The following is a 57,671-nucleotide window of genomic DNA, read 5'->3' on the forward strand; positions in this document are numbered from 1 at the left end:
TTCGACAAGGTCACCAACCAGCTCCTGGACCACAAGGGCCTCCCGAAGCAGGACCTCACCTCGGTCCCCAAGGGCCCCGACCACCCCCTGGCCGAAGTCCCGGTGCGCCAGGAAGTCCCGGTCGGCGTCGGCGCCCACACGGCGGACGTCACCTCCCACACCCCGGCCGGCACGGCCACCCACACCCCGGGCGGCACCGCGTCCCACACCCCGGGCGGCACGGCCGACAACATGCCGCACAACAGCCACACCGAACCCGGCGGCACCGGAGGCACGGGCCACGGCGGCACCGACACCACCCCCACGGGCGGCGGCCACACGGACACCCCGTCCACGGGTGGCCACGGCGACGGCCCGACCACAGGCGGCGGCGGCCACGGCGACGGCCCGAGTGACGGCCCTGGAGGCGACCACACCCCGGGCGGTGGTGATCACACTCCCGGGGGCGGCAATGGTGACGGCCCTGGCGACGGGCAGCCCCCGGCCGGAGGCCACACGCCGCCAGGCGGCGGGGAGCCGAAGCCGCTGGTCCGCGGTGGTGAGGCGGAGCAGCAGCTCCGTGACGCGGTCAAGCAGCTTCCCGGCAAGGAGCGCCCGAAGCCGGACGTTCTCGAGCGGGCGATCGAGCGCTTGGCGGAGAATCCGCGCGGCCAGCAGGTCGCGGAAATCATCAGCTCAGGTGCCTTCAAGGACAGTGAGCACTTCTCACAGGTCGTGTCCAGCATGGGGGCGCGCAAGGTGGGCATGCTCGAACCCGCGCTCGATCAGATCATCTTCGCCGATGACCTGCGGAAGAGCGGTCTGAAGGGTGATGACATCCACTTCGAGGTGAAGAAGGCAGAATTCGAGGACACGGACGTCTACTACGGTCCGAAGGACGGCGATTCCTGGGGCTACCAGATGAAGCGTCTGGAGAACCCGATCGACCCGGTGGGTGAAATCACCCGCGGAAAGTACCTCAGCCAGATCACCCACTCGACGGCCAAGCACAAGCTCATGCTCGTCGACGGCCAGGGCACCATGGCGCAGTGGAGGGCCAACGGTGCCGTCGACCAGCTGATGGAAATCCACCAGAACGGACGTGGCAAGTGGGGTGCCGGCAAGGGCGTAGCCTTCGTTATTCGTCTTGACGACGGAATCATCGTGGTTCCGCGCGGGACTCCGACCGACCCCATGGGAATTCTGAAGGAAAGCCAGTGATCACATCTGCGCCCGTGGGCGAATGGTTCTGGGAGCCCTCTCCTCTGTCCGATGTGCTGGAAAACGGCATCGCAAGGGCACTTGGTCTGCTGTCGGACGTGAGGAGTGCTCTGGCTTCGGTCGGGCTGGTCACGGACGGGGGCACGGCTTCGGTCGTGCTCAGCGACCGGCAGGCGATGGCCAGCCCCCTTTGGGAGGTCCGTGACATTCCGCTGGCTTCCGGCGGGAGCCTCGGCCAGGACCTCGCCGCTGCTGCCGAGGGGGCAGCCACCGTGAGGCTCCTGCCGGACCGTCTGCTGACGCTGAGCCTCAAGCTGCCCGGGGAATGGACCGAGTCCGGGGTCAGGCGGCGGGCGGAGAAGCTGTTCACCGTACGGGTCGACGTGTGGGGCGAGGGCGCGGTGCTGCTCGTGCTGTCCACCTACGCCGATGCCTGGCTGACCCAGGATCTCCGGGAACGGCCGCAGCCCGAGGTGGCCGCAGAGAACGCGCCCCGGCTCGCCGCCGGGCTGAAGCGGATCTCTGAGCTGACGGGCTCAGAGATCGACCCGGGGGACGCCACCAAGCACGCCGCACCCACGGCGGACGGCTTCACCGACCTGTTGGTGGAGGGGGCGGAGTATGACGACTCATGGGGCAACTTCGAGATTCCCGCGCGCTGGAAGCGGCTGATGAAGCTCGTCCCTGGTGAAGCCGGAGGCGAGGATTACGAGAGCACTACAGAGCATCCCGTGCGCTACGTGCGCGTGCTGCGAGGGGGACAGGTCCTGGGGTACCTCTGGGCATCCGTCGGTGATGCGGCGGCTGGGTACGAGCCCCGCAACGCGGCGGGTGACGAGGCCTTCACGGCAGGCGTCCCGTGGCTGTTGGAGCTCCGGTCCCTGAAACTCCGGGGCTACGGGGCGGCGGAAGCGCTGGAAGAGCTGATAGGGAGGCCGGACGACGCCCCGAACGGCTCGGTCGCCGAAGCCACAGTGCAGGAGGCGGCTTCGCTGGACGCCCTGGAGGAACTGTCCGGAAGGTTCTGAGGGCGCCGACGGACGCAGCCGCTCTGATGCTGGGGCGGCTGCGGGCCGTGGAGCTGAAGCGGTCGGGCGCTTCGGGCGTTCGTGTCACGTTCACTGACGGAGTGAAGGCGCAATGTTCCTGATGCGCGCTCCGAGGGAGAGCGGCTCGTGGTTCTGGGATCTGGACGACGTGGCGGAGCCCGGGCTGGAGCCGGCGCTCGCGACGGCAGCGGCGATGTCCGCGGTGCTGTCCGCGCACGGACTGCTCGTGCCGCAAGCCCTCGAATGGAGCTGGTTCGAGGTCGGCAAGGGCGGGCTGGGCATCGACAGCGGGCTGAGCCTCGTCAGCAGGTCCCTGACCGACGAGAAGCTCGCCGATGAGATCCGCGCCTGTCGGCCGGTGGGTCACCCGGGCGCGGAGATGACGGGCTTCGCGGTCGTCGGATCGGGTACGTGGTTCGATGCGGAGGGGGCCCCCGCCAGGAGGGGCGGCTGGTCGAGCTCATGGTCTCCCCGGACTCCATTGGGCCTTCGGCAACGCTGTCCGTCCACCACGACGTGTGGGCAACCTGTGACTTCCGAGGCAATCCGCATCCGGCCGTGCACTCCCGTAACGCACCGCGCCTCGCTGCGGCACTGCGGGAGCTCGACGAGCTGCTGGGTGTCGAGGCGGAGCCCGGGGAGCCGACCTACTTCGGCATGGCGACGGCTTACGGGCTTGCGGAGGCGGAACTCGTCGATGGTCGAGGCCCTGATCTAACCGACCTGATGTAGCCGGGGCGCGGGGCTCGACCTGTCCCTGGTCGACCTGTCCGGTGCGGACCTGGCGAACGGGCTCCTCACGGAGACGGGTTCTGCGGTGAACTTGCCTCGTGACTGGTACGTGCGAGATCTTGCCCGCTATGGGATAGGCGGAGGGTGATGAGTTTCTCGATGCAGGCAGGCTGTCCGGCGGTTCGGCGGTGTGCATCCGCTGCCGACATGGCCGAGGCGGTCGGTGAACTGTATTCCTCCGAGGCCGAGGACGCCATCCTCGTCTGGAATCTGGTACCGATCCGGCTTCCGTACGGCTACGACCTCGCCGCCCTTGTCGACGATCTGGTTCCCCTGCTGGAGGAAGTTCAACGCTCTGATTTCTCGGAGACTGAGGTCTTTTGGGGCTCCGACACGTTCTCGGCTGAATGGAAGATGGTCCGTGAGGGCGACTCGCTGAGGATTCAGGCGCGCTGGCACAGCACGCTCGGAAACTATGAGTCGCTCCTCACGGAGCGGGGCGAGATGGTAGTCCCCACCCCGGTGTTCGTCAGCGAGTGGGCCAAGGTCCTGCGGCGGATCGTGGCCGATATCGAGGCGGAGTCCGTGGAGCTGGACGATGACGACACCTTCCTCCGTGCCAAAGCGCTGCTCGCGGCCTGAACGCGGGCTCGTGCTGTCTGCCTCCTCCTCGGGAGGCCATGGGGGAGAGCTTCAATGGACGATCGTTTCAAGGGTTTCCTCAGGACGTACCTGAGCCTTGAGATGGGATATGACACGACTGGATATCTAAGGCCGACTCTCGTGGTTTTTAGTGATGCCTAAGTTGAATCCATTCGCAAAGGATTTGCGGAGATCATTGCGGATGACTCGTTCGGGCCGGATGAATGCGAGAGGCTGACTGATATCGAGTTCCCTGACCGTGAGACTCTCCATGCGTACCTTCGGGATATGTACGACTATCTGTTCGATGGCGCCCCCCAGCAGCCGATGCCCCAGGTCGGCGGCTGCGCCGATGTGGAGGGCCCGTGATCACGACCGAGGCGGTCGGGGAGTGGTTCTGGGAGCCTTCCCCCGTGCTCGACGCCCCCGTGAGCGGGGCGTCGAGGGCCCTCGCGCTGGTGGAGGAGGTCAGGGACGTCCTGGCTTCCCTCGGGCTGGTCACCGGCGGCGCAACGGGCTCGGTGGTGCTCTGTGACCGGTCGGCCATGGCGCACCCGCTGTTCGAGCGGCGTGACGTACCCGTCGCTGTCGTGGGCGAGCAGGCCGCTGCTGTGCGCCTGTTGCCCGGCCGGCAGCTGACGGTCGGCCTCGTGTTGCCCGGGGAGTGGGCGGAGGCCGGGGTGTGGCGGCGGGCGGAGAAGCTGTTCGTCGTGGGGGTCCATGTGTGGGGCGAGGGTGCGGTGGTGCTCGGGATGGGCGTCTACGCCGATCCCTGGCTGGCCCAGGACCTCCGGGAGCGGCCGCAGCCCGACGTGGCCGCGGAGAACGCGCCCCGGCTCGCCGCCGCGCTGAGGCGGATCTCCGAGCTGACGGGGGCGGAGGTAGACCCCGGTGACCCGACCTGGCACGCCCGTCCCACGGTGGACGGGTTCGCGGAGGAGTCGGAGTACGACGACTCCTGGGGCAACTTCGAGGTACCCGCGCGCTGGCGGCGGCTCATGCGGCTACTCCCCGGCGGATACGGGGCAGGGGATTTCGAGAGCACCACCGAGGGGCCCGTCCGGTACGCCGAAGTACGTCGCGGGGAAAGGCTGCTCGGGTTCCTCTGGGCGTCTGCCGACGGCGCGGCCGGGTACGAGCCCCGCAGCGCGGCGGGGGACGCGGCCTTCGAGGCGGGCGTGCGCTGGCTGCTACGGTTCCGGGCGGCCCGAGGGGGCGGAGACTCGGCGCTGGAGGCCCTGGACGGTTGCCTCGGCCGGACCGGGGACGCGTCGTCCGTCGGAGCGGTCGTGCACGGGGCGCCGTCGCTGGACGCGCTCGCGGAGTTGTCGGGGAGGGGCTGAGGGTGACGGCGTCGTTGGTGCTGGCGCGGCTGCGGGGCGTGGACTGGGACATGCGGTGGGACCTGGCCTTCGACCGCAACCAGTCCCGGCGGGTGCTGATGTGGGAGTACCTGCGCCGCGCCGCCGTGTGGGCGAAGGCCTGCGGGGGCGAGGAGGCGTGGCCGTTCTACGACGTCACGGCCTACCTGGACCCGGAGTTCGAGCTCCCGGCCGGGCAGGCGGCCGAGCTGGAGGAGCTGGAGCGCACGGTGCACTGGCAGGAGCTGCGGCGGACCTGCGCCGGGGCCGTGCGGCTGGCGGGGCTCCGGGAGCGGAACCCGGCCGCGGTGGACGGGCTGCCGGACCTGTACGAGCCGCTCGTGCTGTTCTACGAGCGCGGCGGGTCCTTCAGCCGTGACTGCTCGGGCGTCTTCATCGACCTTGTCGGCGTGATGATGCGTCCCGGCAAGCTGGACGGCTACCTCGGCAGCCGGCCCGTCGGTGTCCTCGACGACGTCGTGCTCGACGCGCTGGAGTGCGAGGGGAAGCCCACGTACCACGCCGCCGAGGACGGCCTGGGGCCGGTGCGTCGGCAGCGGGTGGTGGGTGACGTACGGGTCGACGAGGTGTTCGGCGCCGGTCCGGGCTGGGAGCCGGCGGAGGCCGGCCCGGCGGGGCTGGTCGCGATCGACCAGCTGGAGGCCGCCCGGCGACTCGGGCGGATCGTGTCCCCCGCCGCCGCCGGGTGATCCGCGCGGACGAGCTGGTCGAGCGGTCACCGCCGTCGATGCGGGCATGGCGGAACCGGCACCGCCGGTTTCGGCGTCGTGAGGGGGCGTACTAGCGTGCGGGGCGACAGGGAGAAGGGAGGCCGGGGTGGCGGCTGAGGATTACGACAGCCAGTTGCTGGAGTCCGTCGCGGTACGGCGGCGCCGGATGCGCGACGCCGTGCTGTTCGGGGCGCAGCGCGGGCGGCGGGTGGCCGACGAGCGGATCGGGAAGGCCGTCGCCGGGCTGGTGATCGCGGCGGTGCTCTGCGCCGGCTGCGTCGGCTGGTCGTTCATCTCCCACCGCCTCATCGGCAAGATGGGGACGCCCGGGCAGGTCAGTACTCGGTGATAGGTTCGAGCGCGTGGTGAGCATGGGGGCAGTGAGCGGTACGGCATTGAGCCGGGTCACCTTGGTGGGTGAGCGGCGGCGGATGGATCTCGTACTGCCCTCCCAGGAGCCCGTCGGGCGGCTTTTGCCCGACGTCATACGGATGCTGGACGACCGGGTGGCCGCGCAGCCGATGCTGCGTCACCTCGTGACGGCCGACGGGTCGGTGATCGAGCACGGCGTCTCGCTCGAGGACGCCGGTGTCGCCGACGGGGCCGTGCTGCGGCTCGTGCGGGTGCAGGACGTGCCGTCCGCGCCCGTGGTGCACGACGTCACGGACGAGGCCGCCGAGGACCTGGACGTACGCGCCTGGCGCTGGCGGCCGTCCGCGCGGCGGGTCACCGCCGGGGCCGGGATGGTCCTGTGGGCGCTGGTGGCGGGATGGTTCGCCCGGCGGGAGTTCGCGCCGGGTGCCGTGGCGGGCGTGCTGCTCGCGGCGGCCGCGGTCGCCGGGGTCGTCGGGGCGCTGGCCGGGCGGCTGAAGCGGTCGGGGCTGGCGGCGGCGCTGCTGGCGTGTGCCGCCGCCGTCGGGGTGCTCGGGGCGTGGACCCTGGGCGACGCGCAGCACTGGGGAGCCATGGGCCGGCTCGCCGCCGTGGCGGGCGCGCTGGCCGTCGGGCTCGCGCTGCTGGGGTGGTTCACGCCGCTCGGGCGGGGCGGGTTCGTGGGCGCCGCCGCCGTGGTTGCGCTGACCGGGGTGTGGGAGGCGACCGCCCTGGCGCAGGGCCAGGCGGGGGCCCGGACCGGGGCCGTGCTCGCCGTGGTCTCGGTGATCCTGCTCGGGCTGCTGCCGCGGCTCGCGCTGGCGGCGGCCGGGCTGACCGGGCTCGACGACCAGCGGGCGCGCGGGGTTTCGGTCAGCCGGTACAAGGTCGCCACCGCCCTCGGCGCCACCCACCGGGGCATGGCGCTGGCCACCCTCGCCACCGCCGTGTCGGCGGGTGCGGCCGGGGTGCTCGCGCTGCGGGAACCCGACGTCTGGACGGTGTCCCTCGCCTCGGCGGTCGCCGTCGTGCTGTGGCTGCGCGCGCGGGCGTTCCCGCTCGTCGCGGAGGTGGTGGCGCTGCTGCTGGCCGGGGCGGCCGTCACGGTGGCGGCACTGCTGGTGTGGGCCGGGCGTTCCGGTGCCGCGGGGCCGCTGGCGGTGCTGCTGGCGCTGGCCCTGGTGGCGTTCGGGGTCCTCGCCGTCCAGCCGCCCGAGCACGTACGGGTCCGGCTGCGGCGGCTCGGGGACACCGCCGAGTCCATCGGCGTCATCGTGCTGTTCCCGCTGCTCATCGGGGTGTTCGGCGTGTACGGGCGGCTGCTCGGCACCTTCGCGTAAGGGTTGCGACTCAGACATGTCAGACATGAGCATGAACCGGCGTGACGGACACGGGCCCGGGAACGGATACGGACACGGCCCCGGTAACGCCCCCGAGAACGCCCCCGGGAACGCCCTTGGGAACGCCCCCGCGAACGCCCAGGGCGACTGGCAGGCCGGCGTCCTGGGCGACCTGACGGGCCACGGCGCGGGCGCGGGCGCTCCCGCCGCCGCACCGCAGGGCGCCCTGCCGGTGCAGCCGCACGCCCCCCTCCCGCAGCAGGCGGCCCCCGTACCCCCGCAGCAGCCGTACACCCAGCAGTACACCCCGCAGGCGCCCCAGGCCCGGGCGCCCGAGACCGTCCCGGTCCCCGGCTCCGACGCCCCCGCCGGCCGCCCCCGCCACGGCGACCCGCTGGTGCGCCGCACCCTGCGCACCCTGCGCGGAGCGCTCGGCTCCTCCGTCGCCAAGGCCGTCGCCGCCGAGACGGAACTGGCCACGCAGGTGCAGCAGCCCGTCACCACCGGCCGCCACATCGTCGTCACCAGCATCCGCGGCGGCTCCGGCAAGACCACCGTCACCGCCCTCCTCAGCCGCACCTACAACCACTTCCGCCACGACCCGGTGCTCACCCTGGAGGCGGACGCCGCCCTCGGCACCCTGCCGGTCCGGCTCGGCGTCCAGTCCCTGCGCTGGACCTGCGCGGACGTCGCGCAGATCGTCCGCCCCTCCATGCAGCTCACCGACATCACCGGCTACCTCGTCCCGCTCGCCGACGGCGGCTGGCTGCTGCCCGGCAGCCAGGGCCGGATCGGCGCCCAGGTCGACGTCGCCACCTACCGGACCGTGATGGTCGCGCTGCGCCGCTACTTCGGGGTCACCGTCGCCGACTGCGAGACCCTCCCGGGCGACGTGGCCCGTACCGCGCTCGACACCGCGCACGCCCGCGTGCTCACCGCCCCCGCCACCGCCGAGGGCCTCGTCTCCACCCTCGCCGTCCTCGACTGGCTGGCCTCCCTGCCGGTGCCCGTGCTGCCGCGCACCGTCGTCGTGCTCACCGTCCAGTCCCCGCACCCCGCCGTCGACCTCGGCAAGGCCGTCGAGAAGCTGCGCGCGACGGGCGCGGGGGTCGTCGTACTGCCCTACGACCGCCATCTCGCCTCCGGCGGCACCATCCGGACCGAACTCCTCGGCGTCGGGACCCGGGAGGCGGCCATGCGGCTCGCCGCCGACGTGCTCCAGCGGGCCGTGGCCCTCCCGGCGGCCGGTGCTGCCCGGTGACCCAGCAGCTGATCCACCGGCCGGCCCGGGGCACCCTGCCCCCCGCCCCCGCACAGCCCCACGCCGTCGAGGCCCCGCCCAACCTGCCCGAGGGCAAGATCGGCAGCCCCGCCACCGCGCTGCTGCCGATGGCCGGCGTGATGGGCTCGGTCGTGATGATGACTGTCATCCGCAACAGCCAGTTCGCCGCCGTCGGGGCGATCGTGCTGGTCTTCGCCCTGCTCGGCGCCGTCGCCATGTTCTGGTCGCAGCGCGGCAAGGCCCAGCGCACCCGCCGCGCCCAGCGCGAGCGCTACCTGGAGTACCTGGAGGAGCAGCGCGAGGAACTCGGCGCGCGCGAGAAGGCGCTGCGCGACGAGGCCCGCCGCCTCAACCCGCCGCCGGAGGCCCTCTACGACCTCGTGCGCGACCCCGCGCGGCTGTGGGAACGGCGCCGCACCGACCCGGACTTCCTGCGCCCGCGGCTGGGCACCGGCGCCGTCGCCGTGCAGGAACTGAGCCTCGCCGCCGGGGCCGGAGGCGTGCTCACCCCGCCCGACCGGTTCATGCTCAACGAGGCCGGAGCCCTCATGGCCCGCTTCGGCCGGGCCAGCGACTTCCCGCTGACCGTCCCCCTCGACCGCGCCGGGAACGTCAGCATCGTCGGCGACCGCGAGGGCGTCCTGCGCGTGGCCCGCGCCCTGCTCACGCACACCGCCGTCCTGCACGCCCCGGACGACGTGGCCATCGCCCTCGGTGTGCCCGGCGACCGGATGGCGGACTGGGAGTGGGCCAAGTGGCTGCCCCACGTCCTCGACCAGCAGGAGTACGACGGGCCCGTCGCCGCCCGCCGGATCGCCCCCAGCCTGCCCCAGCTCGCCACCGGGGTCCTCGCACCCGACCTGCGCCGCAGGGCCTCGTACGCGGCCGAGGTGCGCCGGGGCCTGTCCGACCGGCGCGCCCTGGCGCTGGCCGGCCGGCTCCTCGTCGTCAGCGACGAGTACGGCGACAACGCCGTCGAACTGCCCCGCCCGGACACGGCGGTGGGCCTGGCCGACATGAACACCACCGTGCTGCACCTGCTCGCCGAGCAGGTCCACGAGCCCGACGAGGTGACCATACGGATCACCGTGGACGGCAGCCACGTCACCGTCCGCGACCTGCGCACCCCGCAGGCGCCCGCCGCCGAGGGCCTCAGCGACGCCCTCGGGCCCGCCACGGCCGAGGGCCTGGCCCGCATGCTCGCCCCGCTGCGGCTGTCCGCCGAGTCCGTCGCCGAGGGCACCCCCCTCTCCGGGCCGGTGGACTTCATGGGCCTGCTCGGCATCACCGACCCGGCCGCCCTCGACGTGAAGCGCCTGTGGGCGCCGCGCGGCGAGCGGGACTTCCTGCGCGTGCCGATCGGCGTCGACGACCGGCACGGCCCGGTGCTGCTCGACCTCAAGGAGTCCTCGCAGCTCGGCATGGGCCCGCACGGGCTGTGCGTCGGCGCGACCGGCTCCGGCAAGAGCGAGCTGCTGCGTACGCTCGTCCTCGCCCTGGTCGCCACCCACTCGCCCGAGGACCTCGCGATGGTCCTCGTCGACTACAAGGGCGGCGCCACCTTCGCCCCCTTCGAGAAGCTCCCGCACGTCGCCGGGGTCATCACCAACCTGGAGAACCAGGCCGGGCTCGTCGAGCGCGTCCACACCAGCCTCGCCGGCGAGGTCAAGCGCCGCCAGCAGGTCCTCAAGGACGCCGGGAACGTCGCCGACATCGGCCACTACGCGGTGCTGCGCGCCGAGAAGCCCGAACTGGAGCCGCTGCCGCACCTGTTCGTCGTCATCGACGAGTTCGGCGAACTCCTCACCGCCAAGCCCGACTTCATCGACCTGTTCCTGTCCATCGGCCGCATCGGCCGCTCCATCGGCGTGCACCTGCTGCTCTCCAGCCAGCGCATCGAGGGTGGCAAGCTCAAGGGCCTGGACACCTACCTCTCCTACCGGCTCGGCCTGCGCACCTTCTCCGCCGACGAGTCGCGCACCGTCCTCGACACCACCGACGCCTTCCAGCTGCCGCCGCTGCCCGGCTTCGGCTACCTCAAGGTGGACACCTCCACCTACACCCGCTTCAAGGCCGGGTACGTCTCCGGCCGCTACCGGGGCCCGGCCGCCGAGCGCGACGACGCCGAACACGGACCGCTCGCCCTGCCCTACCCCGTCTTCAACACCCTCCAGGACAGCGCCGGGCAGCCCGACGAGACCGAGGAGAAGCCCACCGCCACCGCCCGCGAGACCGGGCCCAGCGTGCTCTCCGTCATCGTCGACCAGCTCGCCGACGCCGCCCCGCCCGTACGCCGCATCTGGCTGCCGCCGCTGCCCGAGGCCATCCCCCTCGACGCCGCCGCCGGACCCCTCTCCGTCACCGGACGCGGACTCCAGCTCGGCACGGGCGGGCGTCCCCCGCTGAAGGTGCCCCTCGGCGTCCTCGACGACCCGGCCCGCCAGTGGCGCGGCCCCTGGGAACTGGACCTGACCGTCGCCGGCGGGCACACCGCCGTCACCGGCGGCCCCCAGTCCGGCAAGACCACCCTGCTGCGCACCATCGCCCTCTCGCTGGCGCTGACCCACACCCCCCAGGAAGTCGCCGTCTACGGCCTCGACCTGGCCGGCGGCGGCCTCGCCGCGCTCGCCGGGCTCCCGCACGTCGGCGGGATCGCCGGCCGCGCCGACCGGGAACGGGCCGCCCGTACGGTCGCCGAGGTGCGCGCCATGCTCGCCCAGCGCGAGGAGCTCTTCCGCGAGCACTCCATCGACTCCGTTGACCAGCTGCGCCGGCTGCGCTCCCAGGGACGGCTCACCGAGCTCGCCTCCACCGACATCGTGCTGCTCGTCGACGGGTACGGGGCGCTGCGCGAGGAGTTCTCCGAGCTGGACGACTCCGTCACCGACCTGCTCAAGCGGGGCGGCGGCTACGGCATCCACGTCGTCGCGGGCATGCTCCGCTGGAACGACGTGCGGATCGCCAACCAGTCCCTGTTCGGCGGCCGCGTCGAGCTGCGCCTGGGCGACCCCTCCGACTCGGCCATCGACCGCAAGCTGTCCGAGACGATCTCCCCCGACACCCCGGGCCGGGTCCTCACCGACGGCAAGCTCTTCGCGCAGACCGCCCTGCCGCGCATCGACTCCCGGGCCGGGAACACCGACCTGGCCGCCGCCCTGGAGGAGGCCGCCGGTACCGTCCGCGCCACCTGGCACGGCGAACTGGCCTCCCCCGTACGGGTCCTGCCCGCGCGGCTGCCGGCCGACCGGCTGCCCACCGTGGACCAGGAGCCGCACCGGGTCCCCGTCGGCGTCGACCAGGACGTCCTCGCCCCGGTCCTCCTCGACCTCTTCGGCCAGGACCAGCACCTGCTGATCCTCGGCGACAACGAGTGCGGCAAGACGAACCTGCTCGCCCTCGTCGCCCGCCAGCTCATCGCCCGCTACGGCGAGGAGGAACTGGTCTTCGCCGTCTACGACCCCCGGCGCGGGCTGCGCGGCGTGGTCCCCGAGCCCTACCGGGGCGGGTACGCGCACAACGCCAAGATCGCCGCGGCCCTGTCGGCCGGGATCGCCAAGGAGCTCGACAAGCGGCTCCCGGAGGACGGCATCGACCCGGACGCCGAACCGGGCGACGGCCCGGGCTTCGCCGGGCCGCGCATCGTGGTCCTCGTCGACGACTACGACATCCTCACCACCGCCGGGCAGCAGCCGCTCCAGGCGTTCGTCCCCTACCTGCCCTCCGCGCAGGACATCGGCCTGCACTTCGTCATCGCCCGGCGCGTCGCCGGCTCCTCCCGGGCCCTGTACGAGCCGCTGCTGACCACCCTGCGCGAGTCGGGCACCACCGCCCTCGTCATGAACGGCGAGCGCTCCGAAGGGCAGCTGTTCCCGCAGCTGTACGCCAGCGCCCAGCCGCCCGGGCGCGGCACGCTGGTGCGCCGGGGCCGCCCGCACCAGATCGTGCAGACCGCCCTCGCCGACACCCCGAGCCAGGAAGCACCCTGACACCGTGACCAAGGACGTCATCGCCCTCACCGCCAAGATGCCCGACACCACCGCGCTGATGGTGGCGCTGACGGCGGGCGGCGCCGACCTCGACGCCCAGACCGCCGCCGACGGCGCCGTGATCCAGCTGCTGGGGTCGGGCGGCAGGCCGCTGGTCTCCGTGGAGGCGCCCGTACTGGTCCAGGTGCCCGGCGAGGTGGAACGGCTCCTCGGGACGCCCTCGGCGACTCCCGTCTGGTGGACGGAGACCCGCGCCTCCACCGCCGTGCCCGAGGCGGCCCCGCTGGCCGGAGCCGTCGCCGGCCGCCTCGCGGAGGTGCTCGGCGGGACGGTCTGGCCCGAGGGCGCGGGGCACGTCGGGGTGGTGCCGGTGACGTCCGAGGCCTCTGCGGCGCCCGCGCCCGTCGGAGCGCTGCCGACCGTGGACGTGGTCACCGAGTCGACCGCGGTGGTGCTCGCGGACCGGCCGGTGCTGGGGCTGACGGCCTGGCTGTCGGACGTCCTGCGCACCACGGCGGAGTTCGGCGCGGCCCTGCACATCGTCACCCCGGACCACTGCCGGCTGAGCCTGCCGCTGCGGACCGCGCTGGCCGGGGCGCCGAACCGGTGGGTGGTCCAGGACCCCGAGTGCGGGTACTACGACGGCCTGTCCGGGGCGGTGCTGAGCTGGCAGGACGGCACCTTCGCCCCGGCCCGCGACGAGGCGGGCCGGCCGCGGCTCGCGGCCGCTTTCGGGCGGGCGGGGACGCCGGGGGAGCGCCGGCTGACCGTGCAGTTCCGTACGGAGCACCCCGCCGAGGAGGAACTGCTGGTCGGCCGCTCGCTGGAGGCCGCCTGGCGCACCCTGACCGGGGGGCCGCCCGCGGGCTGGGGCACCGCCGAGCCCGTGAACCTGCCGTGGTCGCCGCGCCAGCTCACCGACCTCGCCCGGGGCCGGGCGCCCGAGCCCACGCTGGTCACCGCCGTCGGATCGCCGGAGCGGCCCGCGCTGGCGACCGTACGCGTGACCCGCACGGCGGCCGGGGTCGAGGAGGACGTCACCCTGTCGCTGGGGTACGGGCCCTCGGAGGAGGTGCCCTCGGCCGCGCTCGCGGAGCTGGCGGAGGTGCTGGCGGCCGGGCACGGCCTGGTCAGCATGCTGGTCTCCGTCGGGCCGGGGCGGCGCGACCTGAGCCTGGTCCCGCGGGTGTCCGCGCCCGCCGTGCCGGTGTCGTTCACCCTGGGCGGGGCGGGCGTGGCCGAGGCGACGCTGACCCGGGCGCGCAGGCCTCCGCTGGCGGTGACGCCCGTCCAGGTGGGGCCGCAGCGCAGGCCCGGGCTGCACTACCCGCTGGGCGACGGCGCCGACCCGGCGGCGTGGGAGGCCCTGTCCACGCTGCTGAGCCACCTGCGCACGGCGGTGCCGCCTCCGGCGTAGGCCGGGCGGCGGCGGGCCGGACGTGGGCTCGTGCGGGGCAGGCGGGATGACCGCGGACACCCGCGCGGAGGGCCCGTGGGGTTATCCCGCGCCGCCGCCGGCGCGGACCAGGCCCGTCTCGTACGCCAGGACCACCACCTGCACCCGGTCGCGCAGGCCCAGCTTCGTCAGGATGCGGCCCACGTGCGTCTTGACCGTCGCCTCCGACAGCACCAGCCGGGCCGCGATCTCCCCGTTCGACAGCCCCTGGGCCACCAGCAGCATGACCTCGCGCTCGCGGTCCGTCAGCCGCTCGATCTCCTTGTGCTCCGGCTCCGCCGTCGTGGTCGGCAGCATCGGCGCGAACCGGTCCAGCAGCCGCCGCGTCGTCGAGGGGGCCACCACCGCGTCCCCGCTGTGCACCGACCGGATCGCGGCCAGCAGCTCGGCCGGCGGGACGTCCTTCAGCATGAAGCCGCTCGCCCCCGCCTTCAGGCCCGAGAACGCGTACTCGTCCAGGTCGAAGGTGGTCAGGATGATCACCTTCGGGTGCTCCTGCGGCTCACAGATGCGCCGGGTGGCCTCCACCCCGTCGAGCTTGGGCATGCGCACGTCCATCAGCACCACGTCCACCGCCGTGGCCCGCAGCACCTCCAGCGCCTCCAGGCCGTTGCCCGCCTCCGCGACGACCTCCATGTCCGGCTGGGCGGCGAGCACCATGCGGAAGCCGGTGCGCAGCAGCACCTGGTCGTCGACGAGCATCACTCGGATGGACATCCGTGGATTACCTCTCACTCTTCTTGAGCGGGAGCAGGGCACTGATGCGGAAACCCCCGCCGGGACGCGGTCCCGCGTCCAGGGTTCCCCCGACCATACCGATGCGTTCCCGCATGCCGATCAGACCGTGTCCGGCGCCGTCCGCGCCGCCGTCCTCGTACAGTTCGTGCGCCGCGCCCCGCCCGTCGTCCTCGACCAGCAGGCCCAGGCCGTCGTCGAAGTAGACCAGCCGTACGCTCGCCCGCGCATCGGGGCCCCCGTGCTTGCGGGTGTTCGTCAGCGCCTCCTGCACGATCCGGTACGCCGTCAGCTCCACCCCGCTGGGCAGCCTGCGCGGGGCGCCCTCCACCGCGAAGTCCACCGTCAGCCCGGCCGCCCGCACCTGCTCCACCAGCACCTCGATCTGCTCCACGTCGGGCTGCGGCACGTAGTCCTCGGACTCCTGCGGCTCTCCCGTCCGCAGGACGCCCAGCAGCCGGCGCATCTCGGCGAGCGCCTGGCGGCCGGTCCCCGAGATGGTCTGGAGGGCCTCCTTGGCCTGCTCGGGCGCCACGTCCATGACGTACGCGGCCCCGTCGGCCTGGACCACCATCACCGAGACGTTGTGCGCGACGACGTCGTGCAGCTCGCGGGCGATGCGGGCCCGCTCGGCGGCCACCGCCACCTTGGCCTGCGCCTCCCGCTCCTTCTCCAGCCGCTGGTTGCGCTCCACGAGCTGGGCGTAGTAGGCGCGGCGGGTGCGCAGCGAGTCGCCCATCACCCAGGCGAGAGCGAAGGGGACCATCATGAACAGGGCGAAGAGGACTTCCTGGACCGTGCCGGCGCTCTTGTCGACGCCGAAGCGCAGGAAGTACAGCGGGGAGGCCAGCAGTCCGGAGACGAGGGCGGCGCGCGAGACCCAGCGGGGGACGTCGGCCGCCGCCACCGTGAAGAGGACGACCAGCATCGCGACGTCGCAGAACTGCATCTCCTGGCCGATGGCCAGCTGGCAGACGCCCGCGGCCGCCGTCAGCCAGAACACCGGCACGGTCCACCTGCGGCGCAGGGCCACGGCGGCGGCCAGCGCGGCCACCACGGGGACGGTGGCCAGCCGCAGCGCGGTGCTCTGCCCCTCGGCGCCGACGACGTTCATCATCGAGACCCCGAAGAAGAGGACAGCCCAGAAGCTGTCGACGCCCGTCGGGTGTCTGCGGATGAAGTCGTAGAGGCGCTGCACGTAACAAAGCGTAGGGAAAGCGGATAGGTGCTGGAGTCAACCACAGGTGCGATCCCTGCGACGGGGGAGTACTCCGCAAGGTGGAGGGTCGGCTTAGTCTGTGGGGGATGAGCGCGCAGGGTGAGGTCAGGGGGCCCGTCGGCGGCCCCGTCCGGTGGCGGGCCGCGATGGAGGCCGCGCTGTACGGGCCCGGCGGCTTCTACGTCCGTCCGGGCGGGCCGGGGCCCGCCGGGCACTTCCGGACCTCCGTGCACGCCTCGCCCCTGTACGCCGCGGCCGTGGCGCGGCTGCTGGAGTGGGTGGACGGCGCCCTCGGGCGGCCGGAGCGGCTCGGCCTGGTCGACATGGGGGCCGGGCGGGGCGAACTGCTGGCCGGCGTCCTCGCCGCCCTGCCGCCGCGGACGGCCGCGCGCGTGGACCCGTACGCGGTGGAGCGCGCGGCCCGGCCCGAGGGGCTGGACCCCCGCATCCGGTGGGTGAACGCGCCGCCCGAGGGGATCACGGGGCTGCTGTTCGCGAACGAATGGCTGGACAACGTACCGCTGGAGATCGCCGAGGACGGCCGCTACGTGCTGGTCGCCCCCGACGGTACGCAGACCCCCGGCGGCCCCCTCGACGAGCCCGACCGGGCCTGGCTGGAGCGGTGGTGGCCCGGCGCGACGGGACCGGAGGGCGGCCGGGCGGAGATCGGCCGGGCCCGCGACGAGGCCTGGGCGGCGGCCGTCGCCACCGTCGAGCGGGGCCTGGCGGTCGCCGTGGACTACGCCCACACCCGCGCGGCCCGGCCCCCGTACGGCACGCTCACCGGCTTCCGCGACGGCCGCGAGGTCGCCCCGGTGCCGGACGGCAGCTGCGACGTCACCGCGCACGTCGCGCTGGACGCCTGCGCGGGACCGGGCGCCGGCCTGCTCACCCAGCGCGCCGCGCTGACCGCCCTCGGCGTCTCGGGCGCCCGGCCCCCGCTGGCCCTGGCCTCCACCGACCCGGCGGGCTACGTACGCGCCCTGGCGGCGGCGGGCGAGGCGGCGGAACTCACCGCGCGCGGAGGCCTGGGCGACTTCGGCTGGCTGGTCCAGCCGGTCGGCATCGGCCCCTGGCCGGCCTAGGCCGGTCTAGAGCCTCTTCGCGCTGCGCAGGGTCGTCGCGTAGTAGCCGTTGCCGTCGAGGCGCGAGGTGCCGCCCTTGTCGCCGATCGTCGGCCCGTTGGCCTCCTCCCGGCTGGAGATGAAGATCTTGTGGCCGTCGGTGTCGGTGCCCAGGTAGATGCCCGTGTGGTCGAGGCGGTCCTTGGTGCGGGCGTCGAGCTTGAAGAACAGCAGGTCACCGGGCTGGATCACGTCGATGGAGGTGGGGCGGTCGGCCGCGCCGACCCCCTTGAGCGGGATCACGTCCGTGCCCAGCCTGGAGCGGGCCATGCCGTTCGCGGTGCGCGGCAGGCCGGCTGCGCCCGGGGTGTCGTCGGGCATCAGGGGGTAGCGGGCGCGGTAGCCGAAGACGGTCCGCACGAAGCCGGAGCAGTCCATCGAGCGGTAGCGCGGGGCCTGCGGCTGCTTGGTGACGCCGTTGCGGAAGGCGTACGGCTTGCCGAGGTAGTCGTAGAAGTCCGACTGCTCCAGGCGCAGGTCGTTGCCGGCGGAGCCGTTGGGGTTGAGCGGGCCGAAGGAGGCGTCGCCCGCGTAGGCGGTGCCCTGCGCGTCCTTCTTCACCGGGGCCTGGTCGCCGTACTGGAAGGCCATCGCGAAGACGTCGTCCTCCTGGCTCCCGAAGTACTTCGTGAACCAGTCCTTGAACCACTGCTGGTTCTCCGCGCCCGCCTTCCACTGCTCGGGCATCAGGCGGACCCAGTTCTCGGTGACGACCCGGGACGTGGTGTTCGCGGGTTCGGTGAAGGTGCGGCTCGGGCCGGTGAGGGTGGCCGTGCGGGCGCCGTCGGTGAAGGTGGCCAGCACCTGGCCGGTGCCGTCGCGCAGCACCGACCGGTCGGGGCTGCGGACGCGCTCCCACTTGCGGGCGCCCGCCGCGCCCGACGGGACGCCCGCCGCGACGGCCGCGTCCTGGACGACCTGTACGGCGGGCGCCTTGGCCTGCTCCTCGGCGCGCAGCGCGTAGGTGAGGTACGCGCTGCCGGCCAGCAGCGCGAGCACGGTGGCCGTGTGCAGCGCGGGGCGGGTGCGGCTGCGGCTCTTCGGCGTGGCGGTCATACGGGTGGCTCCGGTGCAGGTGGGGCGGATGCGGTGCGGTGCGGCTAGGCGGAGGGCATGACGCCGAGGAGGATTCCGGCGGTCAGGACGACGTACGTCATGAGCGTGGCGCTGCCGGTGGCCAGCAGGGTGGCGCCCTTGGGCTGGCGGACCAGCTGGTAGGCGATCAGGCCGGGCACGATGAAGCCGAGGGTCTGGTTGGCGTACAGCAGCGGGAACTCCAGCTGGAGCACGATCACGACGGTGGCCTGGAGCAGGACGCCGATGAGGACGACGGCGGCGAAGAGGCGCTTGCCGTAGAGGATGACGAACTTCTGCGTGAGCAGGGCCAGGACGTACGTCAGCACCGTGATGCCGACCACGAGCGCGGCCCGCTGGAGGTCCTCGATCAGGGTGAGCGCGAGCCAGCCCGGGGTGATCATGCCGCCGGGTGAGAGGTTCGTCGTGAGGTAGCAGAGCAGGGAGAACAGCAGGCCCAGCGCGATGCCGATCGCGGCGATCTCGGGGGTGAGGACGGCGGGGATCAACGGGGTTCTCCAGGGTGGTGCGGGTACGGCTGCGGCGGCTGTGCCGAGGCCTGCGGCCAGGCCGGTACGGGAGTGGCGGCGGCGATCCCGTACGGGTCCGCGGGCGGAACGGCCCGGCCGTACGGCTCCCCGGGCCAGGGGGCACGGGCGTACGGGTCCTGGGCGTACGGGTCCTGGGCGTACGGCCCGTGCTGCCCGGCCGCCGTGTACGGCTGCTGCCCGTACGGCTGCGGCTCGCGCGGGGCGGGCCCGAAGCCGTGCGGGCCGTACGGGTCCTGCCCGTACGGGTCGTCCGCGTACGGGTCGACCGGGCGCGTGAAGACCGGCGCCGGCTCCTCCCGCCGGACGGGCCCGGTGTGCCCGTCCGACCCGCCCGTCCCGTCCGGCTCCTGCGGCCGGGCCCCGGCGGGCTCGCTCTCGTCCGCCGGCAGCTCCGCGAGGTGCTCCAGCAGGACCTCGCCCTGCCCGTGGATGTTGCCGATGGCCACCAGCGAGGAGCTCTCGCCCAGGTGCCCCAGCAACTCCCGCACGAACTGTGCGCCGTCGCGCTGGTCGCCGCCCAGGTCGACGGCACGGTCGCGCCACTCGGCCGGGATCGCGTCGACGGCGCTCTTCGCGGGGTGCCCGATCACGAACACCTGCTCCGGCCGCAGGTCGGGGACGATCGACCCCATCTGGGCGTTGCGCTCGACCCGGTCGGGGCGGCAGTTGATCACCACGTTCAGGGGGCGCTCGATGGCGCCCAGGTCCAGCAGCTGGTTGATGTTCATCAGCGTGGACTCGGGGTCGTTCGCCGCGAAGACGTTGGCGAACCGCAGCCGCTTCCCGCCCGGGGCCTCGTACCGCTCGACCGACAGCACGCCCGGGTCCGGCGGGGCGTCGTACATGCCCTGGAGGGCGGTGGCCCGGTCGACGCCCAGCAGCCCGGCGACGGTGAGCGCGATCGCGACGTTCTCCTTGAAGGTGAACCAGCTGAACCCGCGCAGCTCCTCGTCCGAGACCGTGTCCGGGTCGGCGTAGACGAGCGTGCAGTCCCGGGCGTCCGCCTCCTCCTGGAGCACGTGGAAGCGCTCCTTCTCGGCGGTCACGCAGATCCCGCCGTGCGGCATCGAGCGCGACAGGGAGCGGGCGATGTCGTCCAGGGTGGGGCCCATCTCCGCGACGTGGTCCTCGCGGACGTTGCACAGCACGCCGATGGTCGACTGGATCAGCTTGGACTGGTTGATCTCCTGGAGCGCCGGCATGACCGCCATGCACTCCATGACCAGCGCGTCCGGCCGGTAGGCGGCGGCGCGCCGCACGATGCCGATCTGCTCGACCACGTTGGCGATGCCGAACTTGCGGTACACCGGCTCCTCGGTGGCGTCCGGGTGGATGAACCGGGCCGCGGTGCCGGTGGTCTTGGCGACCGTGGTCAGGCCGCCGCCGCGCAGGGCGCCCGCGCACAGCCGGGTGATGGAGCTCTTGCCGCGGATGCCGTTGACCAGCACCCGGGTCGGTATCCGGTCCAGGCTGGCGAAGTGGCGGCGCTGTTCGACGATGCCGGCGACGAGCATGACCAGGCAGCTGACGAGCAGGACGCAGTAGAGGAAGAGCACGGCGGATCAGTTCCTTCCGGCCGGGTCGGAAGGCGCTCCGCCGGCCTGCTTGCGCTGGTGCTGCTGGAGCTGGAGCTGCTGGCGGATGATCTCCAGGCTGCGCGTGACGGCGCCGACCTCGTCGTGGTGTCGGGGGTAGAGCACCGTGCGCCGGTCGCCGTCGGCGAGGGCCTCGGCGCGCCGGGCGAGTTCGCGCAGCGGCGCCACCACGACGACCTGGAGCCAGCCCAGGCAGGCGGCGCCGACGGCGAGGCCGAGCAGGCCGGCGAGGACGGTGCGGTTCTGCAGGCTGTATTCGTGGATGGCGAGGCCCTTGGCGGACTGCCAGCTGACCACGGTCCAGTCCAGCGGCTTGGCCGCGCCGCCGCCGACGAAGGGGGCGGCGGCCGCGATGACGTGGTCGCCGCCGCTGCGGTACAGGATGCTGCCGGGCCGGGGGGACATGCCGACCTTGAGGGCGGAGCCGGTGACCAGGGCGTCGAGCCGTTCGTCGTCGAGCTTCTCGAAGGCGCGGTAGCCGCTGTTGGAGCCGATGACCCGGTGCTTCGCGTCGACGACCCGGATCTCGCCGAGGCCCGGCCGCCTGAGGAGGGAGTTGAGGAAGTCGATGCGGAACTCGCCGACGACGGCAGCGCCTTCCCGGCCGGGGATCTCGGCGGTGGCGACGATCACCGGCTCCTTGTCGCCGTCGTAGAGGGTGACGGGCTCCTTGCGGGGGCCCTTGCCGAAGGGCGCCCGGGGGTGGCCGCCCGCCTGGGCGAGGGCCTTGCCGGCGGGGTCGAGGACGTAGAGGGAGCCGTAGCGCAGGTGCTCCTGGGCGGTGCGTTCCAGGACGGTGGTCATGTGCTGCGGGCTGGTGTCCTTGTCCATCAGGGAGGCCACGGACAGCAGGTCGGCATGGCCCTCGTTGAGGGCGCGCCGGATCCGGTCGTTGAGGGTGTCGGTGCGTTCGCGCTGGTCGTTGACCAGCTGCTGCGGTACGACGACGTCGTCCCCGGCCCGGTTGACGAGCAGGCCCAGGGGCGCGCACCAGGCCAGGAGCAGCACGGCGCACACCGCGAGGAGCGTACGGGCCCCGGTGCGGCGCCTCCGCGCGCGGGCGGGCGGGGCGGCGGTGGCGCGGTCCGCGGGCCGCCCGTCCATGAGCCGGCCGCGCAGGCGTTCCAGCGCGGCGGCGATCCGGGCGGCCTCGGCGCCCCGGGGGACGGTGACGGGGCGGGTGAGGTCGCCGCGCGTCAGCCGCCGGCTCTCCAGGAACAGGCTGATCAGCGGGCGCTGCACGGTCGCCACCAGCAGGGCGACGACGAGGGCGCCGACCAGCAGCAGGGCGGCGGCCAGGACGAGTCCGGCGAAGGCGTCGGAGGTGCGGGCGGGGTTCTGGGCGACGCTGACCATGGCGACGACGGTCAGTTCCAGGCTGGTGGCGTGGGTGCCGACGCCCGGTTCGGGCCCGGCGAGGCGGGCGTAGCCGGCCGCGGCGCGTTCGCCGCCCCACTGGCCCCCGGTCAGGCTGCCGCTGACGCCGGGGAAGCCGCCGGAGCCGGGCTCCTTCACGGTCAGGGGGTGGGCGCGGGCCTTGCGGGCGGCGGTCCTGGAGAAGGAGGCCAGCTGCTTGGTGTCGCGTTTGACGTCGGCGCGCTGGAGGTCGGTGAGGACCATCTCCGGCTCGGGGATGCCGTCGGTGCTCAGGACGGTGCCGTCGGCGCCGACGACGGCGATGCTGCGGAAGTTGCCGAGGCTGATGCCGGGGAAGCGCAGGCTGCTGGAGGCGACGAGGAGCTGCTGCGGCTGGTCCTTCCAGTCCAGGAGGGAGAGGGTCAGCAGCCGGGTCTCGCCGTTGGCCAGGGTGACCATGCGGGGGGCCAGGCCGCCCTCGCGGGAGAGCCCGCCGCGGTCGACGGCGGTCAGCGGGAGGTTCTCGCCCCGTGCGGCGAGGAGCCGGCCGGAGGCGATCTCCACGACGGCGGTGCCGCGCCACTTCTGGTAGACGCTGCCGATCCGGTCGAGCACGGCGTCGGGGGCGACGGTGGCGCCGGTGGAGAACAGCGACGCCGCCCGGTTCAGGTCGGTGACGCTCTCGTCCAGGGAGGCGCGCAGCGCGATGGCGCCGTCCTCGGCGAAGTGCTGCTGGGAGGTGAGCACGGCCTGGGGGAGGCGGTCCTCGCGGAGGGTGCCGAGGCTGAACGCGGTGAATCCCGCCAGGGCGAGCAGCAGGACCGACAGGACGGTGATCGGCGGTCTGATGCCACCGAGCAGGGACATGTCGGCCCTGCGGCGGGCCTTGCGCCGTCGCGTGGGGCGCGGAGCGGCCACAGCGGGGTCCTTCCTGGCGGGGGAGGTCGGGTGTGCGTACGTACGGGCGGTCCTGCGCGGGGTCAGTCGGGCAGCGTCCGCAGCGGCCGCAGACCGTCCCCGGCGGCGCCGCGGTTGAGCAGGGTGCCCTGGGTGCGTTCGAAGGCCAGGCGGTAGCGGGCCCGCTGTTCCGGCAGCAGCTTCGTGCCGTCGGAGAGGACGGCGGCGATGTCGACGAGCCGGTGGTCGCGGACGGGCGCGGCGTTCGTCGTGCCGGGCAGGTCGGCGCCGGGGGTGCTCTCGGGGTCGGGCGGGATGTCGGTGAAGGTGGGCACGAAGCGGGCCCGGACGTCCCACGTGCCGTTCTTCTCGGTGAAGTCGAACCAGCCGATGGCGCCCTCTTCGGTCAGGCCGCTGGGCACGTCGTGCCGGGCGAGCTGGTTGCCGAGCCCGTACGCGACCCAGGTGCCGCCGACCTTCTCCATCGGCTGGACGACGTGGGCGTGGTGGCCGATGACCAGGTTGATCCCGGTCTCCTCGGCGATCCTGCGGGCCAGTTCGAGTTGCGGGTTGCTGGGGTTGGGCTGGTGTTCGCGGCCCCAGTGGACGGAGAGGACGACCACCTCGGCGCCGGCGGCGCGGGCCTTCTTCTCGGCGGCGGCTATGGCCTTGAAGCTGGTCAGGTTGGCCAGCCAGGGCTTGTCCCGGGGGACCTCGCGCCCGTTGAAGCCGAAGGCGAAGGAGATCTGGGCGACCTTGACGCCCTTGACGTCGAGGATCAGCGGCTTGTCGGCCTCGGCCCGGTTGCGGGCGGAGCCGGTGTGCCGGAGGCCTTCGCGGTCCAGGGTGTCGAGGGTGCGGTAGACGCCCTCGGGTCCGTGGTCGAGGGTGTGGTTGGAGGCCGTGGAGCAGGTGTCGTAGCCGACGTTCTTGATCGTCTTGGCGATCTGCGGCGGCACGAGGAAGTCGGGGTAGGTCTGGAAGGGGCCGTTCGGCTGGCCGAGGACCGGCTCCATGTGGCAGATGCCGAGGTCTGCCTTGCTGATGACCGGCTTGATCCCGGCCATGATCCGGTCGAAGTCGTACCCCGTGTGGCCGGCGGCCTTCGCGTCGCGGGCGGCCTGGTCGGTGAGCTGGGGGTGGATGAGGATGTCGCCCGCCGCGGCGACCGAGAAGGAGCGTCCCGCACCGGCGGCCGGGGCCTCGTCCGGTGCGCCGAGGAGGCCGCATCCGGCGAGCGCGAGGCTCAGCGGGAGGGCCAGGGCGGCGGTCCGGGAGGGGACCGGCCGGACGGGGGGCATTTTCATCCGGCTATTTTCAGCCAAGTGATGACGGTGAAACGGGCGAGACCCTTGATGATCATTGCTGCTGTTTGCGTAGTGATCATGGGAGTGTTCGTTTATGCGGCTTTTCGGTCGGGTGATTCGGGGCAAAAGGCCACGGCACCCTCGGCTGCGCCTGTGGCCAAGGACACGGATCTCCTTCGACGGGTCACCGGCTTCACCGCCGGTTTCGAGGCGGAGCGCCGTTATCGGCCACCCACTCCGGCGGAGCGGGCCGTCCTGACCGAGGGGGTTTCCGCCCTGTTCGACGGGAACACCGACCGCGCGCGGACCCGGCTGGGCGAGGTCGGCTACCGCCTCGACACCTTCACGGACCGGCCCGGCGGACGCCGCTACGCGGAGGTCGCCGAGGCGTCAGGCGGCGTCGCCGAGCGGGGGTGGGGCCGGGTGTACGCCGAGCTCGGCACGCCCCCGCGCTGGTCGGTGCAGGTCCCGCACCCCGTGGCCGACCGGGACACCGAGCGGCTCGGGGTCTCGGTGCTGCGCGGGGCGCCGGGCGGGGTCATGGTCCTGGCGGGGGCCCACCGCGAGGCGGGCGGCTCCGGGGGCGGCTCGGAGGGCGGATCCCGGGGCGGTTCGGAGGGCGGTGAGGACGACGAGGGCACAGGCTCCCGGGACCCGGCCGACGTGGCGCACCGCGCCGACTCCGTCTTCCACGCCGTGGTCGCCGAGCTGACCCGCCGCGGCCTGCCCGGCGTCCAGCTGCACGGCTTCGCCGACTCCTCCGTCCCCGGCACCGGCGCCGTCGTCTCCACCGGCGCCGGCAGCGCCGCGGCCGACGACGCCCGGCGGCTCGCGGCGCGGCTGGAGGACCGGGGCGTCGAGCCGTGCCGCGCCTGGGCCGCCGCATGCAGGCTGTCGGGGCGCACCAACGAACAGGGCAGGCTCGCCGCCGCGCACGGCACGCGCTTCCTGCACCTGGAACTGTCCCGCTCCGTACGGGCCGACCCGCGCCGGCGCGAATCGGCCGCCCGGGCGGTCTCGTACGTCACCAGGGGCTGGGCGGGGACATAGCCGAGGGGCCGGCACCCCGTGCGGGATGCCGGCCCCTCGGTGCCGCGCCGGTTCCTACTGCTCGACGTCGTGGTCGTGGCCCGGGCGCAGACCGCCGCCGTTGCCCGAGCCGGTGCTCGGCTGCGTGGCGACCGGCTGGGACAGCGGGGCCAGGTCGAAGGCGTAGTGGCCCACCGCGTTCGCGATGACGTCCACGTTGATGTCGAGCGCCTTCTGGTCGATGTTGGCGATGGTGTCACCCTTGCCGTGGTAGTTCACGTCGTAGGCGACGCCCGCCTGACCGCCGAACTTCGCCGCCTGCTCGGGGGTCTTGATGCCCTCGGCGCCGGTGTCCGTACCGCCCGAGGGGATGCCCGCCTCGATGAACGGGCCGTAGTCCGAGCGGCCGGTGAAGTCACTGCCCTCGTGCGGGATGTTCTGCGCGTCGAGGAAGTCGGTGATGCCCTTCTCCAGCTGCGCCGAGCCCTCCGGGCCGGGGCCCGAGCCGACCTTGTCGGAGTCGTCGCCGTCGTAGACGAAGTACGCGGCGTTCGGCGAGGCGATCATGTCGAAGTTGAGGTAGAGCTTGATCTGCTTCTTCTGCTCGGGCGTCAGCGAGGCCACGTACGCCTCGGAGCCGAGCAGGCCGAACTCCTCCGCCGACCACCAGGCGAACTTGACCTTGTTCTTGATCTTCGACTGGCTGCTCGCCAGGCGCTGCGCGACCTGGAGGATGCCCGCCGAGCCGGAGCCGTTGTCGTTGATGCCCGGACCGGCCGCGACCGAGTCCAGGTGCGCGCCGAGGAAGACGGTGTTGTCCGCGTCGCCGCCCTTGGTCTCCGCGACGACGTTGAACGTCTTGCGGTTCTCCCGCAGCTCGCGGACGTCCAGGGTGAGCGAAACCGGCCCGGCGGCCGCCTCGGCGGCAAGCTTCTCGCCGTCCTCCTGGCTGATCCCGCCGGTGGGGACCTTGCCGGCGTTCGCGTCGCCGAGGGTGCCGTTGAGGGCGCCCGCGGTGTTGTTGTAGATGACCGCGCCGACCGCGCCCGCCGCCGCCGCGTTCGCCTGCTTCGCCGCGAAGGTGCAGCCGCCGCGCTTGATCAGCGCGATCTTGCCGGTGAAGGTGCCGGACGCGAAGTCCGTGGCCTCGCAGCCGGTGGTGCCGTCGGCGTCGACCGGGACGACGGCGACGGGAGCGGTGATGCCGCCCTCGGGGCCGCTGGCCGTGTAGGTCATCAGCTTGAGCGGCACGTCACGGCCGTTCGCGCCGTTGACCTTCAGCTTCTCGGAGATCGTCTCGACGTACACGAAGTCGAACTCGTGGCGCGACACCTGGTACCCGGCGCCCTTGAGCACGGCCTCCACGTACTGGGCCGACTGGGCGTGGCCCTTCGAACCGGCCACGCGGGTGCCGTTGTTGTAGTCGGCGATCGACTGGAAGACCTTCAGGTGGTTGTTGGCGCCCTTGCCCGTCGCGTCCTTGACCAGCTTCCTGGCCAGCGCGTCGCCCCGGGCGGCGTCGCTCTGCGGGCTCGTCGCCCCGGCGGGCCCGGCGAGGAGCAGCGGGGAGACGAGGGCCACGGCCGCGAGGGCGGCGGTCGCGGTGGCTATACGGCGAGAGGGCATGAAGGTCCTTTCACAGCAGGAAGCGCCTGTGGGGGAGTGGTGGACGCACGTTAGACACCAAGGGGCGGCCCTCGCCAGACCTTTCACTGCTTCCGGTTTGTGAAATCCGGATATCGGTGTCCGTGGGAGGGGTCGGGATCCGGCCACCGTCCGGAGCCCGTCGGCCGGCGCCGGGCCGCATCAGCGCAGGATCCCCTCGATGAAATCGGAACCTATCCGCGCCACCACGGGGAGATCCAACTGATGCTGTACATAACGCCCCTGACGCCGCGTGTGCGTCAGACCGGCCTTCTTCAGCACGGCCAGGTGGCGGGACACCTCCGGCGCGGATATCCCGTATACGCGGGCCAGCTCGCTGGTCGTGTAGGGGGCCCGCGCCAGGCTCCGGCACAGCATCATCCGCATGGGGTGCGCCAGAGCCTCCATCCGGCGCTGGAGCAGCTCCACCGAGCCCGGCCCGGAGGCCAGCTCGGGCGAGTCGAGGGGGTAGTGCACCACCGGCCGCCAGCCAGGGGCGTGCAGCACCAGCAGGTGCGGCCAGCCGAAGTTCGTCGGTACGAAGAGCAGCCCCGCCCCGATCAGCGGATCGGTCGCGGTGGTCCGGCCGTTGACCATCTTGTCGGCGGTGATGGTGGTCAGGCCCTCGTCCACGCTCAGCGCCGCCGAGACCTCCCGCAGCGCCGCCGGCAGCCCCTTGCGGCGCAGCACCTCCGTCTTGTGCCGGGCGTCCGCCGTCTGCCGGGGCTCCACGCGCCGCCAGGTCTCCGCGAAGAAGGCCTCGTCGCAGTCCTCCAGCAGCCGCCGCATCCACACCCGCACGCCGGCGGGATCGTCCAGCAGCCGCGCCGAGAACTCCAGCTGGCGGGGCCCGCGCGCGGCCGCCGTCTCCAGCGCCTTCGCCCGCGCCGCCTCGTCCTTGAGCGGGTGCGGCCCGCCGCCCTCGTTGTAGAGCGCCAGCCAGCAGTGCTCCAGCGCGGCCATCACGAACCGCTCGTCGTCCATCCGGTCGAGTACGTCCAGCTCCTCGGCCAGCGTCGCGCCGGGACGGCCGGTGCCGCCGGGGACACCGGCGAAGGCCATGAAGATGTCGGAGAAGGAACTGCGCCACATGAACTCGGCCTCGAGGAGCCGGTCCGCCAGACAGGGGTCGAGCGAGGCTGTGGTGGACGTCGTCCAGCTCTGCAGCCCCGGATGGTGGGCCGGCTGCGAGAGGGTGTGCAGGGCCATGCAGAGCTCGGCGAGCGGGGACGGCGCGAACCCGATCCGGTCCGCGGGAAGTCCGGCGATGTCGATGGTGACGCTCATCGCCCCATTCTCCTTGCCGACCCGCCGCGCGCACGGCCCGCCCGCAGGGGGGCTCCCCGGCTGCGCGGCGGGGTGCGGGCGGGGGCGGCGGGGCGCGGCGGGAGTACGGGGGCCCACGCGTCCGTATGGGGGTCGTCCGGGCGGCGCCGGGGCATTCCCGCAGGTGGGGGGCGTCGATTGACGCGGAGCGTCAATCGACGAGCGCCCTGCGCCCAACGGGGTGAGGGTGGATGCATGACAGCGATCGAGCAGTACCTCGTGGACACCTACCGCGCGGCCCAGCAGGGCGCCCCCATGCCCCCGCCCCCGGGCCGCCACGACGTCGCAGCCCTGCGCGCCATCCGCACCGAAGCCCAGTTCACCGCCGTCCTGGCCGGCCGCCCGGCCACCCACCCCTGGCGCCACACCCTGACCCGCCTCTTCCACGGGACGCGGGCGTGCTGAGGGGGGGAGTGGGCGGGGCGGGACCTGGGAGGCCGGGTTCTGGCGGAGCCGTCTCACAGCCGGTTCGGGGGTTTCCCGTCAGTCCCATCGTCGTTCCGTGACGTGCCGGCCTGTCAAGGGCGCTCCTTCGTCGCGTCGCTTCGCGATGTCGCTTCGCTCCACCCTTGACAGACCAGCCCGCCCCGGAAAGCCGAAAGACTGCCGGGAACCCCCCGAAAGAACGGTCACCAGGGACACGTCCGAGGAGCGGGCCTCTCAGGGACGAGGCGAGGGGTTGGGGGCCACAACCCCCAACCGAACAGCGACCAGGGCAGCGCGGGAAGCCCCCAGACGCGCCAGATCGCTACGCGCTCCTCTTGGTTCGGCGACTGACGACCGTCTGGGGCCGCTACCCGCACCAGACGTTGATCAGAAGCCCATCCCGGACCGGCAGACGTCCGAACGTGCCCCTGATCAACGTCCGGTGCAGGTAGCGGCCGACGGACGCCGAACCAAGAGAACCACGTAGCGATCTGGTGCGGGCCCCGGTGCCGATCGCCGTGTTGGGGCCCGGATGCCCGGCAAGGCGACGCCCGGCCCCTCGTCTCATCCCCGACGGGGCCGCCCCTGTCATTCGTGCCCCTGTGACCGTTCTTTCGGGGGCTTCCCGGCAGTCTTTCGGCTTTCCGGGGCGGGACGGGCTGTCAAGGGTCGCCGAAGGCGATCACGCAGTGACGCGAGCGCAGCGAGCGCCCTTGACAGGCCGGCACGACACGGAACGACGATGGGACTGACGGGAAACCCCCGAACCAGCCCTGACACCGCCCCACCGAAACCCCGCTCCCCCACCCCCGCCCTACACCCGCGCCAGGAAGCCCGCCACCGCCTCGCGGACCTCCGCCGCCGTCCACGTCAGGCCCGGCTCCGTGACCGTCAGCTCCGTCACCGCCAGGCCCGGCGGGCCCTCCGCCGACCACCGGCGGAACAGGAGGGTGCCCGTTTCCTCCGCCAGGCGGGCGCCCGCCTCCGTGAGGCGGTCCGCCTCGTACGGCAGCCACACCCGGAACTGGTGGGTGTGCGGCACCTCCGGGTGGACCCGGGACCACGGCACCCCCGCCGCCGCGAAGCCCTCCCGCAGTGCCGCGGCGACGACCCTGGCCTGCTCCACGTACGCCGGCAGCCGCGGCAGCTCCCGCTCCAGCCCGGCCAGGGCCGACAGGGCCTGGGGGAACTGGCGGAAGACCTGGCCCCCGTACCGGTGGCGCCACACCCGGGTCTCCTCCACGAAGTCCCGGGCCCCCGCCAGGCAGGCTCCGCTCAGCCCGCCCAGCGACTTGTACAGGGAGACGTACACCGAGTCCGCGAGCTCCGCGATCTCCGGCAGCGGCCGGCCGAAGTGGAGGGTGGACTCCCACAGGCGGGCCCCGTCGAAGTGGACCACCGCGTCCCGCTCCCGGGCGGCGTCCACCAGCCCCTCCAGCTCCTCCCACGTCGGCAGCAGGTAGCCGGCGTCGCGCAGCGGCAGCTCCAGCATCAGGGTGCCGAAGGGCTCGGGGTGCTCCCGGTGCCGAGCAGCTGCGCCACCCGCCGCTCCAGCTCGGCGACGACCCCGTCGCCGTAGAGGTCCGCAGGGGCGTCCATGTCGTACGGGGCCCGGGACAGCGCCGCCAGCAGCTCCCCGACCGTCGCTTCCCGGGCGCCGCCCGACAGGGTCCGGCGGGCCCCCTTCCAGGCCGCCGCGAGCCGCTGCGTCCGCTCCGCGTCATCAGTCATGCCCCCGATCATCGCCGACGGCCCGTCCGCCCCGCCCGGCCCCGGCTCCGGCGAAGCCCCCGCCGGCACCGCCCCCGGCGGGCCTGACCGGCGCCCGTGCTCCGAAAGGGCCTAGCATGGCGACGTATCGTCCGGTACCCCCCGCGGACTGGAACGGAAGGCCCTCCCCGCGTGAACTCATCCCAGGAACCGCGTCCCGCCCGGCTCACCGTCGGAGTCGTCGGCGCCGGCCGTGTCGGCCCCGCGCTGGCCCGCGCCCTCCAGCAGGCCGGCCACCACCCCGTCGCCGTCTCCGGGGTCTCCGACGCCTCCCGGCGGCGGGCCGAGCGGATGCTGCCCGACGTGCCGCTGGTGGCCCCCGCGCAGGTGCTGGAGCGGGCCGATCTGGTGCTGCTCACCGTCCCCGACGACGCCCTGCCGGGCCTGGTCGAGGGCCTCGCCGAGACCGGCGCGGTCCGTCCCGGCCAGCTCCTCGTGCACACCTCCGGGCGTTACGGGGCCGCCGTGCTCGACCCCGCCCGCCGTGCGGGCGCGCTCCCGCTGGCCCTGCACCCCGCGATGACCTTCACCGGGACCGAGGTCGACGTGCAGCGCCTGGCCGGGTGCTCCTTCGGCGTGACCGCGCCCGAGGAGCTGCGGCTCGCCGCGGAGGCCCTGGTCATCGAGATGGGCGGGGAGCCCGAGTGGATCGCGGAGGAGAGCCGTCCGCTCTACCACGCGGCCCTCGCCCTGGGCGCGAACCACCTGGTCACCCTGGTCGCCCAGGCCATGGAGCTGCTGCGCACCGCCGGCGTCGAGCACCCCGACCGGATGCTCGGCCCGCTGCTGGGCGCCGCCCTGGACAACGCCCTGCGCTCCGGTGACGCCGCGCTGACCGGCCCCGTCGCCCGCGGCGACGCCGGCACCGTCGCCGCGCACGTGTCCGAGCTGCGCAAGCACGCCCCGGCCACCGTCGCCGGGTACCTCGCGATGGCCCGTACGACCGCGGACCGCGCGCTCGCGCACGGCCTGCTCAAGCCCGAACTGGCCGAGGACCTGCTCGGTGTGCTCGCGGACCCCGCCGACCCGAAGGACGCCGAGCGATGACCGGCCCGCTCCAGCTGCTGAACACCGCCGAAGAGCTCCACAAGCTGCCGCGCGCCGCCGCCGGCCGCCGCGCCGTGGTGATGACGATGGGCGCCCTGCACGAGGGGCACGCCACGCTCGTCCGCACCGCGCGCGAGGAGGTGGGCCCGGACGGCCAGGTCGTGGTCACCGTCTTCGTCAACCCCCTCCAGTTCGGTGCGGGCGAAGACCTCGACCGCTACCCCCGCACCCTCGACGCCGACCTGCTGGTCTGCGAAGGGGCGGGCGCCGACGCCGTGTTCGCGCCCGCCGTCGACGAGGTGTACCCCGGCGGCGACCCCCAGGTGCGGATCTCCGCCGGGCCCATGGGCGAGCGGCTCGAGGGCGCCACCCGGCCGGGCCACTTCGACGGCATGCTGACCGTCGTCGCCAAACTGCTCCACCTCACCCGTCCCGACCTGGCCCTGTTCGGCCAGAAGGACGCCCAGCAACTGGCGCTGATCCGGCGGATGGTGACCGACCTGAACTTCCCCGTGGAGGTGCTCGGCGTCCCCACGGTCCGCGAGGACGACGGGCTCGCCCTGTCCTCCCGCAACCGCTACCTCGGCCCGGCCGAGCGCCGTACCGCCCTGGCCCTGTCCCGCGCCCTGTTCGCCGGCCGCGACCGGCTCGCGGCGCAGGCCGCGCTGCGCGCCCGCGCCGAGGCCGCCCCCGCCAGCGACGAGCGCGCCACCGCCCTGGCCCGGCTCGGGGAGATCCGGGCCTCCGCCGACGCCCACGCCGTCTCGGCGGCGAACGGCGGACTGCCCGACGCGGTACGGGCCGCCGCGCGGCACGTCCTGGAGGAGGCGGGCCGCCACGAGCCGCCGCTGGCCCTGGACTACCTGGCCCTGGTGGACCCGCAGGACTTCACCGACGTCGGTCCCGACTTCACCGGGCAGGCCGTGCTGGCCGTCGCCGCGAAGGTCGGCACGACCCGGCTGATCGACAACATCCCATTGGAGTTCGGAGCACACGCGTGAGCACCACAGGCAACCCAGGCACCTCCGGAACCGGCATACGGCTGCACGCCCCCGCCCCCGGCTGGGCCCTCGACGCGGACGTCGTGGTCGTCGGCTCCGGCGTCGCGGGCCTGACCGCCGCGCTGCGGTGCGCCGCCGCGGGCCGCCGTACGGTCGTGGTCACCAAGGCGCGGCTCGACGACGGCTCCACCCGCTGGGCGCAGGGCGGCATCGCGGCCGCCCTCGGCGAGGGCGACACCCCCGAGCAGCACCTGGACGACACCCTGGTCGCGGGCGCGGGCCTGTGCGACGAGGCGGCCGTACGGCTCCTGGTCACCGAGGGCCCCGACGCCGTGCGCCGGCTGATCGGGACGGGCGCGGTCTTCGACACGTCCGCCGAGACCGGCGAGATAGAGCTGACCCGCGAGGGCGGCCACCACCGCCGCCGGATCGCGCACGCGGGCGGCGACGCCACCGGCGCGGAGATCTCCCGGGCCCTGGTCGAGGCCGTGCACGCCGCGGGCATCCGTACCGTCGAGAACGCGCTCGTACTGGACCTGCTCCAGGACGCCGAAGGCCGTACGGCCGGGGTCACCCTGCACGTCATGGGCGAGGGGCAGCACGACGGCGTCGGCGCCGTCCACGCGCCCGCCGTGATCCTAGCGACCGGCGGCATGGGGCAGGTCTTCTCCGCCACCACCAACCCGGCCGTCTCCACGGGCGACGGGGTGGCCCTCGCGCTGCGCGCCGGCGCGGAGGTGTCGGACCTGGAGTTCGTGCAGTTCCACCCCACCGTCCTCTTCCTCGGCCCGGACGCCGAGGGCCAGCAGCCGCTGGTGTCGGAGGCGGTGCGCGGCGAGGGCGCGCACCTGGTCGACGCGGACGGCGTCCGCTTCATGGTCGGGCAGCACGAGCTGGCGGAGCTCGCTCCGCGCGACATCGTCGCCAAGGGCATCATGCGCCGCATGCAGGAGCAGGGCGCCCAGCACATGTACCTGGACGCCCGGCACTTCGGTGCGCGGATGTGGGAGCAGCGCTTCCCGACGATCCTCGCCGCCTGCCGGGCCCACGGCATCGACCCGGTGACCGAGCCGATCCCGGTGGCGCCGGCCGCGCACTACGCCTCGGGCGGCGTACGGACCGACCTGCACGGCCGCACCACCGTCCCCGGCCTGTACGCGTGCGGCGAAGTGGCCTGCACCGGTGTGCACGGCGCGAACCGGCTGGCCTCCAACTCCCTGCTGGAGGGCCTGGTCTTCGCCGAGCGGATCGCCGAGGACATCACCGCGCACCCGCCCGTGGGCAGCGGCCCGGGCATACCGGTGCCCGCCACCGGCCCGCTCCAGCCGGCCGAGGCCCGGTACGAGGTCCAGCGCATCATGACGGACGGCGCGGGCGTGCTGCGTTCGGCCGGCTCGCTGGCCGCGGCCGCGGAAGCGCTGGAGACCCTCTACACGACGGCCCTGGGCGAACTGGAGAGCCAGGGCAAGACCGCCGTCCCGGGCGTGGAGACCTGGGAGGCGACCAACCTGCTGTGCGTGGCCCGCGTCCTGGTGGCCGCCGCCCAGCGGCGCGCCGAGACCCGCGGCTGCCACTGGCGCGAGGACCACCCCGACCGGGACGACGCCGCCTGGCGCCGCCACCTGGTGGTGCGGCTCTCGCGCACCGAGCGGCGGGCGCTGGTCGTGACCCCCACCGACTCCGCGGACTTCCCGTCCGTCAACCACCCCCTCAGCCTGGAGAAGTGACCGTGAGCACCCCCGAACTCCCCCTGATCGAGCAGAACGAAGGCGGCTGCGGCGACGACTGCGGCTGCGGCGACGGCGAGGAGAGCGGCCTCGACCCGGCGCTCGCCCAGCTGCTGGAGGACGCCGGCCTGGACCCGATCGAGGTCGAGGACATCGCGCACATGGCGCTGTCCGAGGACCTGGACGGCGGGGTCGACGTCACCACCGTCGCGACCGTCCCCGAAGAGGCCAAGGCCGTCGCCGACTTCGTGGCCCGCGAGGCGGGGGTCGTGGCCGGGCTGCGGATCGCGGAGGCCGTGTTCTCCGTGGTCTGCACGGAGGCCTTCGAGGTCGAGCGGCACGCGGAGGACGGCGACAGGGTCGAGGCCGGCGCGCTGCTGCTGTCCGTGCGCGCCCGTACCCGCGACCTGCTGACCGCCGAGCGCAGCGCCCTGAACATCCTGTGCCGCCTGTCGGGCATCGCGACGGCCACCCGCCGCTGGGCCGACGTCCTGGAGGGCACGAAGGCCAAGGTCCGCGACACCCGCAAGACCACCCCGGGCCTGCGTTCGCTGGAGAAGTACGCGGTCCGCTGCGGCGGCGGCGTCAACCACCGCATGTCGCTGTCGGACGCGGCGCTGGTCAAGGACAACCACGTGGTCGCGGCGGGCGGCGTCGCCCAGGCCTTCAAGGCCGTCCGCGAGGCCTTCCCGGACGTGCCGGTGGAGGTCGAGGTCGACACGATGCACCAGGTCCGCGAGGTGGTGGACGCGGGCGCCGACCTGATCCTGCTGGACAACTTCACCGTCCCGGAGACGGAGGAGGCCGTCACCATCGTCGCGGGCCGCGCCGCGCTGGAGTCCTCGGGCCGGCTCACCCTGGAGACGGCCCGCGCCTACGCCGAGACGGGCGTCGACTACCTGGCGGTGGGCGCGCTGACGCACTCCTCGCCGGTCCTGGACATCGGCCTCGACCTGCGCGAGGCGGTGTAACCCGTGCTGCTCACCATCGACGTCGGCAACACGCACACGGTCCTGGGCCTGTTCGACGGTGACGAGATCGTCGAGCACTGGCGGGTCTCGACCGACCCGCGGCGCACGGCCGACGAGCTGGCGGTGCTGATGCAGGGCCTGATGGGGATGCACCCGATGCTCGGCAGCGAGCTGGGCGACGGGATCCACGGCATCGCGATCTGCGCGACGGTGCCGTCGGTCCTGCACGAGCTGCGCGAGGTCACCCGCCGCTACTACGGCGACGTGCCGGCGGTGCTGGTCGAGCCGGGGATCAAGACGGGCGTGCCGATCCTGATGGACAACCCGAAGGAGGTGGGCGCGGACCGCATCATCAACGCGGTCGCCGCCGTCGAGCTGTACGGGGGCCCGGCGATCGTCGTGGACTTCGGTACGGCGACCACCTTCGACGCGGTCTCGGCGCGCGGTGAGTACGTGGGCGGGGTGATCTCCCCGGGCATCGAGATCTCGATGGAGGCGCTCGGCGTGCGCGGGGCGCAGCTGCGGAAGATCGAGCTGGCCCGGCCGCGCAACGTGATCGGCAAGTCCACGGTCGAGGCGATGCAGTCGGGCGTGGTGTACGGGTTCGCCGGCCAGGTCGACGGGATCGTCAACCGGATGGCCAAGGAGCTGGCGGGTCCGGGCGGTGACCCGGACGACGTCCGGGTGATCGCCACGGGCGGGCTGGCGCCGATCGTCCTGGGCGAGGCCTCGGCGATCGACGACCACGAGCCGTGGCTGACGCTGATCGGGCTGCGGCTGGTGTACGAGCGCAACGCGCCGAACTTCGACTGACCCGGTGTCCCGGTAGGGCGCCCGCACCGCGGGGCCCTACCGGAGGGTAGCGCTCCGTCATGCGGAGTCCTCAGCTTGAACCTGATCGGTTAGCTTGTCGGCGTCGGACGCACACCCTCCCGCAGCGGCACAGCCGAGACGGCACAGGACGGCCCAAATGCCCCGTAAATCCCCGTACTTGCAGGTGGTCGAATCGCTCCGGACCCGCATCGAGGCGGGTGAGTGGTCCATCGGCGACCGGCTCCCCTCCCGCGCCCGCTTCGCGGAGGAGTACTCCGTCGGGCAGGGCGTCACCCAGCGGGCCATGGAACAGCTGATCATCGAGGGGTTCCTCGAAGGCCGCGCCGGCTCCGGCACCTACGTGCGCACCCCGCGCCGGCGCATGCGGATGCTCCGCACCCGCCGCCGCGTCCCCGGCTCCGGCAACACCTTCCGCACCGAGGCCGCCGCGCACGGCATCACCGCGTCCTGGGACTCCAGGACCCTGCCGCAGGTCCCCGCGCCCGAGCGGATCGCCGCCCGCCTGGCCATCGAACCGGGCTCCCCCTGCGTGATGACCCGCTACGAGTTCATGGCCGACGGCAGCCCCGCCGAGCTCTCCGAGTCCTGGGAGCCCCTCGCCATCACCTCCGGCACCCCGATCGTGCTGCCGGAGGTGGGCGAGCTGCGCGGCGCCGGGGTGGTGGCGCGGATGCGGTCCATCGGCATCACGGTCGCCTCCGTGGTGGAGGTGCCGCGCCCGTCCCGGGCCGACCAGAACCAGGCCAACCTGCTGGGGATCAGCCTCGGGGCGCTGATCACCGAGATCGAGCGCACGTACCTCGACACGGACGGCCGCCCGGTGGAGACGGCCGACCTGGTCGTCCCCGATTCCCGCTACGAGATCGCGTACGCCTTCCCGGTGGAGTGACCGGGGGCGCGTATTGTGGGCGCCCGTACTTTCCGGCGGCTGGGTTTTTTGCCGGAACCGGCCGGACCGTGCCTCTCGTGGAGATAGCGTCACGCTCGAGAAGCACCGCGACCTCGTCCACTGCGGAGGAGACACCATGACCGCGAACGCTCGCCCCGACTGGCGCAAGTCCTCCTACTGCGGCGACGGGGACGCCTGCGTGTACGTCGCCGAGGCGCCCGGCACGCTGGTGCGCGTGGCCGACCGGGCCGACCCGGCGCACTTCGTGATGGCCACCACCCACGCCGCCTGGGCCGCATTCGTGCAGAGCGTCAAAGAGACCCGCTGATCCACCCGGACGGGGCGGCGCGGACGTCCGCCGCGCCGCAATCCCGCACCCTCGGGGGATTTTGTCCGATTAGCGCGTATCTTCGGCCCATGCCCACGCCCTACGGATCCCGCGGCGGCATGGCGTTCAGCGCCGCCGAGCTGCACGTGCTCAGGCGCTCCCTCGCCCACGCCCTCCAGTCCTCCTCCACGGCCCCCCTGACGGCATCCGAGGTGCGGGACTGCCTGCGCCTCGCGGCGTCGGTGGACGACGCGGTCCAGGAGGCCGGCCGGCTCAGAACCTTCCTGCTGGAGGACCTGGCCCGCTACCGCGGCGCCCTGCCCGGGAGCCTGTCGGGCTACCTGGAGCTGCTCCAGGACGCCCTGGCCGCCGGGTACGAGCCCCAGCCCGACGACCTCGCCGCCCTGCGCGCCCTGCGGGCCAACCCGGTCGCGGGCGCCGTGCTGGAGCGGGCCCGGGCCGTCGCCGAACGCTCCGTGCGCCGCAGGCTCGCGGCCGCCCCCGCCCCCCGCACCCGGTTGCTGGCCCTGGCCGGCGGCAAGGAGCAGAAGCCCCCGCCGCCGGCGCCCGGGCCCCCGAAGGAGCCGCCGGCCCGCCCGGTGCCCACCCCGGGCGAGGTCTTCCCGCCGCGCCGCAAGCCCAGCCCGCCCCCGGCGGCCGGGCGCGCGGCGGTATAGCTACGCTGGGGGGCATGGACTACGTCTCCGCGCTCGTGCCCCCCTTCGTGATGGCCGCGTTCTTCATCGCTCTCGTCGTGACGATCGTGAAGTCCCAGGGCGGCGCCAACAAGGCCAAGGAAGACGCGGCCGTCGACGCCGCGATCGCCCGTGCCGAGGCCGGCCGGCCGTCGCAGAAGTGACGTAGGCCGGGAGTAACCCCACCGGCGTTTTCCGCCGCGCGTTGCGGCGAATAGTCGGGCAATTCGCCGCAATCCGCACTATCGTGCTGCTGTGCCTCGCCCCTTGGGAGAACTCGAAGACGCAGTCATGACGCGGGTGTGGCAGTGGAACCGCCCGGTCACCGTTCGGGAAGTCCTGGAAGACCTCCAGCAGGAACGGTCCATCGCGTACACCACGGTCATGACCGTTATGGACAATCTCCATCAGAAGGGCTGGGTCCGCCGGGAAGCCGAAGGCCGCGCCTATCGATATACGGCGGTCTCCACCCGCGCCGCCTACTCGGCCGCACTGATGAACGAAGCCTGGTCGACCAGCGACAACCCGGCGGCCGCCCTCGTCGCTTTCTTCGGCATGATGTCCTCCGAACAGCGCGAGGCACTCCGCGCCGCCGTACGCATCGTCCAGCACGACGAACCCGAGGCCGGCGGGGCCGGGCCCGCGGCGCCGCCCGAAGGGGACTCCGGCGCGCACGATGCCGACCCGGGGCGATAGCGTCCGGGTATGGGAGAGTTTTCCACCTCAGACGACGCGAAAACAGTGACGATCCGCCGCGCGCGCACCGGTGATGTTCCGGCGCTGCGCCGCCTGCTCGACCAGTACGTGCAGCAGCGGATCCTCCTCGACAAAGCCCCCGTGGTCCTTTACGAGGACATCCAGGAGTTCTGGGTCGCGGAACGCGGTTCCGACGGGCAGGTGGTGGGGTGCGGGGCTCTCCACGTCATGTGGGAAGACCTCGCCGAAGTGCGCACGCTCGCCGTCGACCGCGACTTGAAGGGCGCCGGTGTGGGGCATCAGGTGCTCGCCAAGTTGTTGGAGACCGCCCGCCGGCTCGGCGTCAGCCGGGTATTCTGCCTGACCTTCGAAGTGGACTTCTTCGCCAAGCACGGCTTCGTCGAGATCGGCGAGACCCCGGTGGAGACCGATGTCTACATGGAGCTCCTGCGTTCCTATGACGAGGGAGTCGCCGAGTTCCTCGGTCTCGAACGAGTGAAGCCGAACACCTTGGGCAACAGCCGGATGCTACTGCACCTCTGATCGATCACGGCAGCCTTTTCCGGGCCCCGGCCCGCCTGTGGCCTATGTCCGAATCGCGCACGTTTCCCGCCTCGTTGCGGCCCTGAACCTCTCGACGGGGGTTTGTGTTTTCCAGGCAAAAGCGGTTTCCTTTCCGCGTACTGCATTTTCGATGAAAGGAAATCCGGTGGCACAGAAGGTTCAGGTCCTTCTTGTCGACGACCTCGACGGTGGCACGGCGGACGAGACCGTGACGTTCGCTCTTGACGGCAAGACCTACGAGATCGACCTCACCACCGCCAACGCTGAAAAGCTCCGCGGTGCGCTCGAGGACTTCGTGAAGGCCGGCCGCCGCACCGGCGGGCGCGCCTCGGCCGGCCGGGCCAAGGGCCGCGCCGCCGCTTCGCCGGGCAGCCCGGACACCGCCGAGATCCGCGCGTGGGCCAAGGCCCAGGGTCTCAGCGTCAACGACCGCGGCCGCGTTCCGGCCGAGATCCGCGAGGCCTACGAGAACGCCAAGGGCTGAGGCGTACGCCGCCCCAGGCGGGCGCGGTGGCATTCCGTCGCCGCCGCGGCCACCAGGCGTACGAGATCGGGCCCGGCCGGCTCCGCACAGAGCCCGGGCCCGGCCCCGGCGCCCTGCCCCGGACCGGGCAGGGCGGGCAGCGCCGCTTCACACCCCGGCTCCGGGGGCCGCAGCCACACGGCGGCCCCCTGAGGGCCCCCTCCCGGCGTCCGCCCCGGCGGCACGGGGGCGGTGATCCTGCCCCCCGCTCCCACGGCGGCCAGATCCAGCGCGACCCCGCCCCACTCCAGCCAGTCGAGCAGCCCGTCCAGCTCCTCGGCGCTCCCCGGGGCCACCAGGAAGCGCATCCGGCGCCCCATCACGGCCACCGGGCCGGTGGCGGCGAAACCGGGACGGCGCAACAGCGCGGCCCCGGCGTCGCGGGGCAGCTCCAGTACGTCGAACCGGACCCCGGTGACGAGCTGCGGCGGCGGCCCGCCCGCGCAGGCCCAGCCGAGCACACGCTCGTACCAGGTACGGGTGCCGTCCTCGGAGGGGACGCGGGGCGAGGGGACGCTCACGGTGCTGAGGGACATGACCGGAGCAACTCCGACGGCCGCCGCGGGGTTACGCGGCGCGCCCGCGGCAATGCGGAGCGTAAACATCCGCCGAGCGGAGTCCCACATTCGGGACACCGGCGTGTTCGCCCGTAGCGGAGGGACCCCTGCCCAGGGGCATGGAGTGTCAGTCCTTACGGGTAAGACATTCCTAGTGGATCGGGGCGACACGCTGATTTGAGCGTGTTCCGTTCGCCATCGGCGTACACCTGTGACGGGTATCTGCCTGGCCTGCGGGAACATCGTCTCGCACCATCGAGTTGGAGCAGTAGTCGGCTCTTACAGCCGGTTTTCCTCACCGACGTGGGGGTGAGCCGTGGACGGATGTCGGCAGTTGGAATGAGCTGTCCCGTCCCGCGGGACTAGCATGCGGAAGGACAGGGCGGGGACCGACCCCGAACTGCCCGACCGCTCTGAGGAGCGATAAACGATGTTCGAGAGGTTCACCGACCGCGCGCGGCGGGTTGTCGTCCTGGCTCAGGAAGAAGCCCGGATGCTCAACCACAACTACATCGGCACCGAGCACATCCTCCTGGGCTTGATCCACGAGGGTGAGGGTGTCGCCGCTAAGGCCCTGGAGAGCCTCGGGATTTCGCTCGAGGCTGTTCGCCAGCAGGTTGAGGAGATCATCGGTCAGGGCCAGCAGGCCCCGTCCGGCCACATCCCCTTCACGCCGCGGGCGAAGAAGGTCCTGGAGCTTTCGCTCCGCGAGGCCCTCCAGCTCGGCCACAACTACATCGGCACCGAGCACATCCTGCTCGGCCTGATCCGCGAGGGCGAGGGCGTCGCCGCCCAGGTCCTCGTCAAGCTGGGCGCCGATCTGAACAGGGTCCGGCAGCAGGTCATCCAGCTGCTCTCCGGCTACACCGGGGGCGGCAAGGAGTCGGCCACCGCAGGCGGCCCGGCCGAGGGCACCCCCTCGACCTCGCTGGTCCTCGACCAGTTCGGCCGCAACCTCACCCAGGCGGCCCGCGAATCCAAGCTCGACCCGGTCATCGGGCGCGAGAAGGAGATCGAGCGGGTCATGCAGGTCCTGTCCCGCCGGACCAAGAACAACCCGGTCCTCATCGGCGAGCCCGGCGTCGGCAAGACCGCCGTCGTCGAGGGCCTGGCCCAGGCGATCGTCAAGGGCGAGGTTCCCGAGACCCTCAAGGACAAGCACCTCTACACGCTCGACCTGGGTGCCCTGGTCGCCGGCTCCCGCTACCGCGGTGACTTCGAGGAGCGCCTGAAGAAGGTCCTCAAGGAGATCCGCACCCGCGGCGACATCATCCTGTTCATCGACGAGCTCCACACCCTCGTGGGTGCGGGTGCCGCCGAGGGCGCGATCGACGCCGCCAGCATCCTCAAGCCCATGCTGGCCCGTGGCGAGCTCCAGACCATCGGTGCCACGACGCTGGACGAGTACCGCAAGCACCTCGAGAAGGACGCGGCCCTCGAGCGCCGCTTCCAGCCGATCCAGGTGGCGGAGCCTTCCCTCCCCCACACGATCGAGATCCTCAAGGGCCTGCGCGACCGCTACGAGGCCCACCACCGCGTCTCCATCACGGACGAGGCCCTCGTCCAGGCGGCGACGCTGGCAGACCGGTACATCTCGGACCGCTTCCTGCCCGACAAGGCGATCGACCTGATCGACGAGGCGGGCTCCCGGATGCGCATCCGCCGGATGACCGCGCCGCCGGACCTCCGCGAGTTCGACGAGAAGATCGCGGCCGTGCGCCGCGACAAGGAGTCGGCCATCGACTCCCAGGACTTCGAGAAGGCGGCTTCGCTCCGTGATTCGGAGAAGCAGCTGCTCGCCGCGAAGTCCAAGCGCGAGAAGGAATGGAAGGCCGGCGACATGGACGTCGTCGCCGAGGTCGACGGCGAGCTCATCGCCGAGGTCCTCGCGACCGCGACCGGCATTCCCGTCTTCAAGCTCACGGAGGAGGAGTCCTCCCGCCTCCTGCGCATGGAGGACGAGCTCCACAAGCGCGTCATCGGCCAGAAGGACGCCATCAAGGCGCTCTCCCAGGCCATCCGCCGTACCCGTGCGGGTCTGAAGGACCCGAAGCGCCCCGGCGGCTCGTTCATCTTCGCCGGCCCGTCCGGTGTCGGTAAGACCGAGCTGTCCAAGACGCTCGCCGAATTCCTCTTCGGTGACGAGGACGCGCTGATCTCCCTCGACATGTCGGAGTTCAGCGAGAAGCACACGGTTTCCCGCCTCTTCGGTTCGCCTCCCGGCTACGTGGGCTACGAAGAGGGCGGCCAGCTGACCGAGAAGGTCCGCCGCAAGCCGTTCTCCGTCGTCCTCTTCGACGAGGTCGAGAAGGCGCACCCGGATATCTTCAATTCCCTTCTCCAGATCCTGGAGGACGGTCGCCTGACCGACTCCCAGGGCCGGGTCGTGGACTTCAAGAACACGGTCATCATCATGACGACCAACCTGGGTACGCGGGACATCTCCAAGGGCTTCAACCTGGGCTTCGCCGCCCAGGGTGACGTCAAGACCGGTTACGACCGGATGAAGGCGAAGGTCAACGAAGAGCTCAAGCAGCACTTCCGGCCCGAGTTCCTGAACCGGGTCGACGACACGGTCGTCTTCCACCAGCTCAGCCAGGAAGACATCATCCAGATCGTCGACCTGATGATCGCCAAGGTGGACGAGCGCCTCAAGGACCGCGACATGGGCATCGAGCTCAGCGGTGACGCGAAGATGCTCCTGGCCAAGCGCGGCTACGACCCGATCATGGGTGCGCGCCCGCTGCGCCGGACCATCCAGCGTGAGATCGAGGACCTGCTGTCGGAGAAGATCCTCTTCGGCGAGCTGCGCCCCGGTCACATCGTGGTCGTCGGTGTGGAGGGTGAGGGCGAGGACGCCAAGTTCACCTTCCGCGGCGAGGAGAAGTCGGCCCTGCCGGACCTCCCCCCGATCGAGGCCACGGGCTCCGGCCCGGACCTGTCGAAGGGCGCGTGAGCGCCGGCCGCTCGCGGTAGCGGTACCAAGGGGCGGCCCCGGGACCTGTGTGGTCCCGGGGCCGCCCCTTTGTGTGCCCTCGGGGGTCGGCGCCGGGGGGTTCCGGGGCCCGGAGCCGGTGACAAGCCGCACAGGGCAAATCGGACCTACTAGGACCTCTCGTAGGTTCCGTTGCCCCGGTTTGTCCCTGCCTAGGCCCAGTACGGACGCCGTCAAGCCCTTGGAGATCCACCGGCCGGTTACGAGTCCGGGTAGTAAAAGGGACGTTTGGGGAAGGGCGGGGTCAGCGGTTACCAAGGTGGGGCAAGCCCGGCAGTGGCGGTTCGGACCGCAGCGCCGGGATCTTTCTTGCCCGAACACGCCTTGTCCCCGGCCCCGGAGGTCCCCACATGTCCGCGAAGCGCGTCAGCCCCCGCCGCACCCGTACCGCCCTCGCCGCCGCCGGTCTCGGCGTGGTGCTGGCCCTCGGGGCCGGAACGACCGCCGCCTTCGCCGACGAGGCCCCCAGCACCCTGTCCGCCTCCTCCGAGGTGGCCGCCGTCCAGGCGCAGGCCGAGGCGCAGGCCAAGGCCGCCGCCGCCAAGGCGGCCGCCGCGAAGACCGCCGCTGCCAAGGCCGCTGCCAAGGCCGCCGCGAAGACGTCGCTGTGGGCCAAGCCCGTCGACGGCTACACGCTCTCCGCCACCTTCGGCAAGGGCGGCAGCATGTGGGCGCACAAGCACTCCGGCCAGGACTTCGCCGTTCCCACCGGCACCCCGGTCAAGGCCGCGGCCGCCGGCACCGTCGTCAAGGCCGGCCCGAACGGCGGCGGCGACGGCCCCGCGTACGGCAACGCCATCGTGATCCGGCACGCGAACAACACGTACTCCCAGTACGCGCACCTGTCGAGGATCCAGGTGAAGATCGGCCAGAAGGTCTCCGCCGCCCAGCGGATCGCCCTCTCCGGCAACACCGGGAACTCCAGCGGCCCCCACCTGCACTTCGAGATCCGCACCACCCCGAACTACGGCTCGGCCGTCAACCCGGTGGCCTTCCTGCGCAAGGCCGGCGTCACCGTCTGACCCGCCACGGGCGGCCCGCCACGGGCCGGCCCGGGGGAACCGACCCGCTCCGGGCTCAGATGAGCCAGGAGTGGGTCGGCTTCGTCTTGCCGGTCTTGTTGTTCTTCAGGCCCGTGATCTGCTCCTGGCCCAGCGCCTGGTCGAAGATCCGGATGTGGTCGAGCGGGCCGTCCCACGCCGCGCTCCAGATCCCGTGGTGACGGGCCCGGCCCAGCTGGAGCGGTCCGGGTCCGGCCCAGATGCCCGAGACCTGCGCCTGGCCGGCCTGCTTGTCGTCCACCCACAGCGCGATGGTCTTCTTCTCCGCGTCGTAGGTCCCCGTCAGCAGCGCCCACTGCCGCGTGGTGTCCACGGTGTCCACGACCACCTGCTGCGCGGTCGCCGCCTGGCCCTTGTCGCCGGTCTGCACCCGGAACACCCAGGCCTTCTTGCCGTTGACGACCTCGAAGCCCAGCTCGAACGAGTAAGAGACCCCGTCGCCCTGGCTCACCGCCATCCGCGAGCCGGTCTCGGCCACGTTGTACGCGCGGGTGGAGACGGTGAAGCTCTTCGTGACGTCCACGGCCGCCTCCGCGCCCTGGGCGTAGGAGTCCGCCGTGCCCTTGAAGCGGACCTCGGTCCGCTTGGCCAGCTCGCCCAGTGAGGCGCCGGGGCCGAGGGCTATGCCCATCTTCCCGCTGCGGTCGCGCAGCAGGTTCGGCTCGCCCGGCACGGTGGGGGAGTCGTCCTCGGGGGTCTTGTCCGGGGACTGGGACGGGTTGCCCGACCCGCTGGGCGAACCCGAGGAGGCCGCCGGCGGCGGGTCGTTCTTCCCGTCCGGCCCGCCCAGTACGAACCAGCTCGCGCCACCCGCCACCAGGACCACCGCGAGCGCCGCGATGCCGATGGTCAGCCGCTTGCGCTTGCGCCGGCTGGCCTCGGTGGCGTCGGCCATCGCCTGCCAGTCCGGGGTGGAGGCGGAGCCGAAGGCGTCGGGTACCGGCGGCGGGAACGTTTCGTCCGCCGGCGGCGGCCCGAAGCCCTGCCCCGGCTGCTGCGCCGGCTGCGGCCCCGGCGCCGGCTGGTAGGGGTTCGACTGCCCAGGCTGGGGATAGCCGTACCCGCCGGAGGCGGGGCCGGGCTGGGGGCTGTTCGGGCGATCCGTACCGTCAGTCATGGCACGGATGCTAGAACATCGCCGCGTACCGGAAAGAGCCCCGCCCCCGGCCCCCGGCGTCCGCCGGCCGCTCCGCCCCCGTGAGGAACCGGGGTCAGCCCGGCAGCTGGACGATCGGGAAGCTCCCCGTCGCCGTCGGCGCGTGCTCCGGCAGCCACAGCACCGCCACCGCCCCCGCCGCCGCGCCCTCGGCCTCCGCGCCGCCCGGCGCCGCGACGTTGCGGAACGTCAGCCGGGCCCCCAGGACCCGCGCCTGGCCCTCCGCGATGGTCAGCCCGAGCCCGTGGCCGACCCCCGCCCGGTCCGTCGAGCCGGTCCGGAAGCGGCTCGGGCCCTCGCGCAGCAGCGCCTCGGGGAAGCCCGGCCCGTGGTCCCGGACGCGCACGACCCGGCCCTCGACGTCGACCTGGATCGGCGCCCGCCCGTACCGCGAGGCGTTGGCCAGCAGGTTCCCGAGGATCCGCTCCAGCCGGCGCGGGTCGGTGCTGACGATCTCGTCCGCGACGACCCGTACCGAGGCCTCCGGCATCAGCGACGACACCCGCCGGCTCACGAACTCGCCGAGCGCCACGTCCTGCAGCTCGGCCCGCTCGGACGCGCTGTCCAGCCGGGCCACCTCCAGTACGTCCTCCACCAGGACGCGCATCGCCTGGGCGCGGTCGCGCACGAGCTCGGTCGGCCGGCCCGGGGGCAGCAGTTCCGCCGCCGTCAGCAGGCCCGTCACCGGGGTCCGCAGCTCGTGCGCGATGTCCGCCGTCACCCGCCGCTCGGCCTCCAGCCGCTGCTGGAGGGCGTCCGCCATGGCGTCCACGGCCCGCGCGAGGTCGTCCGTCTCGTCCCGTACGACACCGCCCACGGCGTCCCGTACGCGTACCTCCGGATCCCCGTGCGCCACCCGCTGCGCGGCGGCCGCGGCCTGCCGCAGCCGGCGCGAGATCTGCCCGCCGATGAGCACGCCCAGCGCCGACCCGCCGATCACCACGGCCAGGGAGCCGACGACCAGGGCCCGGTCCAGGTCCCGCACCATGTTCGCGCTCTCGCGGAAGGGGTGGTGCATGGACAGCACCTGCCCGTTGCCGAGCGGCACGGCCGCCCACACCTCGGGGACCCGCTTCGGGGACTCGTGGATGTAGGTGCCGCGCCGCCCCGAGCGGGCCTTGTCGCGCAGCTCGCCGGGCAGCTCGGGGTCGTTGACCTTGGCGCCCCAGATCGGCTTGCGCCCGGCGTCGGGGGTACGGGAGATGTACTGGACCCGCTCCAGCTCCTGGTCGCGGGCGCTCTCCAGCATCGACACGCGGGCAGCGCTGTGCACCACCAGGCTCAGCGCGAGCGCGGTGAGCGCGCCGACGGCGGCGATGGCGAGCGTGATCTTCCAGCGGATCCCCGTGCGGAGGGTGACGCGCCTCATGTGGTTCTACTCATGCCTTGAGCTTGTATCCGAAGCCGCGGACCGTCTCGATCCGGTCCTGCCCGATCTTGGTGCGCAGCCGCTGTACGTGGACGTCCACGACGCGGGTGTCGCCGCCCCAGTCGTAGTCCCAGACGCGCTCCAGGAGCCGGTCGCGGGACAGGACGGTGCCGGGGGCGGAGGAGAACTCCAGCAGCAGCCGCATCTCGGTGGGGGTCAGGGCGACGGGGGCGCCGGCCTTGCGGACCTCCATGCCCTCGGTGTCGACTTCGAGGTCGCCGAAGGACAGCACCCCGCGCGCGTCGGAGCCGTCCGCGTCGGACGCCCCGCGCGCGCCGTTCTGCGGGCCGCCGGCGTGGCCGAAGCGGCGCAGCACGGCGCGGATGCGGGCGACGAGGACCGAGCCGTCGAAGGGCTTGGTGACGTAGTCGTCCGCGCCCGCCTCCAGGCCCAGGACCACGTCGATGGAGTCGGCGCGCGCCGACAGCATGATCACGGGGACGGTGGACTCGTCGCGGATGCGGCGGCACAGGCTCACGCCGTCCATGCCGGGCACCATCACGTCGAGCAGTGCGATGTCCGGCCGGTCGGCCCGGAAGGACTCCAGGCCGGACAGGCCGTCGGGCATGGCGGTGACCACGAACCCGTCGCGCTCCAGCGCCAGGGTCGTGGCCTCGCGGATGACGTCGTCGTCCTCCACGAACAGCACGTGGGTCTCGGCCATGCCCAGCCTCACTCCGGTTCTTCCGCTCGGTCGTCGTTCTGTTCGGTCAGCTCTTCGGCGAGACGGCCGGGGCCGGCTGCATCCCGGGGTTGTACACGTTGCTGTACTCGGAGTGGACCCGGTCCTGCTCGGTGAACCGCTCGCCGTTCCAGCGGTACGTGATGACGTCCTCGCCCGAGGGTTCGGAGGGCGCCGCGTCCTGCCCGTACACGGGCTTGCTGACCACCAGGTCGCCCCGGTCGATCTCCGCGTAGACCGGCTTCTGCTCGTCCGCGAACACATTCTCGTACGCCCCGCCGTCCGACCGGTACACGTACGACCCGCGCCCCAGGGCGTCGGCGCAGGACAGGACGTTGACGACGACGTCGGTCAGGGTGCCGCCGGTGATCTTCCCGTAGCTCACGTCGATCGGGTACTCCTTGCCCGTGCAGGGCTTGAGGTCCCGCTTGATCTCGGCGCTGACCTTGGGGTCGGCCTTCAGCAGGGCCACCGGGTCGACCCGCTTGACCGGGCCGGCGGTGGACGCGGCGGGGGAGTGGCCCGGGGCCGGAGGCTTGGATGCGGCGCCCGTGGGCTGGTTGCTGCGCGCCACCGGGTCGGTGCGCGCGGGGCCGCCGTCGCGCAGTCCGGTGCCGCCGGTGGAGCATCCGGCCGCGAACAGCACTGTGCCGACGAGGACGACCGTCCCCGCCGACATGAGCACCACCGAGCCTCTGCCGCCCGGATTCTGGCCGTTCAGGCCGCGCACCGCTCCCGCCCCTCGTAGCGCGTGGTGTGGTCACCGCGTTCCAGGGCACGCATGTCCAGGTCCCGGCTCTCCAGCTCCTGGCGGAGCCTGGCCAGGGCGCGGTGCAGTGTGCTCTTCACGGTTCCCGCCGACATACCGAGCGCCGCGGCCGTCTCCTCGGTGCTCATCTGCTCCCAGTGTCGCAGCACCACGACGCTGCGCTGCTTGGGCGCGAGCACCTTGAGGATGTCCATGAGCAGGGCGCGGTCGGCGCGCTGGTCCGAGCCGTCCTCGACGCGGGCGTCCGGGAGCTGCTCGGTGGGGACCTCGTCGAGCTTGCGGGCGCGCCACCACTCGGTACGGGTGTTGATCATGACCCGGCGCAGGTAGGCGTCGGCCAGGGACTTGTCGGCGATGCCCTCCCAGCGGCCGTAGGTGCGCACGAGGGCGGTCTGGAGCAGGTCCTGGGCGTCGGTCGGGTCGGGGACCAGGCGCCGGGCGCTTCGCAGCAGGGCGTCCTGCCGGGTGCGTACGTACTCCTCGAACTCGAGTACCTCTCCGTGCGCCATGCAGACCGCCTCCACTGCGTCCCCGTCTCCGCTGTCTTCCGGATCCGAAGGTACGGAGGGGTTGTCACGGCACTGTGCGGGTCAGCCTGCGGTGGGCGCACGGACACCCGTAGGTTGTGTAACAGTGCCGGTGAGCTGCGGTTTCCCGGACTCAAACGGAATCTTCGAGTCAACTTCGAGTGAATCCCGAGGGCCTGCCGGAGCGCTGCGCGATCCGTCGCGCGAGGCCGGGCGGGGCGCCGGGCGGGACGCCGGGCAGAGGCCGGCGGCGCTGCCGTCGGCCCTGGTCCCGGCCCTGCTGCCGGCCCGGGTGCCGGGCGCGGCCGTCAGCTCTGCGCGCGCCCCTGCGGCAGCCGGTACGTGCCGTGCGCGAGGGGCTCCACCAGCCCGTCGGACACCAGCCCGTCCAGCGCCCGGGCCCGCTGCACCGGCTCGTCCCAGACCGTGTCGAGCACCGCCTGCGGCACGGGCCCCACCGCCTCCCGGAGCACCGCCAGCAGCTTGCCGCGCACCTGCCGGTCGGTCCCGGCGTACGTCTGCCCGCGCCGCGGCGGCCCGTCGTGCGCGGGCTTCCCCGCGAGCCGCCAGGCGCACAGCGCCGCCACCGGGCAGCGGGCGCAGTCCGGGCTCTTGGCGGTGCACACCAGCGCGCCGAGCTCCATGGAGGCCGCCGCCCAGCGGGCCGCCGTCCCCTCGTCCTCGGGCAGCAGCTCCCGCGCCAGACGCCGCTCGGCGGCGGTGGTGGCGTTCGGCGGGTACTCGACCCCGGTCGCGGCGCGCGCGAAGACCCGGCGGACGTTCGTGTCCAGCACCGCGTGCCGCTGCCCGTACGCGAAGGAGGCCACCGCGGCGGCCGTGTACTCGCCGATCCCGGGCAGCGCGAGCAGCTGCGCGTGGTCCCGCGGTACGTCGCCGCCGTGCCGTTCCGTTATCGCCGCGGCCGCGCCGTGCAGGCGCAGGGCCCGGCGGGGGTAGCCGAGGCGCCCCCAGGCCCGTACGGCCTCACCCGGCGCCTCGGCGGCCAGATCGGCGGGCCGGGGCCACCGGGCGAGCCACTGCTCGTACACCGGCAGCACCCGGCTGACGGGGGTCTGCTGCAGCATGAACTCGCTGACCATCACCCCCCAGGGGCCGGCCTCGGGGCGGCGCCAGGGAAGGTCGCGGGCGTGCTCGTCGAACCACGCGATGACGGGGGTGTGCAGCGCGGAGGCGGGTGATGCGGAGGTGTGTGATGGGGATGCAGTCATGACAGACGGCATCCTGGCACGTTTCAGGGCCGGCGCGCGGGGCCCGGACCGGTGAACCAGACGGCCGCGCGGTTCCCGCTCCCCTGGACGGCGGTGGTGATGCCGATCATCGGACCGGTCAGCGCCGCCACGGCGAGCACGGCCAGCGAAGCGCCCAGCAGCAGCCCCATGCCGACGTCGTGCGGGTAGTGCACCCCGACGAAGACCCGGGAGAAGGCCATCAGCAGCCCCATCGGCACGGTCAGCCACGCGAGGCGGGGCACCGCCAGCGCCAGCGCGACGGCGGCCGCGCCCGCGATGGCGGAGTGGTTGCTGGGGAAGGACCAGTCCCCGTACGGCGGGCACGGGATCAGGGAGACGGCCGCCCCGGCCACCGCCCGGCAGGGCCGCTCCTCGTCGACGGTCGACTTCACCACCTCGGACGCGACGTACACGAGCGCGGTGACCAGCGGCGCGAGGACAGCCAGCGCGAGCGCCCGCGGGTCGCCGCCCCGCCCGCGCGCCCGCCACCACACGGCTATGTAGAGCGGACCGAAGAGCAGGAGGCCGTATTCGGTCCAGACCTCGACGGCCGACTGCACCCAAGGGGGCGTGGCGTGGGCGAAGTCGGTGATGTCGCGATAGAGGTCGGAGCTGTCCATGGTGACTGACCGTACTGGGCGGCCCGCTCCGGCCTCACCGGACCCCTGGCCGGTATTCGGCGCTGCCGGGTCCTCCCGCAGGATGATCATCGGCAAAACCTGCCGGACAAGCGGCATGTGGGGCACGGAACGCGGCATGAGTTCTCGTAAGGTTCGGTGCGTGGGATCTCTGCGCAATCCGGTCGGGCCGCTCCCCTCCTCCATTTACTGGCGGCGGAGGGCCGTGCTGGCGTCCGTCGCCGCGCTCGTCGCGCTGCTCGCCGTATGGGTCGTCAGTTCCGGCGGTGGGAAGACGAGTACGAACGGCAAGGGCGGCGGTGACGGCGCCCGGCCGCCGAAGACCATCACGCCGGGCCCCTCCGGTACGGGCCCGGCGATCAGTCAGGCCCCCGGCGGGCGCGGCGACTCGGGCTCCGGTCCGGGCTCCTCGGGCCCGGGCAAGAACGGCGAGCCGGGCAGCGCGGGCACCAACTCCGGTACGGACGGCGCCGCTTCCGGTTCGGCCGGCTCGTCCGGCTCCTCCCCCGCCCAGGTCCCGGCGGACTCACCGCTGCCGACGTGCCCGGCGGGCGTGGTGCAGTGGGAGGTCAAGAGCGTGAAGAACGAGTACGAGACGAACGAGAAGCCCCGCCTCGAACTGACCGTCCGCAACACCTCCGGCAGCACCTGCAAGTTCGGCCTCGGGCCGAAGCAGGCGGTCGTGACCATCTTCCAGACGACGGGCGCCAAGGCCGTCTGGTCCTCCGCCGACTGCCCGGCGGGCCCGGCCAACGCCTTCTACCGGCTGCCGGCGCAGGGCGAGACGAAGCAGTCGGTGGAATGGGACCGCAAGCCGAGCGCCGCGGACCAGTGCCAGAACCCCCCGCAGGGCAACCCGGCCCCGGACACCTACGTGGTCGAGGTCAAGTCCCCGGGCCTCCCGGTGGCCCGCACCTCGTTCGTCCTGAAGCAGGACTGACCTTTTCGACGCGGTCCTCGCACCGCTCAGCGCCGGCGCGCTTCCCGGGCTTCGGCCCGCTGCGCGGTGCCGGTTCCCCTACCCACCCTTCGCCCGTTCCCCGGGGCTCCGCCCCGGACCCCGCGCCTCAAACTCCAGCCCGCGCGGCGTTTGAGCGCACCGGGCGCGGAGCGCACGGTATCGGGGTCAGGGGCAGCGCCCCTGGGAACGGTGGAAGGGCGGGGAGGGGCAAGCCCGCGCAGCGGCACCGCACCACCGCGCCGGCTACACGTACCGCTCGAGGATCGAGGATTCCGCCAGCCGCGAGAGCCCCTCGCGCACGCTGCGCGCCCGCGCCTCGCCGACGCCGTCCACCGTCTGGAGGTCGTCCACGCTGGCGGCCAGCAGCTTCTGAAGACCGCCGAAGTGCTCCACCAGCCGCTCGATGATCGCCCCCGGCAGCCTCGGCACCTTCGCCAGCAGCCGGTACCCGCGGGGCGACACCGCGGAGTCCAGGGTCTCCGGCGAGCCCGTGTACCCCAGCGCCCGCGCCACGATCGCCAGCTCCAGCAGTTCCGGATGCGTCAGCGCGTCCAGCGCCGGCAGCGCCTCCTCCACCGTGCGGGAACGCTTCGCCGTCGGTTCCGGAACGTAGTCCCGGATCACCAGCTCCCGCTCCTGCTCGATGCCCACCGTCAGCTCGTCCAGCTGGAGCGACAGCAGTCGCCCGTCCGTGCCCAGTTCGACCACGTACTCGGCGATCTCGGTCGCGATCCGGCGGACCATTTCCAGCCGCTGCGCGACGGCGGTGACGTCGCGGACGGTGACCAGGTCCTCGATCTCCAGCGCCGACAGCGTGCCCGCGACCTCGTCCAGGCGCAGCTTGTACCGCTCCAGCGTGGCCAGCGCCTGGTTCGCCCGGGACAGGATCGCCCCGGACTCCTCCAGGACCCGCCGCTCGCCGTCGACGTACAGGGCGATCAGCCGCATCGACTGCGACACCGACACCACCGGGAATCCGCACTGCTTGGAGACGCGGTCCGCCGTGCGGTGACGGGTGCCCGTCTCCTCCGTCGGGATCGACGCGTCGGGCACCAGCTGCACGCCGGCCCGCAGGATCTTGGTGATGTCCTTGTCCAGGATGAGCGCCCCGTCGAGCTTGCACAGCTCGCGCAGCCGGGTCGCGGTGAACTCCACGTCCAGCACGAAGCCGCCGGTGCACATCGCCTCGACGGCCTTGTCCATGCCGAGGACGATCAGGCCGCCCGTGTTGCCGCGGACGATCCGCTCCAGCCCGTCGCGCAGCGGCTGACCGGGCGCGACCGCGCTCAGCGAGGCGCGCATCAGCGCCTCGTGCTTGGAGCTCGCGCCGGACTTCCCGGGTGCTGCTGCCCCGTCCTTGGCTGCCACTGCACTCCTCCGGTCGCGGGTTGCGCCGCCGCGTACGGCCGGGCGGACCAGCAGAAAGTCTACCGGCGCGGGCTGTGCGCCCGCCGGGGCTTAACCCCTACCGCCGCCGCGAGGCCCCGTACGGGCGCTGCGCCCAGGCCCCCGGCCCGGCCCTGCGGCCACCCCCGCCGGGCCGCTGACCTGCCCTTCGACCCCTCTGCGGAGTCCAGGATTCCGCTGCCGGTCCGCCGCCCGGGGCGCCGCCGCCGCGCCGCTATTCCGCCGCCGCCCGCTCCCTGGCCGGCGTACGGGAACGCCCGCGCGGCAGGACTCGCAGCGCGTCCCCCATGTCCGCGACCTCGGTCACCTTCATCCCCGCCGGCACCTTGCCCGGGTCCGCCGGGACCAGCGCGTGCGTGAAGCCGAGCCGGTGGGCCTCGGCCAGGCGCCGCTGCACGCCGGTCACCCGCCGCACCTCGCCGGCCAGGCCGACCTCCCCGATGGCGACCAGGTTCTTCGGCAGGGGCACGTCACTGGCCGCCGAGGCCAGGGCCAGCGCGATCGCCAGGTCCGCGGCCGGCTCGGTCAGCTTCACCCCGCCCACGGTCGCGCTGTAGATGTCCCGCTTGCCCAGCGCGGTGATCCGGCCGCGCTGCTCCAGCACCGCCAGCATCATGGAGACGCGCGAGGTCTCCAGGCCCGAGGTGGTGCGGCGCGGGGAGGGGATCTGGGAGTCGACGGTCAGCGCCTGCACCTCGGCGACCAGCGGGCGCTTGCCCTCCAGGGTCACGGTCAGGCAGGTGCCCGGCACCGCCTCGGCCCGCCGGGTGAGGAACAGGCCGCTGGGGTCGGCGAGCCCGGTGATGCCCTCGTCGTGCAGCTCGAAGCAGCCGACCTCGTCCGTGGCCCCGTAACGGTTCTTCACGCCGCGCACCAGGCGCAGCCGCGCGTGCCGGTCGCCCTCGAAGCTGAGCACCACGTCCACCAGGTGCTCCAGCAGGCGGGGGCCGGCGATGGCCCCGTCCTTGGTGACGTGGCCGACGAGGAGGGTGGCCATGCCCCGCTCCTTCGACGCGCGGATCAGCGCCCCGGCGACCTCCCGCACCTGCGCCATGCCGCCGGGCGCGCCGTCGATCTCGGGGGAGGCGATGGTCTGCACGGAGTCCAGGACCAGCAGCGACGGCCGCACCGCGTCCAGGTGGCCCAGCACGGCGGACAGGTCGGTCTCGGCGGCGAGGTAGAGGTGGTCGTCGAGAGCGTTGATCCGGTCGGCCCGCAGCCGCACCTGGCTCGCGGACTCCTCGCCGGTGACGTACAGGGTGCGGTGGTCCCCACTGGCCGCCTTCGCCGCGACGTCCAGCAGCAGCGTCGACTTGCCGACGCCCGGCTCGCCCGCCAGCAGCACCACCGCGCCGGGCACCAGGCCGCCGCCCAGGACGCGGTCCAGCTCGTCCACCCCGGTGCTGCGGGCGGTCGCGGTCCTGCCGTCGACCTGGGCGATGGGCAGTGCCGCGGCCGAGACGCGCCCGGCCGCGGTGGTCCGCACGGCGGGCGTGCCGATCTCCTCGACGGTCCCCCACGCCTGGCACTCGGGGCACCGGCCGAGCCATTTCGCGGTGGCCCAGCCGCACTCGGAGCAGCGGTAGGACGGCCGGTCCTTGGCGGATGAGCGAGATGTACGGGCAGCCATGCGGCCCACCGTAGCCGCCGCCACCGACAACGCCCGACCGGTCCGGAGGGCGGGCGGCTCCGGCTGCGGCTCCGGCCGCGGTGGATCCGGGCCCGGCGGCGGTGGATCCCGCCCCGGGGCGGTGGTTGCGCGGTCGGCGTGCTCCCGCGTCAGGCGCGCTGTCAGCCGACGGGCGATCTGTTCACCCGTAAGGGCTAAAACCCCGGAAGGCTTCCGGGGCGTTACCGGCGCGCCGCCTACGGTTCGCCAGGTGAACAGCAGCGACCAGGGAGACCCCGTATCGCGCACCGGCGCACACCCGGCGCACGGGCGCACGTCCCGAGCGGGTTGGGCGGGTCCGGCGGCCGATACGGGTGGTGCGGAGGATACGACTGTTGCCGGTGGTGCCACCGATGCGGTAGGGGCGGCAGAGGCGCGTGGGGCGACCGGTGCCCCCGGCACGGCCGAGCCCCCGCCCCTCCGGCACGAGCCCTATCTCGACGGGCTCTTCACGTACTGCCTGTCGGTGCTGTGCGACCACGACGCCGCCACCGACGTCCTCGGAGACGTCCTCGCCGTCGCCGAACGGCACCCCGGCCGGTGCCCCGACGAGGGCCGCCGCCGGGCCTGGCTGTACGCCCTCGCCCGCTGGGCCTGCCTGCGCCGGCTGGCCGAGCAGCGGCGCACGCGGCAGGGGGCGCATTCCACCCGGCGCACACCGGAGCACGCCGACACCGCGCGTGCGCCCCGGGCGCACCGCCCGCTCGACGTGAGCGCCTACCGCCGCACCGAGCTCGCCCGGCTCGCCTGGCCCGAGGCCGCCGGAACCACCCCCGAGCAGCGCGAAGCCCTCGAACTCGCCGTCCGCCACCGCCTCGGCGTCACGGAACTCGCCGCCGTCATCGGCACCGCCCCCACCACCGCCCGGGAGCTGCTCTCCGGCGCGGCCTGCGAGGTGGAGCGCACCCGCGCCGCCCTCGCGGTGGTCGAGACCGCCGACTGCCCGGCCGTCTCCCGCATCACCGGCGACGACGGCGACGGCCAGGTCCTGCTGTCCACCACCCTGCGCGCCGAGCTCGTACGGCACGTCGACGACTGCCCGCGCTGCCGCCGGGTCGCCGAACGCGTCGGCGCCGGGGCGCCGTGGCCCGGCACCGGCGGCATCGACGCCGCCCTCCCGCTCGTCCCCGCGCCGCGCCCCGCCGTCCACGCCGCCATGCTGCGCTCCGGCCGGCGCCGCGGCGGCCGCCCCGGCCCGCGCTTCCACCGGACCGGCTTCCCGATGGACCCCAAGGACCGCGCCGCCCGCCGCGACCGGCTCCGGGCCCGGGCGGTGACCACCACCGTCGTCGCCACCGTCGTCGCCGCGCCCGTACTCGCCCTGTGGGCCGCGTACCGGGGCGCCCCCGCCACCGGTGAGCCCGTCGGGGGCGACGGCACCCGCATCTCCGCCAGCGAATCGGAGATCCCGCCCCCCGCCGGGGGCCGCCCCCTCACCGCGTACGAGAACACCGGCAACACCGCCCACACCACCGGCGAGCCCGGCTTCGCCTCCGGCAGCGAAGCCCCCGACGTCTCCGTCGAGGTCATCAGTGCCGGCGCCCCGGCCAGCCCCGACGCCGGCGGCCCGGGCGCGCCCGGCCGCCTCACCGTCGCCGCCACCACCCGCGGCGGCACCACCCTGCTCACCCTCAGCGCCTCCGGCGGGAGCCCGGTCGACTGGCGGCTCTGGTCGGACGCCCCGTGGCTGCGCGCGAGCCAGACGGCGGGGACGCTGGCCCCCGAAGAATCGGTCACCCTGCGGATCACCGTCGACACCGCGGCCCAGCCGGTCGGCGCCTGGACGGCCCGGGTCGGCGTGGACCCCGGCGGGGCGGTGGTCTCCCTCCAGGGCCGCGGCCGCCCGGCGCCCGCCCCCGATCCGACCCCGCCCGCCCCCGAACCGACGCCGACGCCGACCCCGACCCCGCATCCCGACCCGACGCCCACCCCGACGCCGCCCGCCCCGGATCCCGACCCGACCCCGACCCCGGCGCCCACCCCGGCCCCGACGGACACCGCGAGCCCGGAGCCGGCCCCAGGAGGAACGGTTTCCCCCGGCTCGCCGTCGGGGGCCTGAGGCGGCGCCCGCCTCGGCCCCCGACGGCACGTCCCGGCTACGCCGGGTCGGCGGGGTGCGGCGCCATCGGAAGCAGCGAGGCCAGCCGCGCCTCGCACAGCTTCACCAGTTCCGCGTACGCCTCCGCGCCCATCAGCTCCGTCAGCTCCGCCCGGTACGACACGTACACCGGCTGACCGGCGCCGTGCGCCGAGGTCGCCGACGTGCACCACCAGTGCAGGTCGTGGCCGCCCGGGCCCCAGCCGCGCCGGTCGTACTCGCCGATCGACACCTGAAGGACGCGGGTGTCGTCCGGCCGGTCGATCCAGTCGTACGTCCGCCGGATGGGCAGCTGCCAGCACACGTCCGGCTTGGTCTCCAGCGGCTCCTGGCCGCTCCGGAGCGCCAGGATGTGCAGGGAGCAGCCCGCGCCGGCCGGGAAGCCGGGCCGGTTCAGGAAGATGCAGGCGCCGTCCCAGCGGCGGGTCTGCTTCTCCCCGTCGTCGTCGAACTGCGTCCAGCCGGACTCGCTGCCGACGTCGTGGAACTGCCACAGCTCGGGCGTGAGCCGGGCGACGTGCTCGGCGACCCGCTTCTCGTCGTCCTCGTCGGAGAAGTGCGCGCCCAGGGTGCAGCAGCCGTCGGCCGCGCGCCCCGCCTGGATGCCCTGGCAGCCGCTGCCGAAGATGCACGTCCATCGGGAGGTGAGCCAGGTCAGGTCACAGCGGAAGACCTGCTCCTCGTCGGCGGGATCGGGGAACTCCACCCAGGCCCTGGGGAAGTCGAGGCCCTTCTCGTCCGACACCTTGTTCTTCGCCCCGCCCTTGATCGGGTGGGCGTTCTTGCCGGCCTTCTTCGTATGTGGCACAAGCCAAGCGTAAGCGCCCCTTCCGCCACCGCTCCGCGTGCCGCCCAGTAGCGTTTCCCGTATGAGACTCGGTGTCCTCGATGTGGGTTCGAACACGATCCACCTGCTGGTGGTGGACGCGCACCCCGGCGCGCGCCCCCAGCCCGCGCACTCGCACAAGGTCCAGCTGCGGCTGGCGGAGCTGC

General features: G+C 73.3%; 49 protein-coding genes and 2 pseudogenes (1 of these 51 running past the window's edge). 30 read left to right on the forward strand and 21 right to left on the reverse strand.

Annotated features, from left to right (window positions below; translation table 11 throughout):
- The 10 genes and pseudogenes from ACZ501_RS34050 to ACZ501_RS34095 all read left to right on the forward strand — a co-directional run.
- Window positions 1-1,200: pseudogene (locus ACZ501_RS34050) on the forward strand (hypothetical protein); the annotation flags it as partial.
- Window positions 1,197-2,228 (forward strand): hypothetical protein, encoded by a 1,032-nt coding sequence (locus ACZ501_RS34055; RefSeq protein ID WP_468800506.1) that lies wholly within the window; start codon window positions 1,197-1,199, stop codon window positions 2,226-2,228. The pseudogene ACZ501_RS34050 and the gene ACZ501_RS34055, both read left to right, overlap by 4 nt.
- Before the next feature lie 960 nt (window positions 2,229-3,188).
- A complete protein-coding gene (locus ACZ501_RS34060; protein WP_362464722.1) occupies window positions 3,189-3,623 on the forward strand; it encodes a hypothetical protein in 435 nt (144 codons plus the stop codon).
- Window positions 3,624-3,988: 365 nt separating this feature from the next.
- On the forward strand, window positions 3,989-4,966 hold the full coding sequence (locus ACZ501_RS34065; RefSeq protein ID WP_468800508.1) for a hypothetical protein: 978 nt from the start codon (window positions 3,989-3,991) through the stop codon (window positions 4,964-4,966).
- 2 nt (window positions 4,967-4,968) lie between these two features.
- A complete protein-coding gene (locus tag ACZ501_RS34070) occupies window positions 4,969-5,694 on the forward strand; it encodes a hypothetical protein (protein ID WP_468800511.1) in 726 nt (241 codons plus the stop codon).
- Window positions 5,695-5,881: 187 nt separating this feature from the next.
- Window positions 5,882-6,064: a hypothetical protein gene (locus tag ACZ501_RS34075; protein WP_361600407.1), complete on the forward strand. Its 183-nt coding sequence runs from the start codon at window positions 5,882-5,884 to the stop codon at window positions 6,062-6,064.
- Window positions 6,065-6,086: 22 nt separating this feature from the next.
- Window positions 6,087-7,427 carry a type VII secretion integral membrane protein EccD gene (gene eccD, locus ACZ501_RS34080; RefSeq protein ID WP_361600404.1) on the forward strand — a complete coding sequence of 447 codons (1,341 nt, stop codon included), beginning with the start codon at window positions 6,087-6,089 and terminating at the stop codon, window positions 7,425-7,427.
- A gap of 16 nt (window positions 7,428-7,443) precedes the next feature.
- Entirely contained in the window at window positions 7,444-8,688 is a 1,245-nt protein-coding gene (locus ACZ501_RS34085; RefSeq protein WP_468800513.1) for a hypothetical protein, read from the forward strand.
- Window positions 8,685-12,695, forward strand: a complete 4,011-nt coding sequence (gene eccCa / locus ACZ501_RS34090; RefSeq protein WP_468800516.1) for a type VII secretion protein EccCa — start codon at window positions 8,685-8,687, stop codon at window positions 12,693-12,695. Before ACZ501_RS34085 ends, eccCa begins: the two co-directional genes overlap by 4 nt.
- A gap of 4 nt (window positions 12,696-12,699) precedes the next feature.
- Window positions 12,700-14,112 (forward strand): DUF6177 family protein, encoded by a 1,413-nt coding sequence (locus ACZ501_RS34095; RefSeq protein WP_468800519.1) that lies wholly within the window; start codon window positions 12,700-12,702, stop codon window positions 14,110-14,112.
- An 81-nt stretch (window positions 14,113-14,193) separates the two neighbouring features.
- On the opposite strand, the gene ACZ501_RS34100 is transcribed toward ACZ501_RS34095, so the two are convergent.
- Window positions 14,194-14,868, reverse strand: a complete 675-nt coding sequence (locus tag ACZ501_RS34100; RefSeq protein WP_362464734.1) for a response regulator transcription factor — start codon at window positions 14,866-14,868, stop codon at window positions 14,194-14,196.
- A gap of 7 nt (window positions 14,869-14,875) precedes the next feature.
- Window positions 14,876-16,084 carry a sensor histidine kinase gene (locus ACZ501_RS34105; protein WP_361600326.1) on the reverse strand — a complete coding sequence of 403 codons (1,209 nt, stop codon included), beginning with the start codon at window positions 16,082-16,084 and terminating at the stop codon, window positions 14,876-14,878.
- Between the two features lie 107 nt (window positions 16,085-16,191).
- Here ACZ501_RS34105 and ACZ501_RS34110 point away from each other — a divergent pair, with 107 nt between their 5' ends.
- Entirely contained in the window at window positions 16,192-17,190 is a 999-nt protein-coding gene (locus ACZ501_RS34110) for an SAM-dependent methyltransferase (protein ID WP_468800521.1), read from the forward strand.
- A gap of 6 nt (window positions 17,191-17,196) precedes the next feature.
- Here the strand turns inward: ACZ501_RS34110 and ACZ501_RS34115 are convergent, their stop codons facing one another.
- The 5 genes from ACZ501_RS34115 to ACZ501_RS34135 form a co-directional block, all read right to left on the reverse strand.
- Window positions 17,197-18,285 (reverse strand): NlpC/P60 family protein, encoded by a 1,089-nt coding sequence (locus ACZ501_RS34115; RefSeq protein WP_361600320.1) that lies wholly within the window; start codon window positions 18,283-18,285, stop codon window positions 17,197-17,199.
- 44 nt (window positions 18,286-18,329) lie between these two features.
- Window positions 18,330-18,812, reverse strand: coding sequence for a poly-gamma-glutamate biosynthesis protein PgsC/CapC (locus ACZ501_RS34120; protein WP_468800524.1), 483 nt, complete (start codon window positions 18,810-18,812; stop codon window positions 18,330-18,332).
- Entirely contained in the window at window positions 18,809-20,410 is a 1,602-nt protein-coding gene (gene pgsB / locus ACZ501_RS34125; RefSeq protein WP_468800527.1) for a poly-gamma-glutamate synthase PgsB, read from the reverse strand. The genes ACZ501_RS34120 and pgsB overlap by 4 nt, the downstream gene beginning before the upstream one ends.
- A gap of 6 nt (window positions 20,411-20,416) precedes the next feature.
- Entirely contained in the window at window positions 20,417-22,672 is a 2,256-nt protein-coding gene (locus ACZ501_RS34130; RefSeq protein ID WP_468800573.1) for a HAMP domain-containing protein, read from the reverse strand.
- A 113-nt stretch (window positions 22,673-22,785) separates the two neighbouring features.
- On the reverse strand, window positions 22,786-24,003 hold the full coding sequence (locus ACZ501_RS34135) for a CapA family protein (RefSeq protein ID WP_468800576.1): 1,218 nt from the start codon (window positions 24,001-24,003) through the stop codon (window positions 22,786-22,788).
- A 159-nt stretch (window positions 24,004-24,162) separates the two neighbouring features.
- On the opposite strand from ACZ501_RS34135, the gene ACZ501_RS34140 reads away from it, so the two are divergent.
- Window positions 24,163-25,059: a hypothetical protein gene (locus tag ACZ501_RS34140; protein WP_468800529.1), complete on the forward strand. Its 897-nt coding sequence runs from the start codon at window positions 24,163-24,165 to the stop codon at window positions 25,057-25,059.
- Window positions 25,060-25,113: 54 nt separating this feature from the next.
- On the opposite strand, the gene ACZ501_RS34145 is transcribed toward ACZ501_RS34140, so the two are convergent.
- A complete protein-coding gene (locus ACZ501_RS34145; RefSeq protein WP_362464750.1) occupies window positions 25,114-26,664 on the reverse strand; it encodes a M28 family metallopeptidase in 1,551 nt (516 codons plus the stop codon).
- 180 nt (window positions 26,665-26,844) lie between these two features.
- Window positions 26,845-27,969 (reverse strand): DUF5937 family protein, encoded by a 1,125-nt coding sequence (locus ACZ501_RS34150; RefSeq protein ID WP_468800531.1) that lies wholly within the window; start codon window positions 27,967-27,969, stop codon window positions 26,845-26,847.
- Between the two features lie 234 nt (window positions 27,970-28,203).
- On the opposite strand from ACZ501_RS34150, the gene ACZ501_RS34155 reads away from it, so the two are divergent.
- Window positions 28,204-28,413 (forward strand): hypothetical protein, encoded by a 210-nt coding sequence (locus ACZ501_RS34155; protein ID WP_468800533.1) that lies wholly within the window; start codon window positions 28,204-28,206, stop codon window positions 28,411-28,413.
- Window positions 28,414-29,248: 835 nt separating this feature from the next.
- Here the strand turns inward: ACZ501_RS34155 and ACZ501_RS34160 are convergent.
- Window positions 29,249-30,177, reverse strand: a pseudogene (locus ACZ501_RS34160) (beta-eliminating lyase-related protein).
- A 159-nt stretch (window positions 30,178-30,336) separates the two neighbouring features.
- Here ACZ501_RS34160 and ACZ501_RS34165 point away from each other — a divergent pair.
- From ACZ501_RS34165 to ACZ501_RS34220, 12 genes are all read left to right on the forward strand, one after another.
- Window positions 30,337-31,251, forward strand: coding sequence for a Rossmann-like and DUF2520 domain-containing protein (locus ACZ501_RS34165; RefSeq protein WP_361599503.1), 915 nt, complete (start codon window positions 30,337-30,339; stop codon window positions 31,249-31,251).
- Window positions 31,248-32,252, forward strand: coding sequence for a pantoate--beta-alanine ligase (gene panC / locus ACZ501_RS34170; RefSeq protein WP_361599500.1), 1,005 nt, complete (start codon window positions 31,248-31,250; stop codon window positions 32,250-32,252). The genes ACZ501_RS34165 and panC overlap by 4 nt, the downstream gene beginning before the upstream one ends.
- Entirely contained in the window at window positions 32,249-33,979 is a 1,731-nt protein-coding gene (locus tag ACZ501_RS34175; protein WP_468800535.1) for an L-aspartate oxidase, read from the forward strand. The genes panC and ACZ501_RS34175 overlap by 4 nt, the downstream gene beginning before the upstream one ends.
- Before the next feature lie 2 nt (window positions 33,980-33,981).
- Window positions 33,982-34,950, forward strand: a complete 969-nt coding sequence (gene nadC / locus ACZ501_RS34180) for a carboxylating nicotinate-nucleotide diphosphorylase (RefSeq protein WP_468800538.1) — start codon at window positions 33,982-33,984, stop codon at window positions 34,948-34,950.
- A gap of 3 nt (window positions 34,951-34,953) precedes the next feature.
- On the forward strand, window positions 34,954-35,763 hold the full coding sequence (locus ACZ501_RS34185; protein WP_361599494.1) for a type III pantothenate kinase: 810 nt from the start codon (window positions 34,954-34,956) through the stop codon (window positions 35,761-35,763).
- Window positions 35,764-35,920: 157 nt separating this feature from the next.
- Window positions 35,921-36,673 carry a GntR family transcriptional regulator gene (locus ACZ501_RS34190; protein WP_361599491.1) on the forward strand — a complete coding sequence of 251 codons (753 nt, stop codon included), beginning with the start codon at window positions 35,921-35,923 and terminating at the stop codon, window positions 36,671-36,673.
- Window positions 36,674-36,809: 136 nt separating this feature from the next.
- Window positions 36,810-37,001 carry a DUF397 domain-containing protein gene (locus ACZ501_RS34195; RefSeq protein WP_361599488.1) on the forward strand — a complete coding sequence of 64 codons (192 nt, stop codon included), beginning with the start codon at window positions 36,810-36,812 and terminating at the stop codon, window positions 36,999-37,001.
- An 89-nt stretch (window positions 37,002-37,090) separates the two neighbouring features.
- Window positions 37,091-37,678, forward strand: coding sequence for a hypothetical protein (locus ACZ501_RS34200; protein WP_468800540.1), 588 nt, complete (start codon window positions 37,091-37,093; stop codon window positions 37,676-37,678).
- Window positions 37,679-37,692: 14 nt separating this feature from the next.
- Window positions 37,693-37,860, forward strand: coding sequence for a hypothetical protein (locus tag ACZ501_RS34205; RefSeq protein WP_361599482.1), 168 nt, complete (start codon window positions 37,693-37,695; stop codon window positions 37,858-37,860).
- A 91-nt stretch (window positions 37,861-37,951) separates the two neighbouring features.
- The gene (locus tag ACZ501_RS34210; protein ID WP_361599479.1) at window positions 37,952-38,392 is read left to right on the forward strand and encodes a BlaI/MecI/CopY family transcriptional regulator; all 441 of its coding nucleotides are present in this window, start codon (window positions 37,952-37,954) and stop codon (window positions 38,390-38,392) included.
- Window positions 38,393-38,401: 9 nt separating this feature from the next.
- Window positions 38,402-38,935 carry an amino-acid N-acetyltransferase gene (locus ACZ501_RS34215; RefSeq protein ID WP_361599476.1) on the forward strand — a complete coding sequence of 178 codons (534 nt, stop codon included), beginning with the start codon at window positions 38,402-38,404 and terminating at the stop codon, window positions 38,933-38,935.
- A 166-nt stretch (window positions 38,936-39,101) separates the two neighbouring features.
- Window positions 39,102-39,440: a histone-like nucleoid-structuring protein Lsr2 gene (locus ACZ501_RS34220; RefSeq protein ID WP_361599506.1), complete on the forward strand. Its 339-nt coding sequence runs from the start codon at window positions 39,102-39,104 to the stop codon at window positions 39,438-39,440.
- Here the strand turns inward: ACZ501_RS34220 and ACZ501_RS34225 are convergent.
- Window positions 39,419-40,015, reverse strand: coding sequence for an SCO3374 family protein (locus tag ACZ501_RS34225; protein ID WP_361599473.1), 597 nt, complete (start codon window positions 40,013-40,015; stop codon window positions 39,419-39,421). The two genes, ACZ501_RS34220 and ACZ501_RS34225, sit on opposite strands and share 22 nt — an antisense overlap.
- 451 nt (window positions 40,016-40,466) lie before the next feature.
- On the opposite strand from ACZ501_RS34225, the gene ACZ501_RS34230 reads away from it, so the two are divergent.
- Both ACZ501_RS34230 and ACZ501_RS34235 read left to right on the forward strand, forming a co-directional pair.
- Window positions 40,467-42,992, forward strand: a complete 2,526-nt coding sequence (locus ACZ501_RS34230) for an ATP-dependent Clp protease ATP-binding subunit (protein ID WP_361599470.1) — start codon at window positions 40,467-40,469, stop codon at window positions 42,990-42,992.
- A gap of 389 nt (window positions 42,993-43,381) precedes the next feature.
- The gene (locus tag ACZ501_RS34235; RefSeq protein WP_468800543.1) at window positions 43,382-44,053 is read left to right on the forward strand and encodes a M23 family metallopeptidase; all 672 of its coding nucleotides are present in this window, start codon (window positions 43,382-43,384) and stop codon (window positions 44,051-44,053) included.
- A 55-nt stretch (window positions 44,054-44,108) separates the two neighbouring features.
- Here ACZ501_RS34235 and ACZ501_RS34240 read toward each other — a convergent pair whose 3' ends face one another.
- The 7 genes from ACZ501_RS34240 to ACZ501_RS34270 form a co-directional block, all read right to left on the reverse strand.
- A complete protein-coding gene (locus tag ACZ501_RS34240) occupies window positions 44,109-45,209 on the reverse strand; it encodes a LamG-like jellyroll fold domain-containing protein (protein WP_468800546.1) in 1,101 nt (366 codons plus the stop codon).
- Window positions 45,210-45,303: 94 nt separating this feature from the next.
- Complete coding sequence (cseC, locus tag ACZ501_RS34245; RefSeq protein ID WP_361607878.1) at window positions 45,304-46,617, reverse strand: two-component system sensor histidine kinase CseC; 1,314 nt, start codon at window positions 46,615-46,617, stop codon at window positions 45,304-45,306.
- A 10-nt stretch (window positions 46,618-46,627) separates the two neighbouring features.
- Entirely contained in the window at window positions 46,628-47,341 is a 714-nt protein-coding gene (gene cseB, locus ACZ501_RS34250; protein ID WP_361607875.1) for a two-component system response regulator CseB, read from the reverse strand.
- Between the two features lie 46 nt (window positions 47,342-47,387).
- Window positions 47,388-48,038 carry a hypothetical protein gene (locus ACZ501_RS34255; RefSeq protein ID WP_361607887.1) on the reverse strand — a complete coding sequence of 217 codons (651 nt, stop codon included), beginning with the start codon at window positions 48,036-48,038 and terminating at the stop codon, window positions 47,388-47,390.
- A 38-nt stretch (window positions 48,039-48,076) separates the two neighbouring features.
- On the reverse strand, window positions 48,077-48,637 hold the full coding sequence (locus ACZ501_RS34260) for a SigE family RNA polymerase sigma factor (RefSeq protein ID WP_361607872.1): 561 nt from the start codon (window positions 48,635-48,637) through the stop codon (window positions 48,077-48,079).
- A gap of 326 nt (window positions 48,638-48,963) precedes the next feature.
- Entirely contained in the window at window positions 48,964-49,884 is a 921-nt protein-coding gene (locus tag ACZ501_RS34265; RefSeq protein WP_361607869.1) for an HhH-GPD family protein, read from the reverse strand.
- A 23-nt stretch (window positions 49,885-49,907) separates the two neighbouring features.
- Window positions 49,908-50,525, reverse strand: a complete 618-nt coding sequence (locus tag ACZ501_RS34270; RefSeq protein ID WP_361607866.1) for a phosphatase PAP2 family protein — start codon at window positions 50,523-50,525, stop codon at window positions 49,908-49,910.
- Window positions 50,526-50,685: 160 nt separating this feature from the next.
- Here ACZ501_RS34270 and ACZ501_RS34275 point away from each other — a divergent pair, with 160 nt between their 5' ends.
- Window positions 50,686-51,483: a hypothetical protein gene (locus ACZ501_RS34275; protein WP_468800549.1), complete on the forward strand. Its 798-nt coding sequence runs from the start codon at window positions 50,686-50,688 to the stop codon at window positions 51,481-51,483.
- Window positions 51,484-51,747: 264 nt separating this feature from the next.
- Here ACZ501_RS34275 and disA read toward each other — a convergent pair whose 3' ends face one another.
- Together disA and radA are read right to left on the reverse strand one after the other, a co-directional pair.
- Window positions 51,748-52,872: a DNA integrity scanning diadenylate cyclase DisA gene (gene disA, locus ACZ501_RS34280; RefSeq protein ID WP_361607860.1), complete on the reverse strand. Its 1,125-nt coding sequence runs from the start codon at window positions 52,870-52,872 to the stop codon at window positions 51,748-51,750.
- Window positions 52,873-53,125: 253 nt separating this feature from the next.
- Entirely contained in the window at window positions 53,126-54,541 is a 1,416-nt protein-coding gene (gene radA / locus ACZ501_RS34285; RefSeq protein ID WP_361607857.1) for a DNA repair protein RadA, read from the reverse strand.
- Window positions 54,542-54,791: 250 nt separating this feature from the next.
- Here radA and ACZ501_RS34290 point away from each other — a divergent pair, with 250 nt between their 5' ends.
- Entirely contained in the window at window positions 54,792-56,639 is a 1,848-nt protein-coding gene (locus tag ACZ501_RS34290) for an RNA polymerase sigma factor (RefSeq protein ID WP_468800551.1), read from the forward strand.
- Window positions 56,640-56,676: 37 nt separating this feature from the next.
- On the opposite strand, the gene ACZ501_RS34295 is transcribed toward ACZ501_RS34290, so the two are convergent.
- Window positions 56,677-57,486 carry a DUF3109 family protein gene (locus tag ACZ501_RS34295; RefSeq protein ID WP_468800554.1) on the reverse strand — a complete coding sequence of 270 codons (810 nt, stop codon included), beginning with the start codon at window positions 57,484-57,486 and terminating at the stop codon, window positions 56,677-56,679.
- Window positions 57,487-57,547: 61 nt separating this feature from the next.
- On the opposite strand from ACZ501_RS34295, the gene ACZ501_RS34300 reads away from it, so the two are divergent.
- Window positions 57,548-57,671, forward strand: the beginning of a protein-coding gene (locus tag ACZ501_RS34300; RefSeq protein ID WP_361609846.1) for a Ppx/GppA family phosphatase. The gene runs 803 nt beyond the window's last position; the window shows 124 of its 927 coding nt (coding positions 1-124); its start codon is at window positions 57,548-57,550; its stop codon lies off the right edge, out of view.

Source organism: Streptomyces sp. NPDC034085, from assembly GCF_055575555.1.

Bases quoted from the DNA above. Each gene is read 5' to 3' on its own strand.
- ACZ501_RS34060 (WP_362464722.1), top strand. From the start codon at position 3,189: ATGGCCGAGGCGGTCGGTGAACTGTATTCCTCCGAGGCCGAGGACGCC.
- ACZ501_RS34075 (WP_361600407.1), top strand. From the start codon at position 5,882: ATGCGCGACGCCGTGCTGTTCGGGGCGCAGCGCGGGCGGCGGGTGGCC.
- eccD (WP_361600404.1), top strand. From the start codon at position 6,087: ATGGGGGCAGTGAGCGGTACGGCATTGAGCCGGGTCACCTTGGTGGGT.
- ACZ501_RS34085 (WP_468800513.1), top strand. From the start codon at position 7,444: ATGTCAGACATGAGCATGAACCGGCGTGACGGACACGGGCCCGGGAAC.
- ACZ501_RS34100 (WP_362464734.1), bottom strand. From the start codon at position 14,868: ATGTCCATCCGAGTGATGCTCGTCGACGACCAGGTGCTGCTGCGCACC.
- ACZ501_RS34110 (WP_468800521.1), top strand. From the start codon at position 16,192: ATGAGCGCGCAGGGTGAGGTCAGGGGGCCCGTCGGCGGCCCCGTCCGG.
- ACZ501_RS34115 (WP_361600320.1), bottom strand. From the start codon at position 18,285: ATGACCGCCACGCCGAAGAGCCGCAGCCGCACCCGCCCCGCGCTGCAC.
- ACZ501_RS34130 (WP_468800573.1), bottom strand. From the start codon at position 22,672: ATGTCCCTGCTCGGTGGCATCAGACCGCCGATCACCGTCCTGTCGGTC.
- ACZ501_RS34135 (WP_468800576.1), bottom strand. From the start codon at position 24,003: ATGCCCCCCGTCCGGCCGGTCCCCTCCCGGACCGCCGCCCTGGCCCTC.
- ACZ501_RS34145 (WP_362464750.1), bottom strand. From the start codon at position 26,664: ATGCCCTCTCGCCGTATAGCCACCGCGACCGCCGCCCTCGCGGCCGTG.
- ACZ501_RS34150 (WP_468800531.1), bottom strand. From the start codon at position 27,969: ATGAGCGTCACCATCGACATCGCCGGACTTCCCGCGGACCGGATCGGG.
- ACZ501_RS34155 (WP_468800533.1), top strand. From the start codon at position 28,204: ATGACAGCGATCGAGCAGTACCTCGTGGACACCTACCGCGCGGCCCAG.
- panC (WP_361599500.1), top strand. From the start codon at position 31,248: ATGACCGGCCCGCTCCAGCTGCTGAACACCGCCGAAGAGCTCCACAAG.
- ACZ501_RS34190 (WP_361599491.1), top strand. From the start codon at position 35,921: ATGCCCCGTAAATCCCCGTACTTGCAGGTGGTCGAATCGCTCCGGACC.
- ACZ501_RS34195 (WP_361599488.1), top strand. From the start codon at position 36,810: ATGACCGCGAACGCTCGCCCCGACTGGCGCAAGTCCTCCTACTGCGGC.
- ACZ501_RS34200 (WP_468800540.1), top strand. From the start codon at position 37,091: ATGCCCACGCCCTACGGATCCCGCGGCGGCATGGCGTTCAGCGCCGCC.
- ACZ501_RS34205 (WP_361599482.1), top strand. From the start codon at position 37,693: ATGGACTACGTCTCCGCGCTCGTGCCCCCCTTCGTGATGGCCGCGTTC.
- ACZ501_RS34215 (WP_361599476.1), top strand. From the start codon at position 38,402: ATGGGAGAGTTTTCCACCTCAGACGACGCGAAAACAGTGACGATCCGC.
- ACZ501_RS34225 (WP_361599473.1), bottom strand. From the start codon at position 40,015: ATGTCCCTCAGCACCGTGAGCGTCCCCTCGCCCCGCGTCCCCTCCGAG.
- ACZ501_RS34230 (WP_361599470.1), top strand. From the start codon at position 40,467: ATGTTCGAGAGGTTCACCGACCGCGCGCGGCGGGTTGTCGTCCTGGCT.
- ACZ501_RS34235 (WP_468800543.1), top strand. From the start codon at position 43,382: ATGTCCGCGAAGCGCGTCAGCCCCCGCCGCACCCGTACCGCCCTCGCC.
- ACZ501_RS34240 (WP_468800546.1), bottom strand. From the start codon at position 45,209: ATGACTGACGGTACGGATCGCCCGAACAGCCCCCAGCCCGGCCCCGCC.
- cseC (WP_361607878.1), bottom strand. From the start codon at position 46,617: ATGAGGCGCGTCACCCTCCGCACGGGGATCCGCTGGAAGATCACGCTC.
- cseB (WP_361607875.1), bottom strand. From the start codon at position 47,341: ATGGCCGAGACCCACGTGCTGTTCGTGGAGGACGACGACGTCATCCGC.
- ACZ501_RS34255 (WP_361607887.1), bottom strand. From the start codon at position 48,038: ATGTCGGCGGGGACGGTCGTCCTCGTCGGCACAGTGCTGTTCGCGGCC.
- ACZ501_RS34260 (WP_361607872.1), bottom strand. From the start codon at position 48,637: ATGGCGCACGGAGAGGTACTCGAGTTCGAGGAGTACGTACGCACCCGG.
- ACZ501_RS34265 (WP_361607869.1), bottom strand. From the start codon at position 49,884: ATGACTGCATCCCCATCACACACCTCCGCATCACCCGCCTCCGCGCTG.
- ACZ501_RS34270 (WP_361607866.1), bottom strand. From the start codon at position 50,525: ATGGACAGCTCCGACCTCTATCGCGACATCACCGACTTCGCCCACGCC.
- radA (WP_361607857.1), bottom strand. From the start codon at position 54,541: ATGGCTGCCCGTACATCTCGCTCATCCGCCAAGGACCGGCCGTCCTAC.